At 59.4% G+C, this 57,671-nt stretch carries 45 protein-coding genes and 3 tRNA genes (1 of these 48 running past the window's edge); 28 read left to right on the plus strand and 20 right to left on the minus strand.

Annotated elements, in window-relative coordinates:
• Positions 1 to 83 precede the first annotated feature (83 nt).
• From IC235_RS08670 to IC235_RS08690, 5 genes are all read right to left on the minus strand, one after another.
• Positions 84 to 716 carry a chemotaxis protein CheC gene (locus tag IC235_RS08670; RefSeq protein ID WP_223847155.1) on the minus strand — a complete coding sequence of 211 codons (633 nt, stop codon included), beginning with the start codon at positions 714 to 716 and terminating at the stop codon, positions 84 to 86.
• A 56-nt stretch (positions 717 to 772) separates the two neighbouring features.
• A complete protein-coding gene (locus IC235_RS08675) occupies positions 773 to 2,413 on the minus strand; it encodes a chemotaxis protein CheA (protein ID WP_191004785.1) in 1,641 nt (546 codons plus the stop codon).
• 108 nt (positions 2,414 to 2,521) lie between these two features.
• Positions 2,522 to 2,923, minus strand: a complete 402-nt coding sequence (locus IC235_RS08680; protein WP_223847156.1) for a response regulator — start codon at positions 2,921 to 2,923, stop codon at positions 2,522 to 2,524.
• Positions 2,924 to 2,980: 57 nt separating this feature from the next.
• Complete coding sequence (locus tag IC235_RS08685; protein WP_191004786.1) at positions 2,981 to 3,511, minus strand: chemotaxis protein CheW; 531 nt, start codon at positions 3,509 to 3,511, stop codon at positions 2,981 to 2,983.
• Between the two features lie 103 nt (positions 3,512 to 3,614).
• Positions 3,615 to 8,036, minus strand: a complete 4,422-nt coding sequence (locus IC235_RS08690; protein WP_223847157.1) for a methyl-accepting chemotaxis protein — start codon at positions 8,034 to 8,036, stop codon at positions 3,615 to 3,617.
• Between the two features lie 288 nt (positions 8,037 to 8,324).
• Here IC235_RS08690 and topA point away from each other — a divergent pair, with 288 nt between their 5' ends.
• From topA to IC235_RS08705, 3 genes are all read left to right on the plus strand, one after another.
• On the plus strand, positions 8,325 to 10,814 hold the full coding sequence (gene topA / locus IC235_RS08695; RefSeq protein ID WP_191004787.1) for a type I DNA topoisomerase: 2,490 nt from the start codon (positions 8,325 to 8,327) through the stop codon (positions 10,812 to 10,814).
• Positions 10,815 to 10,843: 29 nt separating this feature from the next.
• Positions 10,844 to 11,326: a hypothetical protein gene (locus tag IC235_RS08700; RefSeq protein WP_191004788.1), complete on the plus strand. Its 483-nt coding sequence runs from the start codon at positions 10,844 to 10,846 to the stop codon at positions 11,324 to 11,326.
• A 341-nt stretch (positions 11,327 to 11,667) separates the two neighbouring features.
• Complete coding sequence (locus IC235_RS08705) at positions 11,668 to 12,498, plus strand: DUF4846 domain-containing protein (RefSeq protein WP_191004789.1); 831 nt, start codon at positions 11,668 to 11,670, stop codon at positions 12,496 to 12,498.
• A gap of 188 nt (positions 12,499 to 12,686) precedes the next feature.
• Here IC235_RS08705 and IC235_RS08710 read toward each other — a convergent pair whose 3' ends face one another.
• The 6 genes from IC235_RS08710 to IC235_RS08735 form a co-directional block, all read right to left on the minus strand.
• Complete coding sequence (locus IC235_RS08710) at positions 12,687 to 14,540, minus strand: hypothetical protein (RefSeq protein ID WP_191004790.1); 1,854 nt, start codon at positions 14,538 to 14,540, stop codon at positions 12,687 to 12,689.
• Positions 14,541 to 15,058: 518 nt separating this feature from the next.
• Complete coding sequence (locus tag IC235_RS08715) at positions 15,059 to 15,715, minus strand: porin family protein (protein WP_191004791.1); 657 nt, start codon at positions 15,713 to 15,715, stop codon at positions 15,059 to 15,061.
• A gap of 220 nt (positions 15,716 to 15,935) precedes the next feature.
• Positions 15,936 to 16,766, minus strand: a complete 831-nt coding sequence (locus IC235_RS08720; RefSeq protein ID WP_191004792.1) for a DUF4249 domain-containing protein — start codon at positions 16,764 to 16,766, stop codon at positions 15,936 to 15,938.
• A gap of 117 nt (positions 16,767 to 16,883) precedes the next feature.
• Entirely contained in the window at positions 16,884 to 19,280 is a 2,397-nt protein-coding gene (locus tag IC235_RS08725; RefSeq protein WP_191004793.1) for a TonB-dependent receptor, read from the minus strand.
• Between the two features lie 180 nt (positions 19,281 to 19,460).
• Positions 19,461 to 20,663, minus strand: a complete 1,203-nt coding sequence (locus IC235_RS08730) for a peptidase associated/transthyretin-like domain-containing protein (RefSeq protein ID WP_191004794.1) — start codon at positions 20,661 to 20,663, stop codon at positions 19,461 to 19,463.
• Positions 20,664 to 20,696: 33 nt separating this feature from the next.
• Positions 20,697 to 21,326: a hypothetical protein gene (locus IC235_RS08735; RefSeq protein WP_191004795.1), complete on the minus strand. Its 630-nt coding sequence runs from the start codon at positions 21,324 to 21,326 to the stop codon at positions 20,697 to 20,699.
• 231 nt (positions 21,327 to 21,557) lie between these two features.
• On the opposite strand from IC235_RS08735, the gene IC235_RS08740 reads away from it, so the two are divergent.
• Together IC235_RS08740 and IC235_RS08745 are read left to right on the plus strand one after the other, a co-directional pair.
• Positions 21,558 to 22,589 carry a sensor histidine kinase gene (locus tag IC235_RS08740; protein ID WP_191004796.1) on the plus strand — a complete coding sequence of 344 codons (1,032 nt, stop codon included), beginning with the start codon at positions 21,558 to 21,560 and terminating at the stop codon, positions 22,587 to 22,589.
• Between the two features lie 6 nt (positions 22,590 to 22,595).
• Positions 22,596 to 23,333, plus strand: coding sequence for a LytR/AlgR family response regulator transcription factor (locus IC235_RS08745; protein ID WP_191004797.1), 738 nt, complete (start codon positions 22,596 to 22,598; stop codon positions 23,331 to 23,333).
• Positions 23,334 to 23,440: 107 nt separating this feature from the next.
• On the opposite strand, the gene IC235_RS08750 is transcribed toward IC235_RS08745, so the two are convergent.
• From IC235_RS08750 to IC235_RS08760, 3 genes are all read right to left on the minus strand, one after another.
• The gene (locus tag IC235_RS08750; protein WP_191004798.1) at positions 23,441 to 23,899 is read right to left on the minus strand and encodes a hypothetical protein; all 459 of its coding nucleotides are present in this window, start codon (positions 23,897 to 23,899) and stop codon (positions 23,441 to 23,443) included.
• A gap of 200 nt (positions 23,900 to 24,099) precedes the next feature.
• The gene (locus IC235_RS08755) at positions 24,100 to 24,864 is read right to left on the minus strand and encodes an SMI1/KNR4 family protein (RefSeq protein WP_191004799.1); all 765 of its coding nucleotides are present in this window, start codon (positions 24,862 to 24,864) and stop codon (positions 24,100 to 24,102) included.
• A 45-nt stretch (positions 24,865 to 24,909) separates the two neighbouring features.
• A complete protein-coding gene (locus IC235_RS08760) occupies positions 24,910 to 25,287 on the minus strand; it encodes a hypothetical protein (RefSeq protein WP_191004800.1) in 378 nt (125 codons plus the stop codon).
• Positions 25,288 to 25,557: 270 nt separating this feature from the next.
• Here IC235_RS08760 and IC235_RS08765 point away from each other — a divergent pair, with 270 nt between their 5' ends.
• The 8 genes from IC235_RS08765 (at position 25,558) to IC235_RS08800 (ending at position 37,745) form a co-directional block, all read left to right on the plus strand.
• Positions 25,558 to 26,562, plus strand: coding sequence for an SDR family oxidoreductase (locus IC235_RS08765; RefSeq protein ID WP_191004801.1), 1,005 nt, complete (start codon positions 25,558 to 25,560; stop codon positions 26,560 to 26,562).
• Positions 26,563 to 26,679: 117 nt separating this feature from the next.
• Positions 26,680 to 27,396 (plus strand): Sir2 family NAD-dependent protein deacetylase, encoded by a 717-nt coding sequence (locus IC235_RS08770; RefSeq protein WP_191004802.1) that lies wholly within the window; start codon positions 26,680 to 26,682, stop codon positions 27,394 to 27,396.
• 313 nt (positions 27,397 to 27,709) lie between these two features.
• The gene (locus tag IC235_RS08775; RefSeq protein ID WP_191004803.1) at positions 27,710 to 28,132 is read left to right on the plus strand and encodes a hypothetical protein; all 423 of its coding nucleotides are present in this window, start codon (positions 27,710 to 27,712) and stop codon (positions 28,130 to 28,132) included.
• Between the two features lie 228 nt (positions 28,133 to 28,360).
• Entirely contained in the window at positions 28,361 to 28,723 is a 363-nt protein-coding gene (locus IC235_RS08780) for a hypothetical protein (RefSeq protein WP_191004804.1), read from the plus strand.
• 353 nt (positions 28,724 to 29,076) lie between these two features.
• The gene (locus tag IC235_RS08785; protein WP_191004805.1) at positions 29,077 to 29,628 is read left to right on the plus strand and encodes a metal-dependent hydrolase; all 552 of its coding nucleotides are present in this window, start codon (positions 29,077 to 29,079) and stop codon (positions 29,626 to 29,628) included.
• 54 nt (positions 29,629 to 29,682) lie between these two features.
• On the plus strand, positions 29,683 to 33,408 hold the full coding sequence (locus IC235_RS08790; protein WP_191004806.1) for a BamA/TamA family outer membrane protein: 3,726 nt from the start codon (positions 29,683 to 29,685) through the stop codon (positions 33,406 to 33,408).
• A gap of 593 nt (positions 33,409 to 34,001) precedes the next feature.
• Positions 34,002 to 36,404, plus strand: coding sequence for a TonB-dependent receptor (locus IC235_RS08795; protein ID WP_191004807.1), 2,403 nt, complete (start codon positions 34,002 to 34,004; stop codon positions 36,402 to 36,404).
• Positions 36,405 to 36,755: 351 nt separating this feature from the next.
• Entirely contained in the window at positions 36,756 to 37,745 is a 990-nt protein-coding gene (locus IC235_RS08800) for a Ppx/GppA phosphatase family protein (protein ID WP_191004808.1), read from the plus strand.
• 239 nt (positions 37,746 to 37,984) lie between these two features.
• On the opposite strand, the gene ppk1 is transcribed toward IC235_RS08800, so the two are convergent.
• From ppk1 to gyrB, 3 genes are all read right to left on the minus strand, one after another.
• Positions 37,985 to 40,336, minus strand: coding sequence for a polyphosphate kinase 1 (gene ppk1 / locus IC235_RS08805; RefSeq protein WP_223847158.1), 2,352 nt, complete (start codon positions 40,334 to 40,336; stop codon positions 37,985 to 37,987).
• A gap of 165 nt (positions 40,337 to 40,501) precedes the next feature.
• On the minus strand, positions 40,502 to 40,909 hold the full coding sequence (locus IC235_RS08810; protein WP_191004809.1) for a RidA family protein: 408 nt from the start codon (positions 40,907 to 40,909) through the stop codon (positions 40,502 to 40,504).
• Between the two features lie 274 nt (positions 40,910 to 41,183).
• Positions 41,184 to 43,178 carry a DNA topoisomerase (ATP-hydrolyzing) subunit B gene (gyrB, locus tag IC235_RS08815; protein WP_191004810.1) on the minus strand — a complete coding sequence of 665 codons (1,995 nt, stop codon included), beginning with the start codon at positions 43,176 to 43,178 and terminating at the stop codon, positions 41,184 to 41,186.
• Positions 43,179 to 43,850: 672 nt separating this feature from the next.
• Between gyrB and IC235_RS08820 the strand changes: the two genes are divergently transcribed.
• The 9 genes from IC235_RS08820 to IC235_RS08855 all read left to right on the plus strand — a co-directional run bounded on the left by IC235_RS08820 (position 43,851) and on the right by IC235_RS08855 (position 51,309).
• Positions 43,851 to 44,180 (plus strand): hypothetical protein, encoded by a 330-nt coding sequence (locus IC235_RS08820; protein ID WP_191004811.1) that lies wholly within the window; start codon positions 43,851 to 43,853, stop codon positions 44,178 to 44,180.
• A 340-nt stretch (positions 44,181 to 44,520) separates the two neighbouring features.
• Positions 44,521 to 45,687: an acyltransferase family protein gene (locus IC235_RS08825; protein WP_223847159.1), complete on the plus strand. Its 1,167-nt coding sequence runs from the start codon at positions 44,521 to 44,523 to the stop codon at positions 45,685 to 45,687.
• A 251-nt stretch (positions 45,688 to 45,938) separates the two neighbouring features.
• Positions 45,939 to 46,307: an S-adenosylmethionine decarboxylase family protein gene (locus IC235_RS08830; protein WP_191004813.1), complete on the plus strand. Its 369-nt coding sequence runs from the start codon at positions 45,939 to 45,941 to the stop codon at positions 46,305 to 46,307.
• 206 nt (positions 46,308 to 46,513) lie between these two features.
• Positions 46,514 to 47,632: a DUF4178 domain-containing protein gene (locus IC235_RS08835; RefSeq protein ID WP_191004814.1), complete on the plus strand. Its 1,119-nt coding sequence runs from the start codon at positions 46,514 to 46,516 to the stop codon at positions 47,630 to 47,632.
• An 18-nt stretch (positions 47,633 to 47,650) separates the two neighbouring features.
• Complete coding sequence (locus IC235_RS08840; protein ID WP_191004815.1) at positions 47,651 to 47,848, plus strand: hypothetical protein; 198 nt, start codon at positions 47,651 to 47,653, stop codon at positions 47,846 to 47,848.
• A gap of 13 nt (positions 47,849 to 47,861) precedes the next feature.
• Complete coding sequence (locus tag IC235_RS08845) at positions 47,862 to 48,077, plus strand: DUF350 domain-containing protein (RefSeq protein ID WP_191004816.1); 216 nt, start codon at positions 47,862 to 47,864, stop codon at positions 48,075 to 48,077.
• Complete coding sequence (locus IC235_RS08850) at positions 48,070 to 49,320, plus strand: polyamine aminopropyltransferase (protein WP_223847161.1); 1,251 nt, start codon at positions 48,070 to 48,072, stop codon at positions 49,318 to 49,320. The genes IC235_RS08845 and IC235_RS08850 overlap by 8 nt, the downstream gene beginning before the upstream one ends.
• Before the next feature lie 93 nt (positions 49,321 to 49,413).
• A complete protein-coding gene (locus IC235_RS22040; RefSeq protein ID WP_223847162.1) occupies positions 49,414 to 49,641 on the plus strand; it encodes a hypothetical protein in 228 nt (75 codons plus the stop codon).
• A gap of 27 nt (positions 49,642 to 49,668) precedes the next feature.
• The gene (locus tag IC235_RS08855; protein WP_191004817.1) at positions 49,669 to 51,309 is read left to right on the plus strand and encodes an FAD-dependent oxidoreductase; all 1,641 of its coding nucleotides are present in this window, start codon (positions 49,669 to 49,671) and stop codon (positions 51,307 to 51,309) included.
• Positions 51,310 to 51,555: 246 nt separating this feature from the next.
• Here the strand turns inward: IC235_RS08855 and IC235_RS08860 are convergent.
• The 3 genes from IC235_RS08860 to IC235_RS08870 all read right to left on the minus strand — a co-directional run bounded on the left by IC235_RS08860 (position 51,556) and on the right by IC235_RS08870 (position 51,891).
• A tRNA-Arg gene (locus tag IC235_RS08860) sits at positions 51,556 to 51,629 on the minus strand.
• A 21-nt stretch (positions 51,630 to 51,650) separates the two neighbouring features.
• Positions 51,651 to 51,724: transfer RNA gene (locus IC235_RS08865), tRNA-Pro, on the minus strand.
• Between the two features lie 79 nt (positions 51,725 to 51,803).
• Positions 51,804 to 51,891: transfer RNA gene (locus IC235_RS08870), tRNA-Ser, on the minus strand.
• 145 nt (positions 51,892 to 52,036) lie between these two features.
• On the opposite strand from IC235_RS08870, the gene IC235_RS08875 reads away from it, so the two are divergent.
• The 6 genes from IC235_RS08875 to IC235_RS08900 all read left to right on the plus strand — a co-directional run.
• Complete coding sequence (locus tag IC235_RS08875) at positions 52,037 to 53,020, plus strand: VWA domain-containing protein (RefSeq protein ID WP_191004818.1); 984 nt, start codon at positions 52,037 to 52,039, stop codon at positions 53,018 to 53,020.
• Complete coding sequence (locus IC235_RS08880) at positions 53,017 to 54,012, plus strand: hypothetical protein (RefSeq protein ID WP_191004819.1); 996 nt, start codon at positions 53,017 to 53,019, stop codon at positions 54,010 to 54,012. Before IC235_RS08875 ends, IC235_RS08880 begins: the two co-directional genes overlap by 4 nt.
• A gap of 133 nt (positions 54,013 to 54,145) precedes the next feature.
• The gene (locus IC235_RS08885; protein WP_223847163.1) at positions 54,146 to 55,330 is read left to right on the plus strand and encodes an acetyl-CoA C-acyltransferase; all 1,185 of its coding nucleotides are present in this window, start codon (positions 54,146 to 54,148) and stop codon (positions 55,328 to 55,330) included.
• 112 nt (positions 55,331 to 55,442) lie between these two features.
• Entirely contained in the window at positions 55,443 to 56,882 is a 1,440-nt protein-coding gene (locus tag IC235_RS08890; protein ID WP_191004820.1) for a toxin-antitoxin system YwqK family antitoxin, read from the plus strand.
• A 436-nt stretch (positions 56,883 to 57,318) separates the two neighbouring features.
• Entirely contained in the window at positions 57,319 to 57,477 is a 159-nt protein-coding gene (locus IC235_RS08895) for a hypothetical protein (RefSeq protein WP_191004821.1), read from the plus strand.
• Positions 57,478 to 57,501: 24 nt separating this feature from the next.
• Positions 57,502 to 57,671: the 5' portion of a transposase gene (locus tag IC235_RS08900; protein WP_191004822.1), read on the plus strand. Its footprint extends 7 nt past the window's final position; only the first 170 of its 177 coding nucleotides appear in the window; the start codon lies at positions 57,502 to 57,504; its stop codon lies beyond the right edge, outside the window.

Consider the following 57,671-nt stretch of genomic DNA (forward strand, 5'->3'; position numbering starts at 1 on the left):
CCGCTACCTCCTTTCTGGCCGTCGCTCACCTACTGGCCGCAATGGATTGGATGAGATGAATGTCCACACACTCTAGTAAAAGTCTAAGCCGACAGCTGGCTGCCCAGGAAATCATAGCTTCGGATTATCTCCAGGATTTTCGTAAACGTCACTCGATCAAAAAACAACATCAGCGGCAGCTCTACCATGTTGTCCTTGTCCGAGAACTGGGTGATAACTGAGAAGATAAGCGGCTGCAGCTGGTGGCGCGGCAGCAGCGACTGCATCACCTCCGTGATGTCGCCGCGGGGGGCGGTGGGCGGCGCGCCGTAGATGTTGGCCTTCAGAATATTAGCCAACTGGGTAACCAGGGCGCCGGTGATGATATTACTGATTTCGAGCAGCAGCGATTCCTGCAGCTCATTCACCTCCAGCGTTTCCGACGCTTGCAGGCGCAAGCACACGCGGGAAAGCCGCTGAATGTGCTGGCCCGAGAAGAACATCAGCGTCGTACCATTGAAATCGCCCCGAATGTCGGACTGAATGGGCACGTGCTTGGCCTGGTATTCCTGCACCCGAGCTAAAATATCGTCGCTGACCAGCAGATCGATGTTCGGCACTTCCAACAGCACCCGCTCCTGGGCAATCACGGCAAACGAATCGGCGGCGCGAGCCAGACCAATATTCAAGATCTCGCGGATTATATCACGCTCTAAGTCGGTCATCGATAAATCCATAACGTCGGAAACGGGGGTAGTACAGCGGCGAGGACTGGGGTGAAGAAAAGAGAATTTTAGGGGCGTTTGTTCAAAAACAAACGGGTGAGCGCGGGTACGTCGAGGACGAGACATACCTGCCCGCTGCCAAGCAGCGTCACTCCCCCAAACAGGTCAATGGTATCTAAAGGCTTGCTGAGCGGCTTGATGACGATATTTTGCTGGCGCATAAATCGGTCGACGAGCAAGCCCAAACGGCGGTTGTTATAGTTAACCACCAGCACTTGCTGGGGGCCGTGCAGGTCGGCTTTAGTGGCGGGCGGCAAGGGCTCGTCGCCCTCGTCGTGCAGCAGTTGGCGCAGCGGCACCAGCGGCACCGTCTGCTCGTGGAATTGCGTCACCAGCACGCCGCCCACCACCGAAATCTGCCCGGGGTGCAGGGCCAGCACGGTGTCGGTGTGCAGCAGCGGGATGGCGTAGGGCCGCTCGTCCACTTCCACCAGCAAGGCCCCTTTCACGGCGATGGATGTCGGCAGCACCAGCGTGAAGGTCGTCCCCAGGCCCAGTTTCGACTCTACCCGAAGCTGGCCGCCGAGCGAATCCAGGGCCAGCTTCACCACGTCGAGGCCCACGCCGCGACCGGAAATATCGGTTACTTCCCGGGCCATGGAGAAGCCAGGCTCGAAGAGAAACGCCCAGACGGCCTGCTCGTCGAGGGCGGCGGCGGCGCGGGCCCCGACCAGGCCGCGCTCAACGGCCTTGCGGCGGACCGCTTCGGTGTCGATGCCCTGGCCGTCGTCCCGCACTTGAATCAGCACGTCGTCGCGTTCGGTCAGAGCCGAGAGCGCCAGTTGGCCCACCGCGGGCTTGCCCGCCTGCCGGCGCTGGTCGGTGGCTTCGAGGCCGTGGCTGACGGCGTTGCGCACCAGGTGCAACAGCGCATCCGTGATGATTTGCAAGATGTTGCGGTCGATCTGCACATCCTGTCCGCTCATGGTCAGCTCCACTTGCTTGCCTTCGGCAGCCGCCACGTCGCGCACCACCCGGGGAAATTTGTTCAGCAGCACCCCTACGCCCACCAGGCGGGCATCCATCACGCTGTACTGCAAATCATCGGAAATGCGGAACAGGTGCTGGGCTGTAGCCAGCAGCGCCGGGTTGTCGATTTCCTGAGCCAGCGTCATGATCCGGTCGCGGTCAATCACCAGCTCGCCCACCAGGTTCAGCAGGTTATCGAGCTTTTTGACCTGGATGTAGACCAAGTCCGACAGCTCCATCTTCCGGCTGGCCTCCTCGTCGCTGTCGCCGGTTTCCTCGTCTTCCAACACGGGCTCTTCGCCGCGCACCAGCCGGTCGAGGTTGGCGAGCAAACCCGTCACATCGGGCAAGGGCTGGCTGGCCCCCACGGCCCGAATCATGTTGCCCAGGACATCGACCCCGGCGAAAACCACCCGAATCAGCGACCCGCTGAACGCCCGCTCCTGGTCCCGAATCAAGCCAAACAGCGCTTCGAGGTGGTGCGCTACTTCGCCCAGGTCGTTGAAGCCCATCGCGCGGGCGTTGGCCTTGAGATTGTGCATGAGCCGGAACAGCTCGTTAAGGGCCGGGCCGGAATTGGGGTTGCGCTCCAATTCGCTCAGGTGCCGGCTCATGGAGTCGTAATACTCCAGGGCCTCGGCCATGAACAGCTCCCGATATTCCTGGTCGCGCGTTTTCATTGGCCCATCTGCTTGGTTGCCCTCCTCCTTGCCCAAACCACCGGGCGCAGCCGACAGCCCTCGCTGCCGACGGACTCCTGCGGGGACACGGGCGAGTAATACTGCACGCTATGCCGCCTGTTCGGTGGCGTCGTCTTGCAGCGCGGCGCCCACTATTTCCAACACCTTTTCCTCAGAAAACGGCTTCACGATGTAGGCCAGCGCACCATTCTCAATGGCTTCGTTCACGATGACTTCCTGGCCCACGGCGCTGCACATTACCACTTTGGCCGAGGGCTGCGTCTGGCGCAGGCTCTTGAGCACGTCCAGCCCGGTATTATCGGGTAGAATTACGTCGAGCGTAATGAGGTCGGGCGCCGTGGAAGTAGCCATCTCCAGGGCCTCCGCCCCGTTGGCCGCCTCGCCTACTACCTCATAGCCAGCATCGGTAAGCATGTTCTTGAGCATCGTGCGCATGTAAAAGGAGTCGTCGACGATGAGAATGCGTTTGTTCATGGTATTGAAAGACATGAGAATAAATCGAGGAATGGCCGAGCCCGGAAGCTGGCCCCTTGTACGGGCGGGAGCCTACGAAGATGCCCCTTTGCCCGGCAATCGCATTATTTCGCTAGGGGTGAGCAGCTTGCGCATGTCCAGCACGATGATGACTCCGCCCTCGGGCAGCTTGGCGATGCCTTCGAGGTATTTGTCACGGGTGCTGGAGTCCTGCACAAATTCAGGAGCCGGCTCAATCTGGCTCAACGGCAGCGTGAAGGGCCGGGGCACCTCGCGCACCATTAGGCCCAGCGTGTAGTCGGCAGCTTCCACGGCCACGGTGTAGCTGCGCTCGGGCACCGGCCGGCCGACCGGCCGCAGCCGAAAGCGCTCTTCCAGGTCGATGATGGCAATAATGTCGCCGCGCAGGTTGGCGATGCCTTTGATGAAAGGCGGTGTTTTAGGCATGCGGGCCACTTCGGGCGTCACCGTCACTTCCTTCACCTGTTCAATGCGAATGCCGTAATCCTCGTCGCCCAAACGGAACACAATGAGCTGCACTAGCTCAGCCGATTTGGCGCGCTCGGGTTTCGGGGAAGGGCTAGCTAGTGCAATCTCGGCCATAAAACGGCTGGTCGGTAGTGGATAATGAGCGGCATCCGGCAGTCAGAGAAGTGAGGCTAACGCTATTGTCAGCCCCTCAACCCTGACTGCCGGACCCTAAAAATCACTTGGCTTTGGCTTTCGACTTAGGCGCGGCAGCTTTACCCGCCTGGCCATTTTCCGGGTTCTGGCCATTTTTGGCGGGGCCAGGCTTGGGCTGGGCCGGGGCTGGGCGGGTGGCCGGAACGGCAGCTGCGGGAGCCGAATCTGCGGCCCGCTCGGTTGAGCGCACGCGTCGCTCCGGTCTCGTGGGGGCCGCGGGGGCCTCGGTCCGGCCGTTACGGCGCAGCATGGCATTCCGGTGGCCGGGGTTAGTTGGTTCGACGACGACTTCGGACCGGCCCTGGGTACGCCGCCCCGCCCCGCCCTTTTGGGCGACGGGCGCGTGGCCTTCGCGGGACCGGTACAGGTCGCGGACACTGGAGCCGCGCCGCACCGGCAGGGGCTCGGGCTCGTAGGCGTAGGAGCTGAGCTGGAAGGTTTCGAGGCCCGCCTGCAGGTCGTCGGCAATGTCGGTGAGGCGCTGCGAGCTGGTAGTCAGCTCCTGCATGGCCGTCGAGAGCTGCTTGGCGGTGCCCGCCACTTGCTGGGTGCCGGTAGCCGTTTGCTCGGCAATGGCCACCACTTCTTCCACGTACTTGACCACGTCGCCAATCGAGGTTTTCTGCACTTCGGTGGCCGTGAGGATGTCGCGGGAGGTGCGGAGCGTTTCGCCGCTGCTGGTGGCAATGTTCTTAAAGGCCGAGCTGGCTTCGAACGTGGCGTTCTTGCCCTTGAGTACCCGCCCTTCCATGGTCGAGATAGCAGTGGCGGCCGAGGTGGTGTCCTTGCGAACATCCTCCACGAGGGTGGCAATTTCGTTGGCCGACTTGCGGGAGCCTTCGGCCAGCTTGCGGATTTCCTCGGCTACCACGGCGAAGCCGCGGCCAGCTTCCCCGGCGCGGGCCGCTTCGATGGCGGCGTTCAGGGCCAGCAGGTTGGTTTGCGAGGCGATGTCGGTAATTACGCCCAGCGACTTGCTGATTTCCCCGGACCGGGTGCTCAGCACTTCGATGGTGCGCGAGGTTTGCATGGCGGCGCTGGATATCTCTTCCATGTTTTTCACCACCTCGGCCACCGTTTTCAGGCCGAGCTGCGAGGTTTGCTCCCCCAGGATGGCGGCTTTGTTCACCACGTCGGCCTTGTTGGCCGTTTCCTTGGTGGCCTGCATGATTTCCTCGATGAGCTTGAAGGCCTGGTCGGTTTTCAAGGCCTGGTTCTGCGCGCCTTCGGCCATTTGCTGCATGGCCAGGGCCACGTCGACGGTTACCCGGCTCATCTCCTGGCCTTTGCCGGCCATTTCCTCGGACGACGTGCCCACTACTTGCGAGGAATCGTTGATTTCGCCGAGCAGCTCGTTCAGGTTTTCCACGGCCAGGTTGAGGGCGCTGGACATGGCCAGGATGTCGCCCGTGGTGGGCACGTCCACGCGCTGGGTCAGGTCGCCTTCCGAGATGGCCCGCACCACGCGGCTCACTTCGAGCACCGGCGAGGCAATGGATTCGAGCAGGGCGTTGAGCGTGTCCACGAGCTCTTTCCAGGAACCCGACACGCCCCCGACGGTGGCCCGCTCGGTGAGCTTGCCTTCCACCCCGGCCACCTTAGCCACGCGGCTCACCTCGACGGCGAGGCGGTTAAGGTCGTCCACCATGCGGTTGATGGTATCAGCCAAATCCGCCAGCTCGCCCTTGGCTTGCAGGGTCAGCTTCTGGGTCAGGTCGCCTTTCGATACGGCGGTTACTACTTTCACAATGCCCCGCACCTGGGTGGTGAGGTTGGCGGCCATGGTGTTCACGTTGTCGGTCAGGTCTTTCCAGACACCAGCCACGTTGGGCACGCTGGCCTGGCCGCCGAGCTTGCCCTCGGTGCCCACTTCCTGGGCCACCCGGGTTACTTCGCCGGCGAACAGGTTCAGCGAGTCCACCATCTGGTTCAGGTTTTCCTTGAGCTGCAGGAACTCCCCTTTTACATCAACCGTGATTTTCTGGCTCAGGTCGCCCTTGGCTACCGCGGTGGCCACGTTGGCGATGTCGCGCACCTGGCTCGTCAGGTTCAGGGCCATGGTGTTCACATTGTCGGTCAGGTCTTTCCAGGTGCCGCGCACGTTGGGCACGCTGGCCTGGCCGCCGAGCTTGCCCTCGGTGCCCACCTCGCGGGCCACCCGGGTTACCTCGCCGGCGAAGATGTTGAGCGAGTCCACCATCTGGTTCAGGTTTTCCTTGAGCTGGAGCAGCTCGCCGCGCACGTTGACCGTGATTTTCTGGCTCAGGTCGCCCTTGGCTACCGCGGTGGCCACGTTGGCAATGTCGCGGAGCTGCGAGGTGAGACTGGAAGCCATGGTGTTCACGTTGTCGGTCAGGTCCTTCCAGGTGCCGCTCACTTTCGGCACGTTGGCCTGGCCGCCCAGAATACCTTCGGTGCCCACTTCCCGCGCCACCCGGGTTACCTCGCCGGCGAAGATGTTGAGCGAGTCCACCATCTGGTTCAGGTTTTCTTTCAGGTCGAGGAACTCCCCTTTTACGTCAACCGTGATTTTCTGCGATAGGTCGCCTTTCGATACCGCGGTGGCCACGTTGGCGATGTCGCGCACCTGGCTGGTCAGGTTCGACGCCATGGTGTTTACGTTGTCGGTCAGCTCCTTCCAGGTGCCCCCGACGCGCGGCACCACGGCCTGGCCGCCGAGTTTGCCCTCGGTGCCCACCTCGCGGGCCACCCGGGTTACCTCATCACCGAAGATGTTGAGCGAGTCCACCATCTGGTTGAGGATGTTCTTCAGCTCCAGAATTTCGCCCTTTACGTTTACCGTCATCTTCTGGCTCAGGTCGCCGCGGGCTACGGCGGTGGCCACGTTGGCAATGTCACGTACCTGCGAGGTGAGGGCCGCGGCCATATCGTTTACGTTGTCGGTCAAGGCCTTCCAAACGCCGGCCACGTTGGGCACGCTGGCCTGGCCGCCGAGCTTACCCTCGGTGCCCACTTCCTGGGCCACCCGGGTTACCTCGCCCGCGAACAGGTTAAGGGACGCCACCATCTGGTTCAGGTTCTGCTTGAGCTGCAGGAACTCCCCTTTTACATCAACGGTCACCGTCTGGGTCAGGTCGCCCTTGGCCACGGCGGTGGCCACGTTGGCGATGTCGCGCACCTGGCTGGTCAGGTTCGACGCCATGTAGTTCACGTTGTCGGTCAGGTCCTTCCAAACGCCCGCCACGCTGGGCACGCTGGCCTGACCACCGAGGCGGCCTTCGGTGCCTACTTCCTGGGCCACCCGGGTTACTTCGCCGGCGAACAGGTTCAACGAGTCCACCATCTGGTTCAGGTTCTGCTTGAGCTGGAGCAGCTCCCCTTTCACGTCAACCGTTACTTTCTGGCTCAGGTCACCCTTGGCCACGGCGGTGGCCACGTTGGCGATGTCGCGCACCTGACTCGTCAGGTTCGAAGCCATGTTGTTCACGTTGTCGGTCAGGTCTTTCCAGACGCCCGCCACGTTGGGCACGCTGGCCTGGCCGCCAAGCTTACCCTCGGTGCCTACTTCCTGGGCCACCCGGGTTACTTCGCCGGCGAACAGGTTCAGCGAGTCCACCATCTGGTTCAGGTTCTGCTTGAGCTGCAGGAACTCCCCTTTCACATCAACGGTCACCTTTTGGGTCAGGTCGCCCTTGGCCACGGCGGTGGCCACGTTAGCGATGTCGCGCACCTGGCTCGTCAGGTTCGAGGCCATGTTGTTCACGTTGTCGGTCAGGTCTTTCCAGATGCCCCCGACATTGGGTACGCTGGCCTGGCCGCCGAGCTTGCCCTCGGTGCCCACTTCCTGGGCCACCCGGGTTACTTCGCCCGCGAAGATGTTCAGGTTGTCAATCGTTTTGTTGATGGTTTCGGCCATCAGCTTGAAGTCGCCCGATACCGGGATCTGGAAGCTTTCGTCCAGGTTACCACGGCTGATGTTCTTCAGTACCTTGCCTACTTCCAGTACCGGCACGGCGATGCTGTCGACCAGGCCGTTGATGTTGTTAATCATGTCGCGCCAGAAGCCGGCGGCCCCTTCGGCCGAGGCGCGGGCTTTCAGGTTGCCTTCCACCCCGGCTACTTTTGAGATGCGCGATACCTCGCCCCCTACCCCGCCAATCATCTCCACCATGGAATTGTAGGCTTCGGCGATTTCGGCGAAAATGTCGTCGTTTTGCTTGGTCAGGCGCACCGAAACATCACCTTTTTTGAAGGCGTCGAGCGCGTAAAGCACCCGGTTCAGCTGGTCGTTGACGTAGCCCGGGTCCTGGGTGTCGACCGAGCCGCGCGGCCCGCCTTTCTTACGGGTCAGGTCATTGGTGGTGCGCACGACGTCGGGCATCGAAACGGCGCCCGGATCCGGCTTTCCACCGGTGACATCATCCGTAGCAGTAGTCGCCGGGGAGCGACGCGGCTTAGATTGCGGAGCCTTGGGGGAAACCATATACTAGAAGTATCAAACGAAATGAAAGGAGCAAAATTTAGAAAGGCGAAGTACGGGCAATAAGCCGGGATAAGCAAAAATAGCCCGGCGGCCCAAGCAACGAACTCCCAATGAACTCCGCCCAACGCCTCGCTTGTTTACCCAACTCCATCCCAGCCAAAATTACTGCTCAGTATACCGCCGCCCGGAATTATCCGGCATCTTTACGGCCAATTTCAACATTTCCCCGCTGCTGACCGTTTCATTGCGCACTGCTTTTCGTTCTGCCCTCCCCTCTTTTTCGCCCACATGGTCAAAAATTTAGTTATCGTCGAGTCGCCAGCCAAGGCCAAAACCATTGAAGGCTACCTCGGCCAAGACTTCGTGGTGCGCTCCAGCTACGGGCACGTCCGCGACCTGCCCAAGGACAACAACGCCATCGATATCGCTAATGGATTTAAGCCCACCTACGTGGTATCGGCCGACAAGCGCGAGCTAATTGCCCAACTGAAGAAACTGGCCAAGGAGGCGGAGATGGTCTGGCTAGCTAGTGACGACGACCGCGAAGGCGAAGCCATTTCCTGGCACCTGGCCGAGACGCTGAACCTGCCCGACGCCAAAACCAGGCGCATCGTTTTCCGCGAAATCACTAAAAGTGCCATCCTGGGGGCCATTGCCAACCCGCGCATCATCGACCAGAACCTGGTGAATGCCCAGCAGGCCCGCCGCGTGCTCGACCGCTTGGTGGGCTTTGAGCTGAGCCCGGTGCTTTGGAAAAAAGTAAAAGCCGGCCTTTCGGCTGGCCGGGTGCAGTCGGTGGCCGTGCGCTTGGTGGTGGAGCGGGAGCGCGAAATCAACCAGTTTCTGAGCACCAGCACCTACCGCATCGTAGCCCGCTTCGACGCCGGTCGGGGCGCCGTGCTCGAAGCCGAGCTGCCTACCCGCTACAAGACCCGCGCCGAGGCCGAGGCGTTTCTGGCGCGCTGCGTGGGCGCCAGCTACCGGATTGAGAGCCTCGATAAGAAGCCGGGCAAGCGGAGCCCGGCGGCTCCCTTCACCACGTCAACCCTGCAGCAGGAGGCTTCGCGCAAGCTGGGCTACTCAGTGGCGCAAACCATGAGCGTGGCCCAGAAGCTGTACGAAGCGGGTAAAATCAGCTACATGCGCACCGACTCGGTGAATCTGTCGCAGGAGGCATTGGCGGGGGCGCAGGCGGCCATTACGGCGGCTTACGGGGCCGAGTACCACCACACCCGGACGTTCAAAACCAAGTCGGCCTCGGCTCAGGAGGCGCACGAAGCCATCCGGCCCACCGACTTTGGCGCGGTGAAGGCCGGCTCGGACGCCTCGGAGCAGCGGCTGTACGACCTGATTCGCAAGCGGGCCCTGGCGTCGCAGATGGCGGAGGCCGTGATTGAACGCACCACGGCGGTTATCGGCATCAGCACCCAGCCAGGTGTCCCCCTCACGGCGACGGGCGAGGTCATCACCTTCGAGGGCTTCCTGAAAGTGTACGCCGAGAGCAAGGACGACGAGGATGAGGACGACGGCAAAGAGGGCGAGTCGAGCTTTTCGCGGGGGCTGCCGCCGCTGAGCGTGGGCCAGAACCTGCCCTTGCAGCGGCTGAGCGCGACCGAGCGGTTTTCGGCGCCCCCGGCGCGCTACACCGAGGCCTCGCTGGTGAAGAAGCTGGAGGAAATGGGCATCGGCCGGCCGTCGACCTACGCGCCTACCATCAGCACGGTGCAGAAGCGCGGCTACGTGGAAAAAGACACCCGGGAGGGCAAGGAGCGCAAGTTTCACGTGCTGACCCTCGACGGCGAGCACGTCAATACCGAAGTAAAAACCGAGAACTACGGTGCCGAGAAAGCCAAGCTGTTTCCCACGGACACGGCCATGGTGGTGAACGACTTTCTGGTGGCTCACTTCCCCGTCATCGTGGATTACCAGTTCACGGCCAAGGTGGAAGACGAGTTCGACCAGATTGCCAACGGCCACGAGAACTGGACCCACATGCTGACCGGCTTCTACGGCAAGTTTCACGCGACCATCGAGGCCGGGCAGGACATTGAGCGCAACACCTTGGGCAGTACCCGCGAAATCGGGGTGCACCCCGAAACGGGCGAAAAAATTACCGCCCGACTGGGCCGCTACGGCCCCTACGTGGCCCTGGGCGACACCACCGACCCCAACGTGAAGCCCGCCTACGCCAATCTGCGCAAAGGCCAGTTCATCGAAAGCATCACGCTGGAAGAAGCGCTGGACTTGTTTAAGCTACCACGGGTGGTGGGCGAGTTCGAGGGCAAGGATATGACGGCCAACCTCGGCCGCTTCGGCCCCTACGTTCGTCACGAGGGCAAGTTCTACTCCCTCACCAAGGAGCAGGACCCGCACACCATCACCGCTGAAGAAGCCGTGGCCCTGATCGAGACCAAGCGCAAAACCGACGCCGAACGCCTGATCAAGAGCTTCCCCGAGAACCCCGATATTCAGGTGCTGAACGGTCGTTTCGGGCCCTACATCGTCGCGGGCAAGAAGAATGTGAAGATCCCCAAGGGCGAAGACCCGACCGGGCTGACCCTAGAGCGCTGCCAGGAGCTGGCCGATGCCACCCCGGACAAGCCCGCCAAGGGCGGGCGTTTCGGGAAGAAGGCGGCTCCCGCAGCCAAGGAAGAGAAAGCTGACACGCCCGCCAAGAAAGCTAAGGCGACCAAGAAACCAGCGGCTAAGAAAAAGCCAGCAACCAAAGAAACTGCCAAGCCAGCCACTAAAAAAGCCGCGTCCAAAGCCAAGAGTTGATGACTGCTTAGCAAGTAAAGCTTAACGTCATGCTCAAAACAGGTCACCTTTTATCAATTATCCATATATTAGTATTCGCACTATGCAATAATGCTGAAACGGGAGCTCTCAATGCTTACCGTATAGCAGAAAACAATAGTCACCAGAACTATTCTGGCATATGGCGTTACGAATTCTCTTCAAAAGAAAATGAGCTTCTGAATATAAGCTTTCAATTGAATTTAATTCAAGATAAAGACATCATAAAAGGCCAATATTGCGCAGTGTCGAGAGGCGGTCGAAGAATTGACTGTGACATTGATAAGAACTACAATATATATGGTAAAATAATAAACAATGTTGCTTATATCGATTTCACAGGGTTTTATGATGCGAAAGCCAAAGGAAAAGCTATACTCTATTTAGACAACGGAAATTTATTTTGGGAAATAGTAAGTGTCAAAGGCGAGATATATGCGCCTGTTAAGGCCGTTCTAAAAAGCGATAATAACGCAAAAAATAGCCCTGAATAATCGGCTATAAGGGTTTTGCTTTGGAGTTGCCTGAATCTTAAAGGAGTGGGTAGTAAGCTAAGCATGGGCTCCATGGCTTCCTTGCTGGCTTGACAACTATTTACGGAACAGCAGTCCATGATAGAATACCAAGAAGCGTTATCACTGCGTTAGCGGTATTCTAACTGCTAACCCATTTGATTTATGCTTTCTCCTGGGGCCAGATGCTCAAACAGTAATTAGTGCGGTGAGTAGCAGTAGAGGCATGTTTTGGGCCCATACAGGCGAATAGTCATCCTTACTTTGAAGTGATCAATCCTTTCTTAACCAAGGTCGGTAGAGTACCTTCCTTCCTCCTACTCGTGGCCCTGGTGCTGGGGGCTTCGTGCTTACCGGCTCGTTCGCAAACGCGTCCAAACGGCATCACTTACCCTTGGCTCACGCAGCCAGGCAACGCGTCGGCTACTGTTGCCGCCCGCTTCCCTCCACCGGCCGGGTGTCGGCGCGTCGTGCTCGCGCGGGGTTCCTGGGGCGAGTGGCTGCGCTATCTGCCCCTGAGCCCGCCGGGCACCTTGGCCCGTACCTATTCTGGCGCCCTGAAAAAGCGCTCCGACGTAGTAGCCGCCGTGGTCAACATCGACGTGGGCACTCGCGACCTGCAGCAGTGTGCCGACGCCGTTATCCGTCTGCGGGCCGAGTACGGCTTCAGCCAGAACCCGAACCAGATTCATTTTCACCTTACTACGGGCTACGATTTTTGGTTTTCCGACTACGTGGCGGGCAGGACCTTTGAAGTAGTTGGCCAAACAGTGACGCCCGCCCGCAAACCGGTCGAAGCATCTACCCACGCCGTGCTGGCGCGCTACCTCCTGGCTACTTTCGGCTATGCCGGCACGCTCTCGCTACACCGCGAGCTACGCTCGGTCCCCCTGGCCACCGTACAACCGGGCGATGTGCTCATCCACGGCGGCGCGCCGGGCCACGCTGTGCTGGTGGTTGACGTAGCCGAGCATCCAACTACGCATAAAAAATATATGCTGCTGGCCCAAAGCTACATGCCTGCCCAAAGCATCCACGTATTGCGCAACGTGGACGAGCCCCAACTGGGTGCTTGGTTTGCGGTAAACCCAACCGAAGAAGTGGTCAGTACGCCCGAGTGGGACTTCCAACAAAACGAATTAGGACGTTTTTAGCCGCTCTTCCGTCCGGCTCAGGAAAGAACAAGCGCACCGGGCTACAGCCAACGCGACTGGCCTGAGTGATAGCGCTATTGGGGCGACATTCAACAACGAATCATAAAAGAATAAGTCGGGCAACTTCCCGCTCTTTTCCGCAACCCAGTTACTTGGGGCGACCCTGGTGCCTACCGGCCCGAAGCGTGCTAGAACCGTAAGCCGAGCTGGAGGCCCGGCCACAGGCGCGTGATGGTTTCCGCCCCGACCGAATTGATGATCAGGAGTTGGTTAGCCCCGAAATCCCAGTCGGGCTGCACGGCCGTGCGGTTAGCAACCGCCAGGTTAAAAGTAGGCGAAATAACGAGTTGCAAATGGCTCTCCCGTTCAAACTGCCAAGCCACTGCCGGGCGTACTTGTAAGAGCCCAGGCACGTCGTCAGGATCATCGTTCTTACTGCCGGCCAGCCCCCACTGCAGAATGTCAAGGCTAAAGATAAACCGCCCGTGAGGACGGCCCACCGTGCCGATGCCCGAGCACAGCGCCCATTGTAAACGGTTGCCAAATGGCTGAGCAGAAATCCCTAGCACGCTGTAATAGCGGCGCACGCCCATCTTGAGGACGGCATTTAAGGGAAGCGTTTCACTGGCCCATACTTCCCCGCGCCAATAGCCGTGGCGCACAATGTTGATAAAGCCCACGGGCGCGCCCTCAACCGAGTCGGCGATGTTGATTAAGGCCAGTTGCACGCCACGCACATGATGGGCAATATTCACCAAACCAAACTGGACGCCCCGTACCCGCCGGGCCCGGTTCAGCAGGGGTGCGGCCTGCAGGCCACGCACATCGGTGCCGGTGAGATTAGCTACCCCCGCCAATTGCAGCGGTGAGCCCGGGGCAGTAGCTGAGGGCGCGCCCGCCGGCCGGCCACCCACAATGTTCACCAGTCCAGCCAACTGGACTGCACGGGCGTCGTCGCGCACCACGTTGGCTAAACCGGCAACTTGCACGCCTCGTACGGCCCCGCCGGTTAGATTCAGCAGGCCGGCTACCTGCGCGCCGTGTACCGAGTCGCGCACCACGTTCATCAGCCCCCCAATCTCGACTCCTTCTACCCCAGCGGCGTAGCCGACCAGCGCATTCACCGAAACCTGGTTCACGGTGCGGGCATTGGCTAGGCCATTGGTTCCAAGCGGATATACCAGGCTTACCTGCGCGAATCGGCGACGATGCCCCGCTGCTACCGGCGCCGGAGCAGGCGCGGCCAGGGCTAGCGAAGCGGGCAGAGCGGCGGGCAATAGGATGGCCCGTACTGGCCGCCCCGCCAAACTGTCGACGGCCAGAAGCTGGTGGGGCGGCAACAACTTGGCACGGGCTGGCGAGCTAGCCGAGGCGGACGCTGTAGCACGGAGCTGGGGTTGTTCTGCCATTTGGGGCCGCGCCACAGCGTTGCCTCGCGGACCGCCAGCAAGCCGCTTCAAAGCGAACGGCTTTCCGGTGGCTGCGGCCCCGGCAGTACCCAACGAGGGCGCCGTACTCGAAACCACGGCGCCCCCCACTGGCGAAACTACTTTCTTTAAGGAGGAAGCTCCGGCGCGAACCTGCTGCCCCGGCACCGCTCCAGGGGCAGCAGCTGCCAGGGCTGCCGGATTAGCCGTCTTAGGGACGGGAGTACCGTATTCGTTCACGTTAGTGACGCCTGGCGGGGTCGTTTTGCGGTCCGTCCAGAGTACTACCTGGCCACTTATCAGGCCGTAAGAGACCTGCTGGGGGCTTAATACGTCGTGCAAAATGGCGCCCAGGGGGCGCGCCGGCCCCGGGGGCACGTATACGCGCCGCGTGGTGCCCAAGCGGGTGCTGCTATACGATATCGGCACGCCGCTTTGGCGCGATGCCTCGGCCAGCACCTGCGCGAGCGGGGCCCAGCCAGCCGGCAGGCGCACAGGCTGCGCGAGCACCGACACTGGCCCGGGCGCGCTTTGAGCCCGAACCAAGCCCGTCGCCAGCCACGCCAGGAAGCACAGATATGGGGAACAGCGGACCCAACGGTAAACTAGCTGCATGGTTTTACTTACGGCATGATGCACGCCACACTCAATTGCTGTTCTAACAGACTGCCTCCTCAACTTCTGGGTCGCTGAATACGCGAAGCTAAGAGAGGAAGCCAAATGTATACACTGATGACAACCTCATTGTAGCCTTCGAGGAAAGGACATAAAAATGAGACGCTGCAAACTGGCACCTACTCAAGTACCCGCTGTGGTTCACAAACTGAACTACTAACATACCGCCCTACCGGGTACGACTGCTACCAGGCTAGTTCGCAACTTGGGATACCCAGCTTACATGCCAAACGGGGGTGGTGAAAGCCAGGCGCAGTTCGTGCCTGGCTTTCACCACCCCCGTTTTATGGGCGCCCTAAGAAGCTGTTTAAGGTAATCAGTAGCTTAGAGCATACAGCAGAAGCGTTATAGTTCTGACTTAACGGAGCGTCAGTGGGCGAAACAGGTGCCGTTGTTGGTAGTGCAGCGCACGAGCAAGGGCCAAGTGGCCGGGCTTTTTTGCGAGGACATTTTAGCAATTACTTGCGGCCAAATATGAAAGCAGCGTACAGTTGAAGAGCACTGTTGCGTGCCTTATCCTTATTATCATTGTCTTTATAAGTGTTGGTGATGCCACCATTATAGCGCAGCCCCAATATGGGCCCAGACTTCAACTTGTACCCTAACCCGGTAGCGTAGCCAAAGTCAACGGTTTTGAATAATTCTTTAGCGTCAAGGTTGAGGGAACCAGCAACAAACTTACCACTAGTTAAAATACCTAGCTGGGGACCTGCCTCGAAGAAGAGGCGGTGGGTATTATACTGCAACATGACGGGAATATCAATATAATTGAGCCTTATTTTAGCATCACCGTCTTTATCGGTCTGTGAGCCTTTCATCGAGTATAGTACTTCAGGCTGGATGGAGAAGGCAGCGCTAATGGGCAAGTTGACGAACAACCCACCGTGGAAGCCAATTATATTGGTGGTTATGTAAACCCCAGAGCCAGGGTTGGTAGAGCCAGGGTTGAATGGGAACGAAGATGCCGCTTTGAAGAAACTATTCATCACATTGGTAGTACCTGACTCTGTGTTGGTTGTAAACGAAGCACCCGCTTTGGCCCCAAAAGATACTTGAGCCAATGCTGATGCCGAAATGCCAGTCAGGAGACTGAGCAAGAGAATTATTTTTTTCATAACCAAGGAAGAAGTGCAAAAAGAAGACTAAGAATTTGCTTAAGTCAAGATTAAGAAGTTGTTTAAGTTAGTTCTTCCTGCGGTTGGACCACCTTTTCAGCCTGGCCGTGCGCTGAAGCAACTATTCAGGGGGTCTTCAAACGCGCCAAAAGGCGGCAAATGCATTGGTAATGACCTGATTTTCAGAGAAAAACTAACTTGAACAGCTTCTAAGGCTTGCTTAGTTTACCGTGGCCGAAGCGGTGCGTACCGTATAGCCAGCGAAGTAGCCGACGGCCGTTTTGCCGGAGCCAGCCTGGGTGTTACGCACGTTGGTGCGTACGTTAGCGGGGCTGGTGGCGAATAAGCCGACGTTATTTATCTGCGTGACCATCTCATTCAGAAAATAGTAGTAGTCGCGCGGAATCGACAGCAACTCAACATCAATTCTATCGCCCCGCACCAGCGGTTTATCGTTCAATCGGAGTTCGCCGATGTAGCGGCCATCTACTAGTTCATCGGAGCTGACGATGAGGTCGCCGGGCTTATTGAATAAGACGCCGTTCTTATAGATCCTGAAGCGGTAGTAGTCGCCCACGCCGGGCAGCTCGGGGCCGTAGTAGAAAGCATAATAGCCTTCATCGTAATCAGTCTGCTTTTCCTTGAACTGGATCTCAATTCTGTCGATTGAGGGCGTGCGCCGAATCTCCGTTTCGGCGCGGTAAGTCTGGCCGTCAGTTACGATAGTCAGGGTGTAGCGCCCGCCGATACGGCCGAGCACGGTGCCGCTGCCCCGGTAGTAGCCGGGCAGTTCTTCGACCAGCACGTCGCGCCGCCCCTGGTCATCTTCGAGGGTGAGCGTGGCCCCCGTCACGGGCGGGGGGGGCGCGTCGTTGAAGTATGGCTGGGTGAGCGAAAGGGTCACGGCGGCCGGTGTCCCCTGGTCGGTAATCTGGCCATCGACGGAGAGCAGCGGGGTGGCCTTGGGCACATCCAGGGGCACCACGTCGAGGCAGCTGCTCAGGCCGCAACTGGCCAGGCCAGCAGCTAATAAAAGAAGGAAACGGTTCATAGCGAATGAGTGATTAAGCAGTCGATTGCTGGTTGTCGGTTGTCAGGATTTGGTACTTGACTATCTGTCCTTTATAATCACTACCAGCTGACAATCAGCAAAACACAACTAAAGAATTTAGAAGTTGAAGTTGTAGGTGGCGCTGGGCAACAGCGAGCCAAACACCGACAGGCGGACGGCTTCCGTTCGGGTGGGGTTATCCTCGTTCTGGCGGAAGTAGATGCCGAAGGCGTTGCGGCGGGCGTACACATTGTAGATGCTGAACACCCAGCTGCCCTGCCAGCGCCGGTTCGGGTGCGGCTTCTGCTGGAGCGTGGCGGCCAGGTCGAGTCGGTGGTAAGCCGGCACGCGGAAGTTGTTGCGCACGTCGCCATTCACGTTGGGCACCACCAGGCCCTGGTACACGTAGCGGCTGTCGGGCACGGTGGTGGCCACGCCGGTGCTGTAGTTGAACGTGGACGACAAGGAGAGGCGGTCCGACACCGCGTACACGCCCACCAGCGCCAGCACGTGGGTTTTGTCGTACTTGTTAGCGTACCAGTTGTTCTGGTTGATGCCGTCAATCTGGCGCTCGGAGCGGCTTAGGGTGTAGCTCAGCCAGCCGGTGAGGCGGCCCTCGTTCTTCTTTATGTAGAATTCAGCCCCGTAGGCCCGTCCCCGGCCGTAGAGCAGCTCGCCTTCGAGGTTCTGGTTGAGCAGGGTGTTGGCGCCGGCGATGTAATCAATTTGGTTGTCCATCCGCTTGCCAAATACCTCCACCGACGTTTCGTAGGCGTTATTCTTGAAGTTGCGGAAGTAGCCCAGGCTGAGCTGGTCGGCGTGCTCGGGCTTCACGTTGCGGGTACTGGGCAGCCACACGTCGAGCGGCGTGGCGGCCGTGGTATTGCTGATGAGGTGGATGTACTGCACCATGCGGTTGTAGCCGAACTTAAGCGAGGAGCTCTCACTCAGCGCGTAGCGGGCCGACAGGCGGGGCTCCAGGTTGGGGTAGCGGCCCAGGGGCCGGCCGGAGCCGTAGGTTTGCGGGTTTACCGGCGTCAGCTGCTGGCCGAGGGTTCCTTCGTAGTCGTAGAACGTGCCCGTGCTGCGGTTCTCAAACAGGGTAGCCCGCAGCCCGTACTGCACCGAGAACACGGGGCCAAAGCTGCGCTCCTCGTCGAGGTAAGCGGCCCACTCGGTACCTCGCTGTTCTTGCAGGCGCAGCTCGCGGTAGATGGACTTGTCCTCCGTCGGCACCACGTGGCCCGGCTGAAAGGTGTAGAAAATGCTGCTGGCGCCGAAGCGCACCACGCTCTGGGGGTTACGGAAGAACTCGAAGTCAGCCTTGGCGCTGTAGTCAGTGATATCCGACTTCCAGTCAAACCCCTGGGTACCGGTGGGCACGCCCAGCCCGTAGTCGTAGCGGCTGGCCAGCGCCGTCACATTCATAAACAGGCGGCTGTTGAACACGTGGTTCCAGCGCAGCGTGCCGGTCTGGTTGCCCCAGCTGTTCTGGAACACCTTTCCGAACTTGAACACGTCGCGCCCGAAGTAGCCCGACAGGAAAAGGCGGTCCTGCTCGCCCAGCGTATAGTTGGCCTTGGCCGATAAGTCGTAGAAATACGCTTGGTTATCTTTCTGTTCCGGCACGGCTTTGAGGAACAGGTCGGCGTAGGAGCGCCGCCCGGCCACCATGAATGAGCCTTTATCCTTCACGATGGGGGCCTCGACGGCCAAGCGGCTCGATACCAGCCCGATGCCACCATTGGCCGAGAGCCGCTGCGAGTTACCGTCCTTCATCCGAATGTCGAGCAGCGAGGAGAGTCGCCCGCCGTAGGCCGCCGGAATGCCGCCCTTCACCAACTTCACGTCCTTCACCGCATCGGGGTTAAACACCGAGAACAGCCCGAACAAGTGCGAGGAATTATACACCGGCGCCTCGTCCATCAGAATCAGGTTCTGGTCGATGCCCCCGCCGCGCACGTTGAAGCCGGTGGCCCCCTCGCCTACGGTGCTCACGCCCGGCAGCAGCTGAACGGCGCGTACCAGGTCGGCCTCGCCGAGCAGCGCCGGCACCAGCTTAATAGCCCGGGCATCGAGGCGGGCCACGCCGACCTCGGTGCTACGCACGTTCTGGTCGGGCACCTTGCCCGTCACCACGACCTCGGCCGTTTCTACGCCCTTCGTACTCAATTTCACCGAGTGTACCAGGCTGGCCGTCAGGTCCAGCGTCTCCTCCACGGGGGCGTAGCCCACGTAGGTGTACGTGAAGGTGTAGCGACCCGGCGGCACGGTAAGCGAATAGAAGCCGTACTCATTGGCCGTGGCCCCGGCCCCCAGGCTCTTTACAAAGACGGTGGCCCCAATGAGGGCCTCGCCCGTAGCGGCGTCTTTGAGGTAACCGCTGAGCGTCGTGCGGGCCCCCGTGGCGCGGCCAGTGGGTGGCGAGGCAGCGGGCAGGGTTTGAGCAACTGAGGCTATTGGAGCCGCCACCAGCAGTGCGGCGGTCCCCAGCAGCAGGAAACGTTGTTTCATAAAATAGAAAAGTGGGTTTGGAGAGTAGATACACAGCTGCCGCAATACCCCTATGCCGTCGCTAAAAAAAATCAATCAGCGGGTAATTGTCGCATAGGCCGGGCCTAATACGAGCAAAGGCCCGGTCCTGCCGACCGGGCCTTTGCTGCTGAAGAAATTTTCTGGTCAGCGGCTGCCGCACTACAGCCGCACTAGCTCGATGCTTTTGAGGATGTTCAGAAGCTGCTCCTTCAGCTTGTCTTCGTTGTCGCGCCGGTTGCCTTGCCGGGTGGTATAGTTGGCGCTGGCGGCGTAACCAATTACGAGCAGCCTTTTCTCGGCATCGTAGAAAGGTAAGTAGTATACATTCAGCGAGACGGGATGGTAAGCCCCCACTTTATTTTGCCAAATGGCGGCCGGCGGCATCCCGATCAGCTCAGAAATTTCGTTGGTAGCCGTGGTCAGGTCGCTGTGCGAGGCTTGCGTGGCCGCGTATAGCGGAATGGTCAGCCCGAATTTATTTACCTCACCCACCTTGGTCGACGGTCCGGTACTGGCCAGTGGACTGGGGTCGCCGGCAGCGGTCAGCCAGCCCGCCTGGTCTAGCTCGCTGAACCGGGCAATGCGGGCCAGCATCTGGGGCATACCGGCTCGGATAGTGGCGTTAATGTCGGCATTGGGAACGCCATCGAATAGGTCCGCGGTGCCATCGACAACGTAGGCACCCACCCAGGCCTGGTAGTACTTGGAATTGAGGTTGGTGCGGTTGGAGAAGGCGTTGTCGTTTTCGGCGCGGCCGATGGCGAAGTAGTTCATGCCCCGCTGGCCGATGGGTTGCCACTGGCGCGTCATGTCGAGCTTGATGAGCCGCGTCCACTGGGGCGGCAGGTTGCCGAAGGTCACCCGGTAACCGTTGCGCTGCTCAGTGGGTAGTGGCGTGGCCGCCAACTGGCCTATTAGCTGGTCGAGTTGTTGCTGAAAGGCATTAGGGGCCGGGCGCAGGTACAGCTTCAACTGGCCCAGACGGGTCCGTTTTACGGGTACGGGCTGATCGGCCCGATAGGTACCAGGCAGCAGCGCGCTGAGCGTGTACGTTTGCGCGGGGTCGAGAACGGGCGCAAACGAGAAGTTGCCTTGAGCGTCGGCCTCTATCTCTTCCGTGATGCTGTCGGGTTGCGCCGCCGAGCGGCGCGCCAGCAGTCGCACCGTGGCCAGGGGCACCGCTTGGCCCGTAGTTACGTCCAAAACCTGACCTTGTAGGGGCGTAGCCGCGCCGAGGTCGTAGTCGTCGTTTCGATCGCAGCTGGCTAGGGCCAGGCCACTGAGGCACAGGGCCAGCAGGGCCCCGGCAGGCAGCCGCCGCGTAGTGTTACTCAGGTCCATAATTTTTCGCGGAGTGCTCATTGCTCACTGGGTGGTTAAAGGCGGCGGAGGTCCTTAAAAATTACCAACCTTTAAGGTCAGGCCCGTGGTGAAGCTGTTGAGTGCCGTATCCGACACGCCCGGCAGCTTGAAGTTGGGCGCGTAACGATAGGTGGCCCCCAGCCCCACTATTAGAAACCGCGTCAGGTTTACTTCCACGTTCACGCCCGGCTCCACGATGAAAAACCCATCGGAATGAAAGTGCGTCGCGCCCGGTGTTGGGTAGTCCCAGTCGCGGCTACTGGCCGCGCCACCGCCGATGAGCACCGGAAAGGCCAGGTGCACGAGGCCCGTGGTGGGCAGCAGCGGTTCGAGGTACAAGCCGCCATAAGCGACCGTCAGCTGGTTGGAGGCGGAGGTCCAGGCGTTGCTGTTACGGTAGTGGTTGTCGGTGAGAAAGCTGCCACCCAGGCTCAGCGCAAAGGTCCGGTTCAGAACCACGCCGGTTCGGCCACCGAGCGACCAGGCATCGCGGCCGGCCAGGGAGGAGTAGTGGAAGGTGCCGGCCGCAAAAAAGCGGGGGCGGGTGCCCGACCCGAACAAGGTTTTAACTTCCTCTGGGTTGTTGCCCGCAGGCGGGGTCGATTGAGCGCAGGCCGCAACGCTAAGTAAGGTAAGACCCGCACCGAGAACTATTTTTTTCATGAGAAAAAGCCGTAATAAAATGGATAAATAAGCTGAGCGAACGGCTGCAAAATTGCGGCCATTTCCTAGGCCAAACCCTTAATTTTTAGTGTCTTACTCATATAATTGACCAACTCTGTCTTATCCCGGACCAACGGGTTGCTGGCGGCGGCTAACGACGTTGGCCCCCGCCAGCAATCCGTTGGTCACTAAAAGGATTGAAGCTGGCGGCCGCCGGCTAGCTTTGCTTACATGAAACCTTTTGTTAGCGGCAAACTACCCGCGTGGCTGACCAGCCGGGGAACTTTGCACGGCCTACTTTGGGCCTTCATTATCGGGCAGACTTATACCTACTGGTACGCTGGTCATGCGCCGGGCCAGCCCCTGCGGCAGCCCTGGGGGCCGCTGCTGCTGATAGCGTCATACATGCTGCCCGTGTTGGTCCACGACTTCGTGCTGCTGGCGCGCCTGTTTCGGCCCGGTGGCCACGCCCGCTATTTTGGGGCGCTGGTCGCGTTAATCGGGGTTAACTCGCTGCTCAGCGTCCCGGCCCTGAATGCGCTGATTATCATAAAAACCAACCTGTTCCAGCACCTATTCAATACGGCTGGCTTTCTGATTATTTCCAGCATACTCCGTTTCTACCGGCGCAACGTGCAACAACAAATCGACTTCCAGGAGCTGCAAGCCAATCAGGCCCGGGCCGAGCTACATGTGCTCAAGGCCCAGATTAACCCGCACTTTCTCTTCAACACGCTCAACAGCCTTTATTCGCTGGCCCTCGACAACTCGCCCCAAACGCCGGACGTCGTGCTCAAGCTGGCCGACCTCATGCGCTACATTCTGGAGCAAACCGCCCAGCCCCAGGTATTGCTAGCTCAGGAATTGGCCCACCTCGACAACTATCTCTGGCTCGAAAAGCTGCGGCTGGGCCGCCGGGCCACCGTGGCGCTAGACGTGCAGGGCCCCACCGACCTGCTGGTAGCGCCCATGCTGCTGCTGCCCTTCGTCGAAAACAGCTTCAAGCACGGGGCCAGCCAGCTCGCCGAGCACGTTCGCGTACACATTGCCGTGCAAACTGCCCCCACTGCCCTGAACTTCGTTATCGAGAATAACAAGCCGGCCCAGGCCGCCCCCCCGCTGGCAGTAGGCCCGTCGCGGACGCCCGTGGGCCTACGCAACGTGCAGCGCCGCCTCGAGCTGCTCTACCCCGGGCGCTATACCCTTGAGCTCGACAACCAACCGGCCCTGTACCGGGCGCGCCTTCACCTCGACCTCCGCTAACGACCCATGCCAAAGCTGAATTGTTTGATTGTCGAAGACGAGGAGTTGGCCCAGAATATCCTCGTCAAGTTTATTGGCACCGTCGATGCCCTGCACCTGGTGCACACCTGCAACAACGCCCTCGAAGCCCTGCCCTTCCTGCAGGAAGGCACGATCGACCTGTTGTTTCTCGACATTAACATGCCCGTGCTCAATGGCCTGGATCTGCTGCGGAGCCTACCCCACCCACCCCACGTCATTATCACGACGGCTTACTCCGAGTATGCTCTGGTGGGCTACGAGCTCGCCGTCAGTGATTACCTACTCAAGCCCTTTGCTTTCGGGCGGTTTCTCAAAGCCGTGAACCGGGTAGTGGCTCTCCACCAGGCCCGGCAGCCGCAGCCCGACCCGGCCCCCGCTCCGGCGGTGGAGCCGGCGGCATTGTTTCTTAAGTCGGGCAAGCACATCCAGCAGTTTCAGCTCGCCACCCTCTCCCACCTCGAGGGCTGGGGAAATTATGTGCGGCTACACGTGCAGGGCCAGCGCCCGGTGCTGGTGCACGAAACCCTCAGCGCCGTACTGGCGTTGCTGCCCCCGCAGCGGTTCGTGCGCATTCACAAATCGTTCGTGGTCGCCCTCGACAAAATTGACCGGCTGGCGGCCAATGCCGTGCACCTGGGCGGTGAGGTCCTACCCGTGGGCAACACCTATAAGCAGGCTCTTCAACAGGCCTTTGCCAAGCGCATGCCGCCCAGCGAGAGCTAAACAGCTCCCGCCGGCAACAACCCCGGATACCCGCCGGAAGCTTGTACTGGAGATTTCAGCTTGTCCCTCCGTTTAGCACTGGTGGGCGCATTGCCCGGTTCCGCTTCTTACGACAATAGGCGCGCCTGGTGCGCAGCATTGAGCAAGGCTGGGGCATTTTTCAGCGTGGCCAGTACTACTTCCTTTGCCGCCTGCTTTAGCTCGTCCCGGCTGATGTCCCTAGTTTCTTCGCGCACCAGCTCGGCCAGGGCCTGGAAGGCGTGCGCGAGCGCCTGATGCCGCGGCCGTTCGACTTGCAACTCTTCGTACACGAGGTCGAAGTGGGCCCGGATTTTCTTGCGCCTGGTGCGAAACACCGACTCATTGGCTACCTGTGGCCGGATGCTCTCGAGCAAGGTCATCAAGGGCAGCAGCTTAATGGCGGCGGTGGCCACGGCCCCGCTGAGGCGGTGGCGCTGGCTGGGAGTGGTTTCGGGCGGAAGAGCCCCGGGCGGAGCGGGCGCCTCGCCGCTGAAAGCTGAGGGGGCGCGCTCTTCGCCGGGCGAGTTGTGATGGCCAGAGGGCATGCTGCTGCGCAGGAAAAAGCGTTAAATGCCCGCCAAGATAGCACTGGGAGGGCCACCCAAGCGCCCCAATCGAATCCCTATGCTTTATTCGCCTAAGGCTATCGTAACAATGCCAACATAGCAAGGTCCTCGTTAGCTTTCAAACTGCCAATGGTAGAAATCTAACGGGCTTCGACACCTCTTCAGCTAGGTTTTGAGAGCTAGGTCCAGAAGTTTTTTATAAAAGGCAATTCAAAAGTACCCTCCTCTGAATGATAGGTAACCAACTCAATAGGCGGTAACCCTTCAAAATAGGATGCATCGGTTTGTAGTACGCCTTTTTCATGACCGTTGTATTTTGAATACAGTGCTTCTCTTGCCAACACGATTCCTTTCGTATAGAGCAAAAACTCCAGGTACGACGTAAAATTGGTAACAACAGAATCGGTATAGACAGCCTGGTTGTCGGTTCCCATTATAACTGGTGGATTACTCGTACCATCTAGGAAGAAGGACATATTTTCGTACTTACTAAAAAAATCAAAGGGCTTAATCTTTTCTTTGAAAGAAAGCAGGCCGTACGTTTTGCCGGCAAAACGCTCTTTATCAATATTATTCATCCCATCAAAATAAATAAAATCCTTCCAATCATAATAAAGAACTTTATCAATGGGCCAAAGAAAGACAGAGCCATCATCCGGCCAATAATCATACGCAGCATATGTCCAATCTTCAGGTGCGTCCTGGAACTGGTGCGCTTCTGAATCAAATTTTGGATTCGCTTTCATGATCCATCTTAGCTGCAAGCCATTCGTTTGGCGGTAGAAGTCCTTAATGGCTTCATCCAACGGAAACCCAAGTGCTTGTTCTATTGCCAGCAGCTGATCTTCAGAAGCCGGCGGGAAAGTGCAAAAGGTAAGTAACTGTACCTCTGGTTGGGTTTGTAATGCACCCACCATTTCCGTAAAGCGCTGTACGTAGTTCATTGATTTTATCAAACTAATCTTATAGTCGTGATGTGTATTTTTGATTCATAAAATACGGAGGCGAAATTTAATGAATCCGTTGAGAAGCTGCACCAGCTCAGCAATCAACAAAAACGCTCCTTCACCGCGACAGAATCCATTACCTGATTCATCTGAAAAATAATCACACGCAAGCACCGGGATGACCTTGATGACCAAAAACTGTTTAGGTCTTTTCTCCAGCAGTTCGGGTAACGCCCCAGACAACCCACCCTTTTGATTGCCGACCGGGCCTCCACCCGTCAAGCTCACAGAGAATACCTCCATCAGGCTGACCCATTTGCCCACCGCCTGTCCGGAACTCAACCCAGTTGAGCGGTTCTTCAAGGAAAGGCGCAGACAACTCCGGCCAATACCGTCTTTGAATCGCTCGAACTCGCTCAAATAAAGCCGTTGAGGTTTTCAATCAGCTTATCCCGTCTGCCAAGATTCAGCAAGCCAGCTTCGCCCCCTCGAAAGTGCGAGGCGGTTGGGTTGAGATTCGCTCCTTACCCTTTTGCTTGTAAGAAAACGTACGAGTTGGCACCCGCCGAAAAGCGTATCATCAGCCCGGCTCGTCTATAACCCAAGTGGTGCTCGGCCGTTACCTAACTACGGCTTTCTCGTTTTATTTAATTCTATCCTCATCATCCCCTCACCAGCTCTACCGAACTCATGCAACAATCCCTTCACGGCGCTACCGTCGTCATCACCGGCGCCTCCAGCGGTATTGGCCGGGCCACGGCCCTCACTTTCGCCCGGCAGGGCGCTCGCCTGGTATTGGCCGCGCGCCGGGCCGAAGTCCTGGCCGAGGTGGTGGCCGAATGCGAGGCCCTCGGGGCCCAGGCCCTGGCAGTACCCACCGACGTTACCGACGCGCAAGCAGTACAACGCCTGGCACAGGCGGCCGCTGACTTTGGCGGACGCATCGACGTGTGGGTCAACAACGCCGGCATCGGCGCCGTGGGGCCCTTCACCAACGTGCCCCTGGCCGCGCACGAGCAGGTACTGCGCACCAATTTGTTTGGGGCGCTGTATGGGGCGTACGCGGTGCTCCCCTACTTCCGGCGGCAGCGACGAGGCACGCTGATCAATGTCATTTCGCTCGGGGCCTGGCTGCCGGAACCTTACACGGTGTCGTACAGCGCCAGCAAGTACGGGGCGCGGGGCCTGATGGACACCCTGCGCACGGAGTTGAGCGAGGAGCCCCACATTCACGTTTGTGACGTCCACCCCGCCTACATCGACACGCCCGGCTTTCAGCACGGCGCCAATTATACGGGGCGCGTTATCAAGCCGGCGCCTCCGGTTTTTCCGGCTCAGCAGGTGGCTGATGCCATTGTTGGCCTGGCTCAGCGGCCCCGGGCGACTACCATGGTTGGCTGGACGGCCACGGCCCTGCGGCTCACCTACGCCCTGGCCCCGGGCCTCACCCAGTGGGCCGGGCTGCGCTTGCTCAAGCGCTACCTGCGGCAGGCCCAGCCCGCTCCGATAAGCGAAGGCAGCGTGTTCGCCCCCGCCCCGGCCCCCCACGGCACGGAAATATCGGGGGGCTGGGGCAGCTCTCAACCGGCGGGGGCCGGCCGAAAGTGGTTGGGAGCGGCCCTGGCCGCCGGCTTCGCGGCGGGCCTCTACGCCTGGCAACGACACGCTACGGCCCCCGCTCAAAGTCGGGTTTAGAGCGGGGCCGTGGTCTGGGTAATCTGGCCGGGGGATTCACCGTGGGTCTTGTTGTTACTTTGCGCGGCACCGCTCCGGCCTTTCCCGGCCACTTTCCTGGCTAAACCCGCCTTTCCTATGCCCACCACCAAACACCTGGTTGTTCTCACCGGCGCTGGCGTCTCGGCCGAGTCCGGCATCCGCACCTTCCGCGACACTAACGGGCTGTGGGAAAACCACCGCGTGGAGGATGTGGCCTCGCCCGAAGGCTTTGCCCGCAACCCGGCCCTGGTGCTCGATTTTTACAATCAGCGCCGGGCCCAGGCTCGCACCGTCGCCCCCAACGCCGCCCACCTAGCCCTGGCGGGCTTCGAGGAAGAGCCCGGCTGGCGCGTCACCATCATCACCCAAAACGTGGATGACCTGCACGAGCGGGCCGGCTCCACTGCCGTTATTCACCTGCACGGCATGCTCAACCAGATGCGCTCGGTAGCCGACGAGCAGACCGTGTACGACTGCCCCGGCGACATTCAGCTCGGCGACCTCGCCCCCGATGGCCACCAGTTGCGCCCCCACATCGTGTGGTTTGGGGAGCTGGTGCCTGCCATCGAAGAAGCCGCCGCAACCGTCACCACAGCCGATGCCCTGCTCGTGGTGGGGACCTCTTTGCAAGTGTACCCCGCCGCGGGCTTGCTGCACTACGCCCCCGCGGCCTGCCCGGTTTTCGTTATCGACCCCCACCAGCCGGCCGCCGGCCGAAGCGGCGTACGCTACGTAGCCGAGCCGGCGAGCACCGGCGTGCCCAAGGTACTGAAAGAGCTGGCTTCGAGCCAGGTCAGTCAGGTCTCTATATGAGCGGTGGAGGCTACAGATAACAGATAGGCAACGACAACCTGGAAACTGCCATCCCTGCAGGCACTTAGCTTCATTTATTACAGAAACCGCGGGCGGTGGGGAAATCATCCACACAGCACTCCATTACCATGGTCTATTCGGTCATGATCAGAGAAAGGAACAAAGTGTTAGATGCTCAACCTCCGTCTGTTTCAAATGGGATATATTTTTTCACGTCCTTTGCAGCTCTCCGCAACTTGGGTCCGTTAGCAAATCAGGAAAACCCCAATAACAACTAGCTTTAGTGTAAAGCCTTATATTTCCTAAACCGACTATGAATAGAGATTATTTAAGCAAGTTCTTAACTGAACCTGGCTTCATCTATTCTTATGGTATTTTGCCGCCATCAAGAGAAGTACTCACATATCCTAACACGTTTTGTATGTGGAATGGATACTTTAGTGATATTTACGAAGCATTAGTTGAATGTATAGGTCATAAGAACTTACCTATTGAATTTCTTAGATATCACACAGGCGAAGAATGGCAGGACGAGCAAGGCCACGATTATCTGCCAATTGATGCTGATTACACTTTATTATGCTTAAAAACATTGCTAGAGAGAAAAATAAAATTCCGGTTAGACAAAGGTTATGATATAAGTACTAATAACAACTCTGTAAACACCTGCGTTAGTAGCCTTATAGAATTTTTGATCCTACATAGAAGCCAACAGCTCTATATCCATTATTATTAAAACACAATTTACACGCGAGCTTGCCTGGATGCATAGATGAACCTATGTTTGGATTAGCAAGATTCGTTCTTCAACGAGTATTTAGCTAACTATCCGAAGTTAAAAAGGATGGTGAACGACAAAAAAATTGACTAGGCTAACCCAGATCGGCAATTTTATACTGTAAACTTCAAATTCAATAAATACAAAACCCCTTGCTAATGAAAAGATTAACCGAGAAGATCTGGTATGCTGTTTTTTTCTTGGAATGCTTATAAAGTTATTGCTCAAGAAATAACCTCTACCAGTCCCGATAGAAGAAAATGGATTGGTATGCATGTCATGAGCCACTACGATGTTAAACACATCTATGAACTATTCAATAAATTTCTACATTTCAAATATTGCTTACTGGCCTTTGAAATGTCAAGGAAAATATTTGAAGACTTGCAAATTTATGACAGTGATCTAGAAATAGACGAAGATATTTCAATCAATTATTTACAAGGATTCAATACAGAAGAAGAGCTTTACAAGCTATGTGATCAGCTTGCAGTAGCTCCTGAAATGTTTGTTCCACCTTGGAGGTGCAATTACCCACTTGCTGAATAATACTATAGATAATAAATTACCTTATTCAAAAGATAAAATATAACGACACAATAAATAAAATAATCGAACCTTCCTACAAGAACCTCAATAATCATTACATCGCAAAAGTAAAAAGCAATCGAAAGCATCAGAAACAAAAGAAAAACATTTTTTAGTCAATTCAACTAATATCTTAGTTCGAGAGGCAGCAAAATGGAGGCACTATACTCTATCAAAAACAAGAATTATCCTTACTAAAATCGCTACAGGCTAGACATATTCAACCGCCTAATACCCTAATTTTGCTGTAGGCAAAATTCTCCTTCCTTAGCGAAGGAGGGGAGCTTCTTCATCCCCCATTTAAAAAATCGAACATGGCTTCCGCATTTGGTCATGCCTTCCTTGGCGCTACCCTGGGTAAACTACTGCTGCCCGACCGTCGGCACTGGCCGGCCTGGGTGGTGGCCGCCGGCTGCGCCGCTTTGCCCGACGTGGATGCGGTGGGCTACAAGCTGGGGGTGGCTTACGACAGCTTGTGGGGCCACCGCGGGCTGACCCACTCCCTGCTGGCGGCGGCAGTTGTTGCCGTGGTTGGCGTGGGCCTGGGCCAGCTTTTCCGGGCGGCGCACCGCCCCCCACCGGGGCGGTTGGCCGCGCTCCTGTTTCTGGCTACGGCCTCGCACGGCGTGCTCGATGCCATGACCACCGGCGGACTGGGGGTAGCCTTTTTCAGCCCCTGGGACCAACATCGCTACTTTTTCGGCCTCCGGCCCATTGCGGTGTCACCCATTGGCATCAGAGCTTTCTTCAGCGGCACCGGGCTGCGGGTGTTGAGCAGCGAGGCCTTATGGGTGGGCGTGCCATGCGGAATAGCCCTCTGGCTACGGTCGGCCTTCAGCAAGGCGCCGGCCAGGCATTTACCCTAGCAGTAGGTTTACTTTTTGGCTCAGCCGCCGTAAGAGTGCAGATAATTCGCCTTTATGCAACGTATCTATCTCTTTTTACTGGCTGCTTCCCTGCTGATTACCAGCTCCGCTGCGGCGCAGAGCCCCTCACCGGCCCACACCGTTTTTCTGCTGGGTAACACCGCCCAGGCCAACTTACCCGCTGGACGCCTCCAGCTGCTGCGCCAAACCCTGGAGCAGCAAACCGCCCCCTTTACGGTGGTGCACCTCGGCGACATCGTTGGCAACACCGGCCTGGCTGCTAAGGGCGATACCGCGCTGGCCCAGGCCGAGCGCAGCCGGGCCGACGCCCTGATTGGCTTGGTGAAAGGCCTGCCCCTGGGCAAAATTTACTTCCTGCCCGGCGATAAAGACTGGGCTAACTCCGGCCCCGCCGGCCTGAAGGCCGTTCGTCGCCTCGAAAAGTACATCGAGAAGCAGCTGCCCGGCCAAAATGCCTTCCTGCCCACCAACGGGTGCCCCGGCCCCGAGGTTGTCGACGTGGCTCCGCTGGTGCGCCTAGTCGCCATTAACACGCCCTGGTTCACGCACCCCTTCGACCGGCCCGAAGCCCCGGATACCGACTGCAAGACCCTCACCAAAGAGGAGTTTCGCGAACAGCTCCAGGACCTCATTGACGACACCAAGGGCAAGAACGTACTGCTGCTGGGGCACCACCCCGTGGTGACCAACGGCGTGTACGGTGGCCACGAGCCCCTGTCGCGCCACCTGAGCCCCCCCGTGCTTGGCACCATCTACGCCGCTTACCGCCAGAACGTGGGTACCCCGCGCGACCTCGCCAATCCGGGCTACCAGGACCTGCGTAAGGAGTTGCTGAATACCTTGCGCGGTAACCCCGGCGTGGTGTACGCAGCTGCGCACGACTACAGCCTCCAGCTCACGCCCTGGCAGGGCAACTACCACGTGGTGAGCGGCAGCTTCGCCGAAAGCCAGCACGTGGGCGCCAAGGGCGAGGCGCTGTACAGCAAAAGCGAAGAGGGCTACACCACGCTGGAATACTACGCCGACGGCACCGTAAAGGCGCATTTTTACACCTTTGGCCGTGGTAATGAACCCGCCCGGGACGCGTACACTAACACCCTGTTTCGCTCCGCCTGCACCGAAGGCCGCCCCGGGGCAGCACCCGTTAACCCCTTCATCAACGGGTGCCCCGGGGCGGCCAAAACCGTAGCGGAGAGCCTGCCGGATGCTCCGTTTCAGGCGACCACCACCGTGGTACCCGGCCCCGAGTACAAGCCCACGTTCAGCAAGCGCTTGTTCCTGGGCCCGCTGTACCGCTCTTCCTGGCTGCAGCCGGTAACCGTGCCCACGCTCAATTTGCGCACCGAAAAAGGTGGCCTGCGCCCCTACGGTAAGGGTGGGGGTCGCCAAACCACTTCCCTCAAGCTCATTGCGGCCGACAGCGCGGAGTATGTGTTCCGCTCCGTCGATAAGGACGTGACCAAAATCCTGCCCCCGGAGCTGCGCACTTCCTTTGCCGCCGACGTGCTGCGCGACATCACCGCCACGGCCAACCCGTACTCTAACCTGCCCATCGGCCACCTGCTCGACCAGACCAATATTCTGCACGCCCGCCCCCGCCTGTTCCGCCTGCCCGATAACCAACAGCTCGGGCCCTACCGCGCGCAATACGCGGGCCTGCTCGGTACGCTCGAAGACAGCCCCAAGGACCCCAAACCCAACCGGCCCGGCTTTGGCGGCGCCGACGAAGTAACCCGCAGCTTCGGCCTGTTTCGTAAGCTCTACAAAGACCACAACAACCGGGTGGATGCCCCCGGCCTGGCGCGGGCCCGCGCCTTCGACATGCTGGTGGCCGACTTCGGCAAGCACGAAGACAACTGGAAGTGGGCCGGCTACAAACAGCCGGGGGGCGGCACGCTCTACCGCCCCATCCCGCGCGACCGGGACCAGTCTTTTACCCGCTGGAATGGCTTGCTCACTTACCTCGCCAACCGCGAGTGGGCGGTACCCAGCATCGAAGACTTTGGAGAGCACTTCGACGACCTGAAAAGTCTGAACTGGCCCGCCCGCCACCTCGATAGATTTCTGCTCCAGGGCCTCAGCCGCGCGCAATGGCAGGAGGCCGGCCAGTATCTGCAAGCCAAGCTGACGCCGGCAGTAATCGACGAGGCCACGGCCAAGTTTCCCCCTGAAATCCAATCCTTATCAGGCCAGGATATCAACCGTAAGTTGAAAGCCCGCATCCAGGAGTTACCGAAGGCCCTCGACGCGTACTACCTGCTGTTGGCCAAGCGCGTCGACGTGGTGGGCTCCAACAAGGGCGAGGTTTTTCTGGTGAACCGAACGCCCGATGGCCAGGTGCGGGTGCAGATGTTCGACCGGGCCGGCGACACTGAGGAACCGCAGGGCCCGGCGCTGTTCGACCGCACTTTCCGGCCCCAGGAAACCAAGGAGGTTTGCGTCTACGGCCTCGGGGGCCGGGACGTGTTCAAGGTCACCGGCGACGGCGGCCGCCACAGCATCCTGGTGCGCATCATTGGCGGCGACGGCAAGGACCACATCACCGACGACTCGCGCGCCGGGGGCCTGCGCACGCTCACCAAAGTGTACGACGTGCCCGATACCAATCTGCAGCTCGGCCCGGAAGCCGATAATCGTACCAGCTCCCGCCCCGACGTGAATGCCTACGACCGGGAGCAGTTTGAGTATAATTCCTACCGCCCCAGCATCGGACTAGGCTACAACCGCAACGATGGGTTCACGACCAGCGCAGGCGTCACCTTCGTGCGCCAGGGCTTCCGCAAGCCGGGCTTCAAGAACCAGTATTCGGTGCTGGGCGAACTGAGCACCGGCGGGCAGCGCCAGCTCACCTTCAGCACCCGCCACCGCTACGCCATTGGCCAGGTCGACGTGGGGACCGCGGCCAGCTACGGCAACTATTTCCCATTCTATAACTTCTTCGGGCTGGGTAACAACACTGCCCTGGACCAGGACCGGTACGACGCCAGGTTCTACCGCGCCCGCTACCGGGGCGTGACCCTGAATGGGTTTCTGGAGCGGGTGTTTCTGCAACGCAGCGTCTTCCGCCTGGGCTCGACGTTCGAGTACTATGCTACTGATTTCGCTCCGGAAAGCTACCTGGGCGTACTCAACCAGACCCCGGGCACCAGCGACATTCGCCCCAATACGAGCACCCAGCGCCTGCTGAGTCTGAACGCCGTGTTCGACCTCGACCTGCGCGACCGACAGTCATTCGCCCGGCACGGGGTGCGCCTGCGCGCCCAGCACGACACCTACCGTCAGCTCTCCGGGGCCGGAACCACGTTCGGCCTCACCCAGGGCTTCGCCGAGTACTACGGCACGGCCCGGCTGGGCATCCCCGTCACGCTGGTGGTGAAAGGTGGCGGTGCTAAGAACTATGGCTCCGACGCCGACATCCCCTTCTACAAGTTTGCCTCGCTGGGCCTGCGCGAAGGCTTGCGCGGCTACTACCGCAACCGCTTCAGTGGTGATGCCAGCCTGTACTATAACACCGAGCTGCGCCTGGCCCTGGGCCAAGTGCGAAATGGGTTCCTGCCCTTCTACTACGGCCTTTTTGGCTTCTACGATCAGGGCCGGGTGTACTACCAGGGCAGCTCGCCGGGCGGCTGGCACACGGGCTACGGCGCCGGCTTCTACATCGCCCCGGTGGTTGAGACGCTGGCGTTGAACGTTTCGTATCAGAAATCAGCCGAGAGCACGCTGGTTCAAGTTGGGCTGGGTTTTCGGATTGATAAATAAGGGCTGTCGCCGCTACCCGGCTAATCTAGAGCAGTTTTCGCATAGGAGGAAGGAATTAAAAATGAAGAATTAAAAATCGGCTGGTCAAATTTTTAATTCTTCATTTTTAATTTTTAATTCCTAAAAAACGGTACACGGACTTGAGAACTGCTCTAAGACGGGAGTTGAATGCCCCGCCACATTTCGATCGCTTCACCAGCTAGAGAGCCTCACGTGACTGCTGCGGGGTCGTACCCGGTAGGTACCGCCCTACCGGGTATGACCCCGGTTCGCTTCAGGCGTAAAGTCCCAGCAGCGGGGAGCCGGATGTCACGCCAGCGCATAACCGGTGCCTCTTCTTCGCAGGTCCTTGCGTATAAAGCAGATGCGGAGTTAGAGAGAGTTAACCAACCTCTCCGCTCAACTGATACTATGGGATGAAGTGATTGGGTTTGCAAGCGAATCTTGTTCCGGGCGGCCGAGCTAATTCTTCCGCCCCGTTCACCTTACGCTTCCGACGCTTCGCACCTGCCCTCTGACGTTTCGCCCCAGCTCCGCTTTCCGCCGCTTTGCCCTTCGGCCACCTTTGGTTCATCAACCAACCACCGAAGGACATGCGCCCTCTCTTACCCACCCTGCTTTCCCTGCTGGCCATCGTAGCAACCTTGCCGGTCGCCGCCCAAACCGCTACTCAACCGCCCGTGGGGGCCAGTCAAACCGTGCGGGGCACCGTGCTCGACGCCGCCGCCAAAGCCCCCGTCATCGGCGCCACCGTGGTAGTACTCGGCGTCGAGCCGGCATTGGGCGCCAGCACCGACGTCAACGGCCGCTTCCGCCTGAGTGGCGTGCCCGTGGGCCGCGTCAAGCTCCGCATCAGCAGCGTGGGCTACGAAGACCTGCTGTTGAATGAGGTCACGGTTACTTCGGGCAAGGAAGTGGTGCTGGAGCTGAGCCTGAGCGAGCGGCTGACCAAGCTCGACGAAGTGACGGTGACGTATAAGCGCAGTGAAGACCGCACCGTGACCAACAACGAGATGGCCACCGTCTCGGCCCGCCCGTTCGCGCCCCTGGATGCCAACCGCTACGCCGGCAGCCTGGGCGACCCGGCCCGCATGGCCCAGAACTTTGCCGGGGTGGGCAGCGCCAACGACACGCGCAACGACATCGTGGTGCGGGGCAACTCGCCGGCCTCGCTGCTGTGGCGGCTCGAGGGCGTGAACGTGCCCAACCCCAACCACTTCGGCTCGCAGGGCACCACCGGCGGGCCGGTGAGTATGCTCAACAACAACCTGTTGGCCAAGTCCGACTTTCTCACCGGGGCCTTTCCGGCCGAGTACGCCAACGCCCTGGGCTCGGTGTTTGATCTGCGCCTGCGCAAGGGCAATGACGAGAAGCGTGAGTTTTTGGGTCAGGTCGGCTTCAACGGTGTCGAATTGGGCGCCGAAGGGCCCTTCAGCGCTAAATCCAAGGCTTCTTACCTTGTGAACTACCGCTACTCGCTGTTTTCGCTCCTGAAAAGCGTGGGCTACGAAATTGCCGGCACCCCCAACTACCAGGACTTCACGGCCAAGGTCGACGTGCCCGTGGGTTCGCGCGGCACCTTTAGCGCCTGGACCCTGGCCGGCCGCTCCAACATCACCTTCCTGGGCCAGGACGTGGACTCGACCAAGGCCGACGTGTACGGCGACGAGGCCACCAACACCCGGGTGAAGTATTCCACCGGCATCGGCGCCGCCAGCTACGAGCACCGCTTCACCGACCGCACCGTGGCCCGGCTCACGCTCTCGGCCTCGCGCACCACCCAGGAATTTGGCCAGGACACCCTCTTGTTCCGGGGCCGCAGCCGCGAGGTTCGCGCGGAGATTCCGAATTACACCGCCGACTTCACCCAGGAAAAGCTGTCGGTCAACCTTTCGGGGGCCCACAAGGTCAGCGCCCGTGACCGGGTGTCGGCCGGCGTCATCGTTGACTTGCTCCGGTACCAGTATGGCAGCGGCTACACTTACCCCGTTACCGTCGTCGAGCGCGACGCCCGTGGCAGCACGGCCCTCTCGCAGCTCTACCTCCAGTGGAAACACCGCTTCAGCGACCAGCTCACCCTGAATGCCGGCCTCTCGGCCTCGCGTTTCGAGCTGAATGGCCGCGCCGTGGTGGAGCCCCGCGCCGGCCTGCAATACCAGGCCACGCCCAGCAGCACCATTAGCCTGGCCTATGGTCTGCACAGCACCCTGCAGCCGCTGCTCACCTACTTCTACCAAAGCCCGCAGGCCGACGGCACCTACGCCCTCACCAACCGGGCCCTGGGCTTCACCCGCGCCCATCACCTGGTGCTGGCCTACGACCGGCAGCTCACCGACAACCTGCGTTTGCGCGTGGAGGGCTACCACCAGTGGTTGTTCGACGCCCCCGTGGAGCGCACGCCCAGCTACTTTTCTCTGCTCACCGAGGGCAGCAGCTTCGGCCCGCTTAACAAAGGCAACCTCGTGAACGAGGGTACTGGTCGCAACTACGGCCTGGAAATAACCCTGGAGCGGGCCTTCGCCCGAGGCTACTATTTCCTGCTGACCACCTCGCTCTTCGACTCGAAATACAAAGGCAGCGACGGCGTGGAGCGCAACACGCCCTTCAACACCCACTACGTCGCCAATGCCCTGGTGGGCCGCGAGTTCGCCGTGGGTCAGCGCCGCAATACTTTTACCATCAGCTTGAAAGCAGCTACTACGGGCGGCACCTACAGTACGCCCATCAACCTTGAAGCCTCCGGGGCCAGCCGCCGCGCCGTGTACTATTACGACCGCGCCTTTAGCAAGCAGCAGACGCCCTACTTCCGGGCCGATGTAAAGGTGGGCTACAAAATCAACCGCGCCGGCCTCACCCACGAGATTGCCCTCGACCTGCAAAACGTTAGTGGCCACCAAAACATCTTCCAGCAAGCCTACAACGCGCGCACCAACACCATCGGCACGGCCTATCAGCAAGGCTTCCTGCCCGTGCCCTTCTACCGGCTCACGTTTTAGTGAGCGGGGTGTGATGAGATGATAAAGATGCTTCTGTTGGCATACGCGCAGCGGAAGCATCTTTATTACCAGAGCAATCGAGGAGCTTAGGCAGCCGAATCGGTCTGAGGGCCTGTTGATGAGGCTAGTTGGAACGGTTTTCCGGTCCGTGTTCCATCCTCTCACTCTCCTATTGGCGAGAGCCGTTTTCACCGATTTTGCTTTTCTAAGCCGTCGACATATCATCATGAGCTTCCTAGTTGGCAAGGCATTGCCTGCTTCTCATCAGCGCGGCCCCACCCTTGGCGCACTTAGGGCCTAGCCGGACCCCGCCCTATATTTGGGCTTTTCTGCTCACTTACCCTACTCGCTGTGAATTTTCCGCTGCGCAAGCTCGCTGCCATTGACATTGGGTCCAACGCCGTGCGCTGCCAGATATCGGCCGTGCTGTATTACGAAGGTCGCTACCGCCTCAAGCGCGTTGAGTACGTGCGCTACCCCATGCGCTTGGGCGAAGACGTGTTCGCCACCGGCCAGATTTCGCCGGCCAAAGAAGAGCAGTTCATCAAGTTCCTGCACGCCCTCAAGCTGCTGATGGAAGTGCACGGCGTGGCACACTACCTAATCTGCGCCACTTCGGCCATGCGCTCCGCTACTAACGGGGCCGAAATCGTGGCCCGCGTGCGCGAGCAGCTGGGCCTGGAAATCAAGGTAATTGATGGTCAGGACGAAGCTTTCTACATCAACCGCGTTATCGAGCACGTGCTCGAAGACAAGCGCCACTATCTCCACATCGACGTGGGGGGCGGCAGCACGGAGTTTAACATCTACCACGACCGCCGCAAGGTGGCGGCGCAGTCGTTCGAAATAGGCTCCATCCGGCGCATGCAACAGGAAGAAAGCGGGGCGGCCAACACCGAAGCCCAGAGTGAGCTCTGGACTCGCATGGAAGAATGGGTGCGCACCAATGCCCGCACCTACCACGTGACGCGCGCCATCGGTACGGGTGGCAACATCAATAAGCTCTACAGCCTCACCCCGGCCGCCCCCAACAAGCCCGTGACCCGCCGCAGCCTCGAAACCACCATCGCCCGCCTCGCCGGCCTGAGCATGAGCGAGCGGGTGAACGTGGCCATGCTTAACCCCGACCGCGCCGACGTCATCGTGCCCGCTGGCCACATCTACCTCTCTGCCATGCAGTGGGCCAACGTCAGCAGCATGGTCGTGCCCGACATTGGGCTGAAGGACGGCATGCTGCAAGCACTGTTTGAGGACTTCTTTGATGAAATGCACGCGGAGCCCGAGCACCCGGCAAAGCTCCCTGTGCCCGACCTGCAGAACCAGCCTGCCGAGTTGGAGTAAAGCCTCATATTTGTGTGTTAAATCTGGTCATGATGAGCATTTTGTGCATCATGCAGCGACCAGTGGATGTAACAAGCCCCGGCTCCGCTGGGAGCCAGGGCTCATGAGTTAAAGATTAGCGGCCGACAACGCGGGCATCGCACGAGGCCCAAACGCACCCCAGCGCCACGGGAAGAGTTAATTCGGGCCTCAGCCTCACACTGACAGAGGGGGACTAGCCAGGACTGCGGGCTTTGCTGCTACGCCAAGGCTGCGCCAGCGGGCGCCCCTTCCTCATCGGCGTGGCCCACGGGGGTGGCGTCATCGTCGCAGGCCTCGTCGTGCTCGCCTTCTCCGAAGGCATCATCGGCGGCTACTGCCACGGTCTCAGCGGCGGCCAACGCCGCGGCCTGCTCGGCCGCGTGGGCCGCGGCTACGTCGAGGCGGCGCTGGGCCTGCACGTCGAGCAGGGCCAGCAGACCTTCGGGGGTAGCCTTCGCCAGCTGGGCCTCGTCGCGCTTGAAGAAGTCTTTGTGTACGTTCACCACTGGTTCGCCGGCCGCTGGATGCTGCCGAATGTAAGCGCCGTCCTCCCGCATCACGTAGCTATTTTGGTTGTCCATCATATTCATCATCAGAATATTTATAGCCTCTCGCTTAAGCTGCGGATTAACAATCAGGAACAGGGCTTCGATGCGCCGGTCGAACGACCGCACCATGATGTCGGCCGAGCCGGCGTACACGCGGGCCTCGCCACCGTGGTGGAAATAGAACAGCCGCGTGTGCTCCAGGTACTCGCCCACGATGCTGCGCACCTCGATGTTGTCGCTCAGCCCCGGCCGCCCCGGCCGCAGGCAGCAGATCCCGCGCACGATGAACCGAATGGGGACCCCAGCCTTCGCCGCCCGGTAAAACTCGTCGATGATCTCCTTGTCTTCCAAAGAGTTCATCTTCATCACGATACCGCTGGCATGGCCCTTTTTGGCATGCTTTACCTCTTCGCGAATGAGGTGAATGAGCTGCTGCCGCATGTCCTTGGGCGCCGTGATGAGGTACTCGTAGTCGTCGGGCTGCGAGTGCCCGGTGATGACGTTAAAGAACTCCGACACGTCGTGCCCGTAGGTGTCGTTGGTCGTGAGCAGGCTCACGTCGGTGTAGAGGCGGGCGGTTTGCTCGTTGTAGTTGCCCGAGCCGATGTGCACGTAGCGCGTCACTTTCTCGCCTTCCTTGCGGATAATCATGAGCAGCTTGGTGTGGGTCTTGTACTTGCTCACGCCATAAATCACGAAGCAGCCGGCCTTTTCCAGTCGGGCTCCCTCGCGGATGTTCTTTTCCTCATCGAACCGGGCCTTCACCTCGAACAGCACCGACACGTGCTTGCCGTTCTCGGCCGCCTTAAGCAGGGCCGCCGACACCCGCGAATCATCGGCCAGGCGGTAGATGGTTTGCTTGATGCCCAGCACCTGGGGGTCGACGGCGGCCTGCTCCAGCAGCCGCACCATGGGCTCGATGCTGTTGTAAGGGTGGTGCAGCAGCACGTCGTGGTGCTTGAGATACTCGAACAGGTTTTCCTCGGCGCCCTCCGGCAAGCTGAGGGGAGCCACGGGAGCGGGCATCTTGGCCGTCTTACCCCGGAAGTTGGGGTGGCGCACAATCTGCCACAGCCCTTTCAAGTCAATCAGGGAGTTGATGACGAAGACGTTGCCGTTATCGATGTTCCACCGCTCGCGCAGCACGTTCATGAGCACCGGCGAGGCGTTGGGCTCCACCTCTACGCGTACCACGCGGCCCCGCTTCCGGGTTTTCAGGCCCACCTGAATCTCCTTGATGAAGTCATTGTCGATGTCGTCGGACTCTTCCAGCGTAAAGTCGCCGTTGCGCGTGATGCGGAACAAGTTGGCGGCCACGATTTCCACGTTGCGAAACAGGCGCGGCAAAAACGCCCGCACGACTTCCTCGATGGGCACGAAGATGACTTTGTCCTTGCGCGTGAGCTCAAAAAACCGGGTCAGGTTTTGCGGAATCTGCACGAAGGTGAGCCGCTCCTGCCCTTTTTCCGCTTCCCCGTCCAGCCCCACGGCCAGGCCGTTGCCGATGCGGGTGACGACGCCGAAAATCAGCATCTGGTTCATCATCAGCGGGAAGCCGTGGTAGGCATCGTACACCATCGGCGTGAGCAGCGGAAACACGGTATTCTTGAAGTAGCCGTCCGCCTTTTTCACTTCCAGCTCGGTGAGGTCGGCCATCTTCAGGATGTTGAAGCCATTCTTCTCAAAATTGGGCTTCAGCTCATTCAAATACGTCAGGCTCTGGTCGTTCACGAAGCGGTGCGCGAAGTCGAGCAGCTTCCGCCGGAACGGCAGCTCCCGCAGGCCCGAATAGTCAATTCGCTCCTTGCCATAGTCGAGGTAGTTGTACAGCGAACCCACCCGGATCATAAAGAACTCGTCGAGGTTGGAGCTGGTAATGGCCAGGAACTTAAGCTTATCAAACAGCCCGCGGTTAGGGTCCTGCACCTGGTCGAGCACCCGGTAGTTGAACCGCAGCCAACTCAGGTCGCGGCTGATGTATTTGCTTTTACGAATAAGGTCGGCGGACTTGAAGAGCTTCATAAATCACAGATTTAATTGAACTGCGCGCATTTTCGGGGTGCGGAGCGGTCTTTCAACAAAATAACAACGCGGCGGGCAACGGGCAGGGCTTGGCCCCAATAATTATGACCTATCGCAACCAATTACGGCGCGCGGGCAACCCAAACCAACTACTCGACCACCCATTTACAAACCTCCCTGCGCAACCGTCATGTCCGCTGAAATAATGGCCGTGGCTTCGATTTCAACCAGCAGCCGTGGATCAATCAAAGCCTTGACTTCCACCATCGAAGTAGCCGGGCGAATCTGGCCGAACACCTCCCCGTGCGCCCGGCCCACGGCCTCCCACTGCGAAATATCAGTTACGAAGATTCGGGTGCGCACCACATCTTGGAACGAGGCGCCCGCCTGCGTTAGGGCCTCCCCAATTTTTTCCAGTGCTCGTTTTGTTTGAGCGTACGCATCGGCTCCTGTTACGGTATGACCGTCCTGGGCCGTGGTGCCGGCTACTTCTACCACGTTGCCCACGCGCACGGCTCGAGAGTAGCCCACAATGGCCTCCCAGGGCGCTCCCGAAGCAATTACCTGCCGCATTTTTTGAATTGGGAAAAAAGGTCTATTTCGGCGTGGTGGCACGAATTGCCCGCAGGGCTTCGTACCACCACTAACTCGTTGAACGATGTATCTAGGATGTTCTGATTGCTAGTGATAGAAGCCATGTAAGCAAGGGCGTAGCGCGGGACTTGGGTGTTCGTTTTAATTGCTAGTGGTACCACGAAGCCCTGCGGGCAATTCGTGCCACCACCCACCCCCACAAGAGCTGAAAAAGAAAAGGCCCGCTTAGTAGCGGGCCTTTTGGGGGAACGGGTTACACGTCCAGTTTAGCGTACTTGGCGTTCCGCTCGATGAAGTCGCGGCGGGGGGCTACTTCGTCGCCCATCAGCATGGAGAATAAGTGGTCGGCTTCGGCGGCCGATTCCACGGTTACCTGCTTCAGGGTGCGGGTCATGGGCTGCATGGTGGTAGTCCAGAGCTGCTCCGCGTTCATTTCGCCCAAGCCTTTGTAGCGCTGCACGTTCACGGTTTCGGGCTTGCCCCGGCCCATTTCCTCCTGGGCGGCCATCCGCTCGTCCTCGGTCCAGCAGTAGCGCTCTTCCTTGCCACGCTTCACGAGGTAGAGCGGCGGCAGGGCAATGTAGATGTAGCCCCGGTCCACCAGCTCGCGCATGTAGCGGAAGAAGAAGGTCAGAATCAGGGTGCGAATGTGCGAGCCGTCGATATCGGCGTCGGTCATGATGATAATCTTATGGTAGCGCAGCTTGCTGAAGTTGAGCGGGCCCGACTCCGTACCATCGTCTTCCGTGGTGAAAGCCAATGACTTGCGCTCGTTGAAGCTCACGCCCAACGCCGTAATCATGTTCTTGATTTCCTCGTTTTCCAGAATGCGGTGCTCCTGGGCTTTCTCCACGTTCAGGATCTTGCCGCGCAGCGGCAGGATTGCCTGAAACGCCCGGTTGCGGCCCTGCTTGGCCGTACCGCCGGCGGAGTCGCCCTCGACGAGGTAGAGCTCACAGATTTCGGGGTCCGACTCCGAGCAGTCGGCCAGCTTGCCCGGCAGGCTGTTCGAGGAGAGCACACCCTTGCGCTGCACCATATCCTTGGCTTTGCGGGCCGCGATGCGGGCCTTGGCGGCCAGAATCACCTTCTCCATGATTTTGTTGGCCTGGTTGGGATTCTCCTCCAGGTATTCGGTCAGGATTTCGCCCACCACCGAGTTCACGGCGCCGCTCACATCGGAGTTGCCGAGCTTGGTTTTGGTCTGGCCTTCAAACTGCGGCTCAGCCACTTTTACCGAAATAACGGCCGTGAGGCCTTCGCGGAAGTCATCACCCGTGATTTCGACCTTGGCTTTCTCAAACAGCTTGTTCTTGTCGCCGTAAGTCTTGAGCACCCGCGTCACCGCCGAGCGGAAGCCCGCGACGTGCGTGCCGCCCTCGATGGTATTGATGTTATTGACGTAGGAATAGACGTTTTCCTGGTACGAAGTATTGTACTGCAGGGCCACTTCGACCGGCGTACCGCCCTTCTCGCTCTCCACGTAAATGGGCTCGGAAAGCAGCGAAGGCCGCATCTCGCCGTCGAGGTACTGCACGAAGTCGCGCAGCCCGCCGGTTGAGTAAAACTCCTCGCTGCGAAACTCGCCGTTCTCCAGCTTTTCGCGACGGTCGGTGAGGGTAATGCGAATGCCTTTGTTGAGGTAAGACAAGTCGCGCAACCGGCCGGCGACGGTGTCGTAGCGATACTCGGTTTCGCTGAAGATGCTCGCGTCCGGCAAGAAGTGTACTTCCGTGCCGTGCTCCTCAGTCTCTCCTACCTCCTTCACCGGGTACTGCGGGAATCCGATTTTATATTCTTGCTCGTACTGGTGGCCGTCGCGGCGCACCGTCACCTTGAGGTCGGTGCTGAGCGCGTTCACGCAGCTCACGCCCACGCCGTGCAAGCCGCCGGATACTTTGTAGGAGCCTTTATCGAACTTGCCCCCGGCGTGCAGCACGGTCAGCACTACCTCCAGGGCAGACCGGCCCTCTTTGGCGTGCCAGTCCACCGGGATGCCCCGACCATTGTCGCGCACGGTGATGGAGTTGTTTTCGTTGATCGTGACGTTAATCAGGTCGCAATGGCCGGCTAGGGCTTCGTCGATGGAGTTGTCGACCACTTCCCACACGAGGTGGTGCAGGCCTTTTATGCCGGTGTCGCCGATGTACATGCTGGGCCGCTTGCGCACGGCCTCCAATCCTTCAAGTACTTGGATACTGTCGGCAGAATAGTCCGACGGGGAAATCTTCTCTTTCGTTTCGCTCATGGGGGCGTGATTAAATCAGGTCGTTAAGCAGCCCTTCGGACTACTAGTTACTGAACAATCAAAAGTACTTATTTAATCCCATTTCAGTCAATTATTGCGGTTTTTATCCTGGTGTTTTTTATCGTACACTCTCCCTTGAGCCCGAGGAAATGCAGTGCTTGTGCGCGGAGGTTGCAAAGCTGAAAAGGCTCAATGCGCTGGGAGAAAGCCCTTACAAGCTCTTACCGGATCTTTCCATGAACGACCGCTCTCACCAGAGGGTCGGCCGGGCTCCCTGGGGGCTGCTGGCGGCAAGCCTTCTCCTATCTCAGGCGTGCTGCCAGGGTTGCTTGGGGCCTATCTGTTTCAGCAGTTAAACCGGCTCCGCGCTTGCCGAACCTGCGGAGGAGAATTGCTACTGACTGGCTATTTGAATCTACTTTAAAGATAGGACAAACTGACTTGCCATTAAATTCAGTGCTTTCGAGGGCTTAAGTAAGCCAGCTAAATAAGCAAGCTCGCAGCAGGCCGGGCAGAAATATTATCAGGGGCCTGTTCAGCAAGGGCTGGTTGATCTTTAGCGTCTTAACAATGAAGTAGGCGTTGCTTCTCAGGTTCTCCAGTAACCGCGTACTAAAACTTCCGTACAAATCACTAACCTGCGCTAATGTAGGACACTTAGCATCATCAGTCATGAAAACTCTCGGCTTATTTATAACTGCCTGCGCCATTTGCACCACGGCCTTTGCTCAACAGGAAAAACCGCACACCGAAGTAAAAAAGCGCGACAACGGCACCGTAAAAATCACTACCGTAAACGCCGACGGCTCCCGGACGGTGACGAAAACGGGGAAAACCAACCTGGGAGCCGCCGCTGATAACACCAAAGATGCCGCCGGCAACGTGCTGAAAAAGGCGGGAAAAGCAATTAAAAAGGGGGCCAAAAAAGTAGCTGGCGGCGCCAAAAAAGTATCTGGTACTGCCAAAAAGGGCACCAGCAAAGCAGAGGAAGCCACGGAATAGGCTTTCTGGCTTGAAGCTAGCTCACCTAATCATCCCAGGAACCGCTACGCGTTTGGGTAAGTCAGTTCTGGGATAATCCTTTGGAGATCAAAAAAGCCCTCAGCAAGTTGTTGAGGGCTTTTTTAGTGGCCTCATTTGACGTGAGACGGCACTGGTACCAACTCGCAGAAGCCAGCATAGGGCAATAAGGCCCCCTATTATGACCGTATAACTAATTATCCTTGAGCAAGATAATATCAAAACTAAGCCGTGCGGCTCCAGACTGGATGAATTGATGCTAAAGCCGAGGCTTTGTTAGTACGTTTGCGGCTTTCTCTTACCCCGATTGTGCCTATTGGAAATGAGCTTACCCTCTATTACTGCCCCTCCGCGGATATCGGAGGACCTTGCCAGTACTGGCCGCCCAGCCGGGCGTCTGGGTTTTATTGATGCCCTTCGGGGCATGGCGGCCTTATACGTCCTGGCCTTTCATACCGCCCTGATGCCTACGCCTCAGCTGGAGGTGCCGGCGTGGTCGCGCCCCTTGCTCCTCTACGGGGGAAGCGGCGTTACCCTGTTTTTCGTAATCTCTGCCTTCACGCTGTGCTTGACGATGGATGGGCGCCAAAACGCTCCGTATAGCACCCGAAATTTTTACGTGCGACGCATCCTGCGCATTGTGCCTTTGTACTATATGTGGCTCGCCATCCGGTTTGCCCTGGACTGGGGACTGACCTTTACCGCGTTTCGAGCGTACAAGGTTCCCTTACTGCTTTACGCAGTCTTTGGGTACAGCTTTGTACCCGGCCATCAGGAAGGCCTGGTGTGGGCTAGCTGGGCGTTGGGCATCGAAGTGATTTTTTACCTGCTGTTTCCATTCGTATTTCGCGTGGTAACCACGCTTCAGCGGGCGGGGCTGTTCCTTATCGGAACGTGCATGCTGGCTGGCCTACATTCTCTGGTCGTTTACCAGCATCCTTCCTGGGTGGCCCAGGGCTATAAAGAGTACTTTAGCCTCTTCTCGCACCTGCCGGTTTTTGCGGTGGGCATGGTTACCTATTTCCTGTACAAGAAGTATCGCGACCGTGAGCTAGCTCAGTCTGTGCCAGCCTGCATTCTGACAGCGAGCGTTCTCGCGTTTTTCGCTGTGCCTAACTTATGGTCGATATGGCTACCCATGGACCTGTATCCGATGATACAAGTTTACCTTATAGCGGTGGTGTATGCCGCCCTTGTATGGAGCCTGTCTTTCTTCCCCAAGTTTTTTCTCATTAACCGAACAAGCTTATTCTTTGGCACCATCAGCTACTCGCTCTATTTAAATCATCCTCAACTGGTCTACAAGCTCACGCCGGTATACCAGACCATCTATGCCTGGCCGGTGCCCCACACCCTGCATTACCTGACCTGCTTGCTGGTAACCCTCGTGCCCCTGGTTGGCCTCTCCTACCTTACGTACCGCCTCGTTGAGCTGCCGTTTATGAACCTGACCCGGCACTTCATTCGTAAACCCACCCTAGTTCCTTAGGGCCGGCTTAGCTCCGACTTAAATATTCAAGCCTCAGTGGGTCTGGCCTTTGCCAAGTTAAGAATAAGTCCTAGCCGGCCGGCTGGGCTTCCATGCAATAGGCCGTCTCGTAGTGTAGCTTGAGGGCTGGAGCGGTGTATGACGGTAGTTTCTATTGCTTTACCAAGTATTTTTTGCGCACCTACCCTTGTAATAAAGAATAGCAAGCCAACAGCATCCTATCTTGCTGCACGGTCATACACTTTTACCCCATGCCTGCGTACACCCCTGGCCTGCACATCTTAGCTACCTTCTCAGCCCCAGCATCGATTCTCTGCGATAGCACAGCTTGTCGCTGCTTTTTTGATGCCCAAGTGCGGTCCTATCACTTGGAAAAGGTTGGCGAAACCTATCACGAATTTGCCCGCACCGAACAGGGAGGTGGAGGCTTCACCGCGGTGTTGGCCCTAACTGAATCGCACCTCAGCATTCATACCTGGCCCGAGTATGGCTTGGCCACCTTCGACGTATTTCTGTCGAATTTTCGGCGTGACAATTCCTCCACCGCGCGCGCGATTTACGCTGCTACGCTGGCCTATTTTGAAGGCACGGAGCAAACCAGAACCGAGGTGAGCCGATGAGCAACGTGGTGATTTCGGCATTGGAATCGGCCCAACTTAACTGCCCGGGGTGCCACGCTAGCATCACGTATTATGATGTGGAAGGAAGCGAGTATTACGCCTGCCCGACTTGCTACACATACTTCCAACAATCAGGCGAGGACCCACCGAAGGTACATAGCAAATACTCGGGCCCGTCAGCAGAGACTATCCTCCGCCTGCTGCCCGTGGGCACCTCAGGCATACTCGCGGGCCAGCCCTGCCGGGTAGTGGGCTGTACCGAGCGAGCGGAGGTTAACGAAGCCGGGGAGCCCCAGTACCGGTGGCTGGAATATCAGCTATACCATCCCGCCACGAAGGAATACACTCAGTTAGCAGTCTACAACGGCCACTGGCTGGCGGTACGGCCAGCTAAGCGTAATTACCATGTGCTCGATGCGCAAACCCGACGGGCGTACGTAGGGCAGCCCGATGGGATTTATAAGCTTTATAACCGCTACAAAGCGCGGGTGCTGTTTGCAGTGGGTGAGTTCGATTGGGACATTGAGGGCGACGACCAAGCGGTGATTTCCGAATTTATCTGCCCACCGCGCATGCTGGTAGAAGAAAAGACGGAAAAGGCCCCAAAGGCCAGCACCTGGTACCAGGCCAACAACCTCGAGCCGTATGAGGTAGCCATCGGCTTTAACCTACGCCTGAGCGACTTGCCCGCGCAAGAAGGGGTAGGCGCCGTGCAGCCCGACCCAGTCCAAACCAGCTGGCCGGCCTTGCGGCGGCTGACGGCAGTGGCCGTGGGCTTGCTGGTGCTGGCTCAGGTAGCGCTGGCCATCTTGCGCCCAAGTCAGATACTGCTCAACGAAAACCTGCACGTTGTGACGGACCCGGCCACCCCCGGCACCGGCAAGGTCATCGTCTCCCCTTCGTTTACGTTGCCAACTCAGTCGGCCCTGCAGATCGACCTCAGCACCACGCTTAACAACCAATGGCTGGAATTGCCCGTGAGCCTGGTGAACGAGCAAACGGGCCAGGGGTTTGAATTCACCAAGAACATTGAATATTATGCCGGGGTAGAGGACGGCGAGAACTGGAGCGAAGGCAGCCGCGACGCCAACGCCGTGTTGTCGGCGGTACCGGCCGGCCGCTACCACCTCAACCTTTACCCCCTAACCGAAGCCGGCCCCGCTGCGCCCGACATCCAGGTGAGAGTGGAAGCCAACCCGCCGCTGATAGCCAACTTTTTGGTGGTGCTCGCCCTGCTACTACTTTATCCGGCTTGGCAGTACTGGCGGGGCTCCAACCACGAAACGCGTCGTTGGGATGAAAGCGACTACGGCCCCACCGCGTAATTTTTTGGTTTTATCCTCATGCTGCAACGCCTTTACTTCGCCCTCCGTCCCGTGCGCTTCTATGCCCTGCTGCTGCTCTTGCCGCTGGGGTGGTTTGCCTGGGGAGCCGCCACGGGGACTCGCCTGCTGGGCGACGACAACGAAAGCACCGAAACCCTCAGCAATGGCTCCGGAAGCCGCAGCAGCCGTGGCCACAGCCGGTTTCACCACAAATAACCACCCCCTACTCATGGAGTACCTCAACCCCAAGGCCCTATCTGCCTCCATCGTTTACTCACTGCTCGGCATTGTCATTCTGGTAATCAGCTTTTACCTTTTCAATAAGCTGACTCCCGGCACCTTGCGCAAGGAGATCCTGGAGGACCACAACAATGCCCTGGCCATTCTGGTGGCCGCGTTCATGCTCTCGATCGCCATTATCATCAGCGCGGCGATTCATGGGTGAGTCCGATTCGAGGGTGGCCGCACCGGTGACGGCAGAAGCCCCGTCCTGGCCCAACGCGCAGCCCCCCGGCTTGCTACTGGTCGCCGTAGCCGTCATTGCTACCTGTGGGCTCATTTATGAGTTAATTGCGGGCACGCTAGCATCTTACCTGCTGGGCGACTCGGTAACGCAGTTTTCGACCATTATTGGGGCCTACCTCTTTGCCATGGGCATTGGCTCGTGGCTCTCCAAATTTTTGGATGAGCCGCTGCTGAAATGGTTTATCCGGCTCGAAATTCTGGTGGGACTGGTGGGCGGTTGCATGGCCCCGGTACTGTTTCTGTCCTTCGAGTACGTGGCTTCGTTTCGGCTGCTGCTCTACGCGCTGGTCGGCCTGACGGGCATCCTGGTGGGCCTGGAAATCCCGTTGCTCATGCGTATCCTCGAGCACCGCTTCGCCTTCAAGGACCTGGTGGCCCAGGTGTTTACGTTCGACTACGTTGGGGCCCTGCTGGCCTCGCTCATTTTCCCGCTGGTGCTGGTGCCCCAACTAGGGCTGATTCGTACGTCACTGCTATTCGGAGCGTTCAATCTGGCGGTGGCGGCCCTTGTGCTGGCCCGCTTCCCCGAGACGCGGCCTTACCGCGGGCGTTTTACCACCGGCATCGGGGCGGCTTTGCTGGGCCTGACCGGGCTGTTCGTCTTTGCCAACCAACTACTGGCCTACACCGAAACCCTGGCTTTTCAGGACCAGGTAATATACTCCAAGTCCACTCCCTACCAGCGCATTGTGCTCACGCGCAGCCCGCGCGAGCTGCGGCTCTTTCTCAATGGCAACCTGCAGTTCAGCTCAGCTGATGAGTACCGCTACCACGAAGCGCTGGTTCATCCCTTGCTGCAGGCCCTGCCCCACGCCCGCCGGGTGCTGGTGCTGGGTGGAGGCGACGGCTTGGCCGTGCGCGAGCTGCTTAAATACCCGCACCTCACCACCATCCGCTTAGTCGACCTGGACCCCGGGATGACTAAGCTGTTTCAGCACAATGAGCTGCTGCTGAGTCTCAATAGAAAAGCGCTGCTCTCGCCCAAAGTGCAGGTGCTGAATGCCGATGCGTACCAGTGGGTCCGGCAGGATACCAGCCACTACGACGCCATTATCGTCGATTTCCCCGACCCGGGCAATTATTCCATCGGCAAGCTTTATTCGGCGGCTTTTTACACGGCGTTGGCCAAGCGCTTGGCTACGCACGGACGCATGGTCGTATAAAGCACCTCGCCGTACGTAGCACGGCAGTCGTTCTGGTGCGTAGCTCACACGCTGGCCGCGGTGGGCCTGCATACCATCCCTTATCACCTCTACGTGCCCTCATTTGGGGAATGGGGCTTTATTCTGGCCGGGCCCGATGCTCAGTGGCGCGGCGACGCCGGGCCTTTGTCAACGGGGCTGCGCTACATTACGCCCGCCACCATTCACGACATGCTGCGCTTCCCACCAGATATGAGCGAAGTGCCCACCGACGTGAACCAGCTCAACAACCAGGCCCTGGTGCGCTACTTCGAGGCAGACTGGGGCCCCTACGTGCATTAAACTACTAGCTGTCATCCCGAATCGGCCGTGAAGACCCGCCGCACTTTCCTACGTCAAACCGGCGCCGCCCTCACCGGCACCCTGCTGTTGCCGACGCTGCCGGGCTGTGAGACCCGCCACCAGTTGGAGCACATAAAGGGGCAGCTGCTCGGGGCCCAGGCCGCTACGGGCCACCTGCTGCGCGACCCTAGCCGCTTGCCCCCGCCTACCCGCACCCTGGAGACCGAGGTGCTCATCATCGGCGGCGGGGTGGCGGGCCTGGCCGCCCGGCGCTGGCTGCATCGGCATGGGCAACCCAACACCCTGCTGGTGGAGCTGGCCAACGAAACCGGGGGCAACGCGGCAGCGGGACGCAACGAGGCCTCGGCCTATCCGTGGGGGGCCCACTACTTGCCCGTGCCCGATGTGTGCAACCGCGAGCTGCTTGATTTCCTGCAGGAAACCGGTACACTCACCGGCTATACGCCCAATGGCCTGCCCATATACAGCAACTACCAGCTCTGCCACGACCCCGAAGAACGACTCAACATCAAGGGGCACTGGCAGGAGGGGCTGGTCCCGGCCCTGGGACTCGCCCCCGAGGAGCAAGCCGAGTTTGCCCGGTTTTCCCAGTTGATTGAAACGTTAAAAACGGCCCACGGGCGCGACGGACGCGATGCCTTCCGCATCCCGCTCGACCTGTCCTCTACCGACCCGGAATTCCGGCAGTTGGACCGAATTTCTTTCGCTGACTACTTGGCTCGGGAAAAGTTCACCTCCCCCGCTCTGCACTGGTACCTGAACTATTGCTGCCGCGACGATTACGGGGCCACAGCGGCCCAGGTATCGGCCTGGGCTGGCCTGCATTATTTTGCCAGCCGCAAAGGCCAGGCCCAAAACGCCACCAGCGCCGACGTATTGACGTGGCCCGAAGGCAATTATTACCTGACGCAACACCTGCGCCACCAAGCTACGAGCCCCCTGCACACGAACACCCTCGCCTACGAGCTGCGCGAAACCACGACCGGGGTGGACGCCCTTACGTATGACGTGAGCACGCGGGGAAGTACTCGGGTACGGGCCCGCCACGTGTTGCTGGCCACCCCTCAGCACATTGCGCACCGCCTGCTGGCCGCCGTGCCCGGCCACGCCCTCCTGCCCCCCAGCACTCTGCACCACGCCCCCTGGCTCATTGCCAACCTTACCGTCCAGGGCTTACCCCAGGGCCCCGGCCGGCCCCTGAGCTGGGACAACGTGCGATACGGAAGCGCCTCGCTGGGCTACATCAACGCCAGCCAGCAGCAGTTGACGCAAGAGGACGGCCGCTCGAAAGTTATTACCCTTTACTGGCCCCTTACCGACGAAGCCCCCGGCCCCGCGCGCCGCCGCGCCTACCAAACCACCTACGCCGAATGGCTGCCGCGGGTCGTGGCCGAGCTTGAGACCTACCACCCCGGCGTGACGCCCTACATTCAACAAGCCGACTTGTGGGTATGGGGCCACGGCATGGTCGCGCCCACGCCCGGCCTGCTGTGGGGAGCCGCCCGCACGGCTGCGCAACAGCCGGTGCGCAACCGCTTTTTCTTCGCCCACACCGATTACAGCGGTATCTCTATTTTTGAGGAAGGGTTCTATCAAGGCATCCGGGCCGCTCGGGAAATTCTGGCCGTCGCCGCATCTAATAGCTAGTACCCATCGACATCCATTCGACTCTGCGCTCAAGTGCATTCTTGCCGTTTTTTAATTCCTGGCAGCATAGAATAAGGGGTGCGGACTGCTCCCTGCAAGTATTGAAGCCCTCATCTAAGCATGTAGATAGGGGGCGGGCAACTCAATGCCCACCTAGACCATCCCATCAAAACAATAAGGATTGGGGAAGAACTTGGGTGCAAACAAAGAAAAAGAGCCTTCACGGTACCGTGAAGGCTCTTTTAGTGGCCCCGTTTGGATTCGAACCAAAGACCGACTACTTAGAAGGTAGTTGCTCTATCCAGCTGAGCTACGGGGTCGAGAAACGGGGCAAACAAATGTCGGGGTGGCAGGATTCGAACCTACGACCTCCTGCTCCCAAAGCAGGCGCGATACCGGGCTACGCTACACCCCGAAAAAAATAATGCTGGGTGTAGAAACCTACCCACTGGTTGGAGCCCCAACGGGAAGCTTTCGCGACCCAACATTATTTGTGGAGAGAGGGGGATTCGAACCCCCGGTAACCTTTAGAGCTACGGCAGTTTAGCAAACTACTGGTTTCAGCCACTCACCCATCTCTCCAGGCTGGTTTCGCTTCCGTCTGAAGCGGCTGCAAATATACGAACCGAACTGAAACGGCCATACCCTCGCCGAAAAATTTATCTTTGCAGCCACTAAATCTGCGCCACTGCCAAGGCCGTGACTTCTTTGAGCTTGCTTTTTTCTCGTGCTGCAACTGCTAACCTGGGCGTATCCTGATTTTATTGCCGTGGGGCTGGCCGCGACGCTGGGCCTGCTGTTGCTGCTGCTGCCCTGGCGGCGCAGCGGCCGGCTGGGCCAGGCGCTGGGGCAGCGCCCGCGCCGTCGCGGCTGGAAGCTGGCGTTACGCCTGCTGGCGGGAGCCGCGCTGCTGATCGCGGTGCTGGGGCCCTCGTTAGGCGTAAGCCAAAGGCCGGTGCGCACCGCTGGCAAGGACGTGTGGCTGCTCGTCGACGTGTCGCAGTCGATGGACGCGGCCGATGTGGCTCCTACCCGCCTGCTGCGGGCCCAGGCCGAACTGCAAGAGCTGGTAGCTCAGTTTCCGGCCGACCGGCTGGGACTGGTGGTGTTCGGCCCGGAGGCGGTGGTCCAATGCCCACTCACCTACGACCAGGAGGCGGTGCAAGTATTTATCAGTACGCTGCGCACCAGCCTGCTGCCGGCCGGCCCGACTACCTTGCGGGCCCCCCTGGAGCTGGTACTGGGTAGGCTGGGCTCGGGCCCCACCACGGCCATGGCGCCGCGGGCGACGGCTCTGGTGGTAGTGAGCGACGGCGAGGATTTCGGCGAAAACCTGGAACCAGTACTGCGGGAGCTGGGCCGCAGCGGCGCCCGGGTGTACACTGTGGGGGTTGGGACTGCCCAGGGCGCTAAAATTCCGAAACCTCACGGGGGGTTCCTGCGCGACGGCCGCGGGAAAGAGGTGCAAAGCCGCCTGCACGAAGCTCCTCTGCTCCAGCTAGCCGCGCAGACTGGCGGACAATACGTAGAGCTGAACAATCAACAAAACGGATTTCGCCCCCTGCTGCAAGCCCTGCGGACCATGCCGGGCGCGGTGGAGCAGGTGCGGACCGTAGCCGTGGCCGATAACCGCTACCGCTACCCCCTGGCCGTGGCGTTACTTTTACTGGCCTTGGATATTGCCCTGACCATCACCGTTATTCGTCTATGAAATACGCTGTGCTCCTGGTCTTGCTACTGAGTGGTCCCACTTGGCGCCTACTGACCTGGGTCCACGCCCGCAACGCGGCTGTAGCCGCGGGCACGGCCGCGTACCAACGCGGTGAAGCAGCGCGGGCCGCCAACGCCTTCGAACAAGCCCTGGCCGCTAAAAGGCAGCGGACACCCGACCCTCGCCTACTCCTCAACTTGGCTCACGCCCAAGTGCTGACGGGGCAGATGGCCTCGGCGCACGCCACCTACGGACGCCTGCTGACGGGCTGCCCGGCCACGCTGAGCAGCGTGGCTCGCCAGCAGCTGGCGGTGCGAGCTGCCCAACAGGGCGAGATCGCCCAGGCCCTGGCGCTGTTGCGACAAGCGCTGCTGCTGGACCCTACTAACAGCGGAGCCCGCTACAATTACGAGGTGTTGAGCGAATACCTGGCTCACCGGTCAGGCGGACCAAAAATTCCGCCCCCCCCCGGACCTGGCCAGCCCCCACCGGCGGCCCCCAAAAACGGAGCGGAAGAAAAGCAGCCGGCCGAAAAGCCGGGGGCTGACCGCAAAGGCGAAATCAATGAACCCAAGCCCGGGTCAGTACCACGTAAGTCCCCTGCCTCGCCCCAACCCGCGGCTCCCGACCAGCCCGGGAGCCGGGCCCCAACTGGGGGCTCTGGCAACGACGCCGGTAAGCGGGCACCCGGGGCCGGCACCCCGCAGCCCGTAGCCAGTGGCAAGTTGCCGGGTACCGAGCGCGGGCTCGACCCGGGCAGTGCAACCACCCCGCCCCAAGCCAACCGCGGTAGCAACCGCCCCGGCACCGAGGCCGCCACCGCGAGCGACGAGCGCTTGCAAACCCAGCGCGAACGGCTCCAGGCCATGAACCTGAGCCCGGCCCAAGCCCGCCAGCTGCTGGAAGCACTGCGGGCTCAGGAGCAGCAGTACCTGCAGCAGCTAACCCGGCCGGCAACCCGGAAACCGGACCCCAGCAAGCCGACCTGGTGATTTCATCCGGCGCGCAAGACTCGTAAGCGGCCACCTAAGGCGCGCCGGCCGTTATTTGGGCGGCGACGGTTCGGGGGTTGTAAATCCGTACTTTTGCGGCCTGATTCCCACCCAACCTTATTTACGATTCTGTATGCAAATCAAAGAAGTTGTCATCATTTCTGCCGTGCGGACGCCGATTGGCTCATTTGGCGGGGCGCTGGCGTCGTTGTCGGCCACGGAGCTGGGCGGCATTGCCCTAAAAGGCGCCCTCGACAAAGCCGGGGTGGCCCCGTCGGAAGTTGAGCAAGTGATTATGGGCAACGTAATTTCAGCTAACCTGGGCCAGGCGCCGGCCCGGCAGGCCGCCAAGAAAGCGGGCCTGCCCGACACGGTGGAATGTACTACCGTGAACAAGGTGTGCGCCTCGGGCTCCAAGGCCATCATGTTTGCCGCCCAGGCCATTATGCTGGGGCAGTCGGACGTGGTGCTGGCGGGTGGCATGGAGAGCATGAGCAACGTGCCTTACTACCTGGACAAAGCCCGATTTGGCGCCAAGTACGGTCATGGCCAAATGATTGATGGCTTGGTGCGCGACGGCCTGTGGGACCCTTACCACAACTACGCCATGGGCAACGCGGCCGAGAACACGGCCAAGGAAATGGGCTTTACGCGCGAGCAGCAGGATGCTTTCGCCATCGAAAGCTATACCCGCAGCGCCGCGGCCGCCAAAGCCGGCAAGAAGAAGGACGAAATCGTGCCCGTAACCATCGAGAGCCGCGGCAAAACCACGGTGATTGAGGACGATGAAGAGTACCTCAAAGTCGACTTCGCTAAAGTGCCCGGCCTGAAGCCAGCTTTCCTGAAAGAAAACGGCACCGTGACGGCCGCCAATGCCTCGACTCTGAACGATGGTGCCGCCGCCGTGCTGCTGATGAGCCGCGAGAAAGCCGAAGCCCTGGGCCTCACTCCCATCGGCCGCATTTTGGGCTTTGCCGACGCTGAGCAGGCTCCCGAGTGGTTCACCACCTCGCCGGCCCTGGCCATTCCCAAAGCGTTGAAAAACGCCGGCAAGACGGCCGCCGACGTGGACTTCTACGAAATCAACGAAGCCTTTTCGGTGGTGAGCCTGGCCAACAACCAACTGTTGAACCTGGATGGCACCAAGGTAAACCTCTACGGCGGTGCCGTCAGCCTGGGCCACCCGCTGGGAGCTTCCGGCGCGCGCATCGTGACCACGCTCGTGAACGTGCTGAAAAACGAAGGCGGCAAAATCGGCGTCACCGGCATTTGCAACGGCGGCGGCGGGGCCAGCGCCATCGTGATCGAGCGTTTATAAACGGGCGCCAGCCGGCTTCAGCTAAGCCTCACCGGGTGGTGGGCTCGGTTGGCGTGGAATTTACTGGTCCCTGGTGCCGCACGGAAATTCTGCTTTCTGCGTTCATGCGCCCATGAAGTACCTATTGCCTTTTCTACTGCTGATGGTGGCCTGGCCCTCACCCGGCCAGCGCCTACGCCGCTTGGTAACGTATTACGACTCAACCAACGTGCGCAAGCGCGAAGTGTACCAGGCCCTCGTGGGCGCCGACACGGTGCCCCAGGGTACGTACCGACGCTACTATCGCAACGGAAAGCTGGAACAGCAAACCAGCTTCACCCAGGGCAAGCGGGACTCGGCCTACGTGGAGTTTCACCCGACCGGTAACCGCCGGCTCGAAACGACTTACCGCGCCGGCATTCGCCAGGGACCCTTCAAAACGTACTACGACAATGGCAAGGTGGCTCAGGAGGGCACGTTCGAGAACGACGAGCCCTCCGGTGAGCTGACGTTTTACCACCCCTCCGGCGAAGTAAAGCTGCGCACCACCCTAACCAAGGGCCAGCCCAACGGCCCCCTGAAGGCGCTATACCCGGACGGCAAGACCCAGGCCGAAATCACCTACGTGGACGGCCAGCCGAACGGGCCCGTGAAGTTCTTCTATCCCAATGGCGCGGTGCAGAGCGAGGGCAGCTTTACCCGGGGGCTGCTGTCGGGTCCGTACAAGACGTACTATCCCAACGGCCAGGTGGAGACCGAGGTACTGGCCAACAAAAAAGGCCGCGGGCAATACCGCAGCTACTACCCGAGCGGTAAGCTACAAACGGAGAGCACCTACGCCCCGGCTCCCCTGGTGCAGCGCCGCGTGAAAAACCAGCTCGGCGACGACCTGACCGCCCGGGTGGCCCCGCCCACCGGCACCAATAACCTCGACGGGCCCGCCACGAGCTACTACGAAAGCGGCCAGGTGAAAACTAAAATGACCTACCGCAACGGCGTGCCCACTGGCCACGCCCAGGAGTACTTTGAAAACGGCAACCTGCGCGAAGAAATTGATTACAGCGACAACGGCCGCGACCGCAAAGTGACGCGCTATCACGACGCGGCCGGCCAGCTTCCGCAAGCCGAGGAGCAGTACAAGAATAACCGGCCCGCTGGCACCTGGCGCGAGTTTTACCCCGATGGCAAGACGCTCCGCAAAACCGAAACCTACGGCCCCACCGGCCGCCTGCTGGGTGAGCGGGTTACTTACTTCGAAAATGGGGCGGTACAAAGCCGTCAGCCCTACCTGAATGGGTTTATGGCTGGCAATGCGCAGGAGTTTTTCCCCTCCGGCAAGGTGCGGAAAGAAACGACCTACGTGCGCAATCTGCTGCTGGGTCCTTTCCGCGAATTCCGGGAAGATGGGACACTGGCCGTGAGCGGCCAATACCGCAACGGCAAGCAGAGTGGCGTCTGGAAGTACTATAAGGCCGATGGCAAAACGGAGGAGCGCTCCGTAACCTACCGCAATGGGTTAGCTGTTGAAGACGCCGCGAAGCCCAAAGTCAAAGCGCCGGTTAAGCGGAAATAGCTACCGGCCTGACCAGCTTTTCATCTCAGGTGCGATTCGAAGCCCGGCCTGCTGACTTGTTCTTACCTAAATTTTAAAGCCCGCTTGGCCACGTTAGCCAGGCGGGCTTTTTGAGGTTTTGCGCAGCCAGTTAAGGGGTGCGACGGCGCGGCGAGTCAAGACAAAAGCGTCCTCACATGGCCTAAACCAAACCCGTCAAAAACTGAGGGCCCGACTGCTGGTGCTCACTACATAGACTGCCATAAAGCTAAACGCTCCTTTGCGCCCCTCAAAGAAGTATGCGTATTTGCTACTCCCTCGGAAAAGCTACCCCCTCCTTGCCATTAGCCACCGGTTGGCGACCCGCGATAACATAGGCTAACGGTTTACTCACGTTAGCGCCAAAGCAACGCCCCTCTCTTGACAGTGATGGAGTCGCTCATCTGGTTGTCCCTAGTTGCTGGCAGTTCCCCGGCGAGCAGGTCGCCACGCCGCCCGTCACAGCCAGCGCTTCAATGTGCTGGGCTTCTATAACGCCACCACTAACGGCCTGCATGCCGTCGCCCGCAAAGGCTCCCTAAACGCGGCCTTTGTCATCGACGCGCTCGATGCCTAGGCCGCCCCGCGCATCCGCTCCACCGTGCTGGTGCTCGACAATGCCAAAATCCACCCCACGGCTGCTTTCCAGGCCCGGTTGGCGGCGTGGGAAGCACAAGAAGGGGATATTTTCTACCTCCCAGCTTACGGCCCCTACCTCAACTCGAAACATTCTGGTGTAAAATTGAATACGAATGGTTGCGTTCAGAAGCC

It is taken from the genome of Hymenobacter montanus (genome assembly GCF_014699115.1).
GTDB classification, from domain to species: domain Bacteria; phylum Bacteroidota; class Bacteroidia; order Cytophagales; family Hymenobacteraceae; genus Hymenobacter; species Hymenobacter montanus.

Bases quoted from the DNA above. Each gene is read 5' to 3' on its own strand.
- IC235_RS08670 (WP_223847155.1), bottom strand. From the start codon at position 716: ATGGATTTATCGATGACCGACTTAGAGCGTGATATAATCCGCGAGATC.
- IC235_RS08675 (WP_191004785.1), bottom strand. From the start codon at position 2,413: ATGAAAACGCGCGACCAGGAATATCGGGAGCTGTTCATGGCCGAGGCC.
- IC235_RS08680 (WP_223847156.1), bottom strand. From the start codon at position 2,923: ATGTCTTTCAATACCATGAACAAACGCATTCTCATCGTCGACGACTCC.
- IC235_RS08685 (WP_191004786.1), bottom strand. From the start codon at position 3,511: ATGGCCGAGATTGCACTAGCTAGCCCTTCCCCGAAACCCGAGCGCGCC.
- IC235_RS08690 (WP_223847157.1), bottom strand. From the start codon at position 8,036: ATGGTTTCCCCCAAGGCTCCGCAATCTAAGCCGCGTCGCTCCCCGGCG.
- topA (WP_191004787.1), top strand. From the start codon at position 8,325: ATGGTCAAAAATTTAGTTATCGTCGAGTCGCCAGCCAAGGCCAAAACC.
- IC235_RS08700 (WP_191004788.1), top strand. From the start codon at position 10,844: ATGCTCAAAACAGGTCACCTTTTATCAATTATCCATATATTAGTATTC.
- IC235_RS08710 (WP_191004790.1), bottom strand. From the start codon at position 14,540: ATGCAGCTAGTTTACCGTTGGGTCCGCTGTTCCCCATATCTGTGCTTC.
- IC235_RS08715 (WP_191004791.1), bottom strand. From the start codon at position 15,715: ATGAAAAAAATAATTCTCTTGCTCAGTCTCCTGACTGGCATTTCGGCA.
- IC235_RS08720 (WP_191004792.1), bottom strand. From the start codon at position 16,766: ATGAACCGTTTCCTTCTTTTATTAGCTGCTGGCCTGGCCAGTTGCGGC.
- IC235_RS08725 (WP_191004793.1), bottom strand. From the start codon at position 19,280: ATGAAACAACGTTTCCTGCTGCTGGGGACCGCCGCACTGCTGGTGGCG.
- IC235_RS08730 (WP_191004794.1), bottom strand. From the start codon at position 20,663: ATGAGCACTCCGCGAAAAATTATGGACCTGAGTAACACTACGCGGCGG.
- IC235_RS08735 (WP_191004795.1), bottom strand. From the start codon at position 21,326: ATGAAAAAAATAGTTCTCGGTGCGGGTCTTACCTTACTTAGCGTTGCG.
- IC235_RS08740 (WP_191004796.1), top strand. From the start codon at position 21,558: ATGAAACCTTTTGTTAGCGGCAAACTACCCGCGTGGCTGACCAGCCGG.
- IC235_RS08745 (WP_191004797.1), top strand. From the start codon at position 22,596: ATGCCAAAGCTGAATTGTTTGATTGTCGAAGACGAGGAGTTGGCCCAG.
- IC235_RS08750 (WP_191004798.1), bottom strand. From the start codon at position 23,899: ATGCCCTCTGGCCATCACAACTCGCCCGGCGAAGAGCGCGCCCCCTCA.
- IC235_RS08755 (WP_191004799.1), bottom strand. From the start codon at position 24,864: ATGAACTACGTACAGCGCTTTACGGAAATGGTGGGTGCATTACAAACC.
- IC235_RS08765 (WP_191004801.1), top strand. From the start codon at position 25,558: ATGCAACAATCCCTTCACGGCGCTACCGTCGTCATCACCGGCGCCTCC.
- IC235_RS08770 (WP_191004802.1), top strand. From the start codon at position 26,680: ATGCCCACCACCAAACACCTGGTTGTTCTCACCGGCGCTGGCGTCTCG.
- IC235_RS08775 (WP_191004803.1), top strand. From the start codon at position 27,710: ATGAATAGAGATTATTTAAGCAAGTTCTTAACTGAACCTGGCTTCATC.
- IC235_RS08780 (WP_191004804.1), top strand. From the start codon at position 28,361: ATGCTGTTTTTTTCTTGGAATGCTTATAAAGTTATTGCTCAAGAAATA.
- IC235_RS08785 (WP_191004805.1), top strand. From the start codon at position 29,077: ATGGCTTCCGCATTTGGTCATGCCTTCCTTGGCGCTACCCTGGGTAAA.
- IC235_RS08790 (WP_191004806.1), top strand. From the start codon at position 29,683: ATGCAACGTATCTATCTCTTTTTACTGGCTGCTTCCCTGCTGATTACC.
- IC235_RS08795 (WP_191004807.1), top strand. From the start codon at position 34,002: ATGCGCCCTCTCTTACCCACCCTGCTTTCCCTGCTGGCCATCGTAGCA.
- ppk1 (WP_223847158.1), bottom strand. From the start codon at position 40,336: ATGAAGCTCTTCAAGTCCGCCGACCTTATTCGTAAAAGCAAATACATC.
- IC235_RS08810 (WP_191004809.1), bottom strand. From the start codon at position 40,909: ATGCGGCAGGTAATTGCTTCGGGAGCGCCCTGGGAGGCCATTGTGGGC.
- gyrB (WP_191004810.1), bottom strand. From the start codon at position 43,178: ATGAGCGAAACGAAAGAGAAGATTTCCCCGTCGGACTATTCTGCCGAC.
- IC235_RS08820 (WP_191004811.1), top strand. From the start codon at position 43,851: ATGAAAACTCTCGGCTTATTTATAACTGCCTGCGCCATTTGCACCACG.
- IC235_RS08825 (WP_223847159.1), top strand. From the start codon at position 44,521: ATGAGCTTACCCTCTATTACTGCCCCTCCGCGGATATCGGAGGACCTT.
- IC235_RS08830 (WP_191004813.1), top strand. From the start codon at position 45,939: ATGCCTGCGTACACCCCTGGCCTGCACATCTTAGCTACCTTCTCAGCC.
- IC235_RS08840 (WP_191004815.1), top strand. From the start codon at position 47,651: ATGCTGCAACGCCTTTACTTCGCCCTCCGTCCCGTGCGCTTCTATGCC.
- IC235_RS08845 (WP_191004816.1), top strand. From the start codon at position 47,862: ATGGAGTACCTCAACCCCAAGGCCCTATCTGCCTCCATCGTTTACTCA.
- IC235_RS08850 (WP_223847161.1), top strand. From the start codon at position 48,070: ATGGGTGAGTCCGATTCGAGGGTGGCCGCACCGGTGACGGCAGAAGCC.
- IC235_RS08880 (WP_191004819.1), top strand. From the start codon at position 53,017: ATGAAATACGCTGTGCTCCTGGTCTTGCTACTGAGTGGTCCCACTTGG.
- IC235_RS08885 (WP_223847163.1), top strand. From the start codon at position 54,146: ATGCAAATCAAAGAAGTTGTCATCATTTCTGCCGTGCGGACGCCGATT.
- IC235_RS08890 (WP_191004820.1), top strand. From the start codon at position 55,443: ATGAAGTACCTATTGCCTTTTCTACTGCTGATGGTGGCCTGGCCCTCA.